Below are 56,355 nucleotides of genomic sequence, written 5' to 3' on the forward strand. Positions count from 1 at the left end.
GTTCGCCACCGGCCCAGGCTGCTCCCGCCAAGGGGAGCGATATGGCGGCCTGCGCCCCGAAACGAGGCTTGCGCCGTGGACAACCGAGCGATTCCGGATGGGCACCGGAGGTAATGTGTGCACAACTAATTAGTATCAAATTCCTACGGCTTTGTCAAGAACAATAAGAGAACATGCAGCTTAATTCACACCTTATAAAGATATAGTCATGAAATTACGCAGATATTCTTGTTGAATTGTCGCGCAAGCGTGACTATTCATTGTGTAGATATCTTCCGGAGTATTTACACTATGACACTGCGCAATCTGGCCCGGCTGGGCCTGGCTCTTCTCTTCCTCACCGGGCTGGTGGCCGGCAGCGTTCATGCCCGGATCGACCCTGGCGGGACTGTCACCTACATCGCGGCCTCCTAAAAGAACAACCTCCTATTGACGCAGGGTTTTCCGACGCGCTGGCGACAAAACGGCGCAGGCAAGCATTGACCCTGCCGCCATCGCCTGTCAGCTTTCCGCCAGCACCGAATGCGAGGGGGATTCGCGTTCGTGCCGTAAAGCTAACGTAAAGGCGGTTGGGGAGAGCCGTTTCCGTCGTCATCTGCAAACGGGAGGAAATCCATGAAAAAGCTTTCGCGCCGCCAGGTTCTGAAGACCGGTGCCGCTCTTGCCGTCATTACCGCCGCTGGCGGCATGCTGCCGCCGCGCGACGCCTTCGCGGCGCTCGAATCGCTTACCGTCGTTGCCCCGGCCAAGCCCGGCGGCGGCTGGGACCAGACCGCGCGCTCCATGCAGGAAGTGCTGCAGGGGGCCGGCATCGTCAGCGCGGTCCAGGTTGAAAACGTCGCCGGCGCCGGCGGCACCGTGGGCCTGGCGCAGTTCGCCAACAGGAAGGGCGATGCCAGCGCCGTGCTGGTGGGCGGCCTCGTCATGCTGGGCGCCATCCTCACCAACAAATCGCCGATCACCCTGAAGGATGTGACCCCGTTGGCGCGCCTTACCGGCGAATATGAAGTCATTGTCGTGCCGGCCGCTTCGGAACTGAAATCGATGGGCGATCTTGCCGCCAAATTGAAGGCCGATGCCGGCTCCGTCTCCTGGGGCGGCGGATCGGCGGGCGGCACCGACCATATCCTGGCCGGCCTCATCGCCACGGCGGCGGGCGCGGATGTCACCAAGCTCAACTATGTGGCCTTCTCCGGCGGCGGTGAAGCGCTGGCGGCGATCGTCGGTGGCCATGTCACTTGCGGCGTCAGCGGCCTCGGTGAATTCGAAGCGCAGATCAAGGCCGGCGAGCTCCGCGCGCTCGCCATCTCGTCGGGCGAGCGCCTGGCCGGCCTAGACGCGCCGACCCTGAAGGAATCCGGCCTCGATGTGGAACTCGCCAACTGGCGCGCGGTCTTCGGTGCCGGCGAATTGGCGGATGCCGACAAGGCGGCCCTGCTCGATGCCGTCGACCAGATGGTGAAGTCGGACGGCTGGAAGAAGACGCTGGAGACCAAGGGCTGGATGGATACGTATCTGGCCGGCGACGCCTTTGCCGCCTATCTCACGGAAGAGGAAGCGCGGGTCACGACCGTGCTGAAGGAAATCGGTCTGGTCTCGTGACCTCGCCGAAATATCAGCCGGGCGGCGTTCAGCACCCGGCTTCCGGGTCGGGCGGTTTCCAACGCTGGCAGGGCATCGTCATCGGCGCTGTCCTGCTGGCGCTGGGCGCCGGCATCTCCATCGTGACCCTGGGTGTCCAGGCCCTGCCCGGCCAGGACAGCCTGGGGCCGCGCCTGTTCCCGGTCCTCATCGGCGGCGGGCTCATCATCCTGGGCCTTGCCAATGCCTGGTCCGGCTGGACGGCCATGCGGCAGGGCGTGCCGCATGAAGGTGCGCTCATTCCAGTCAGCGAGGAAGAGAATGCGGCCGGGCCCGGCGACACGGAACAAGGCGATTGGCCGACCTTGCTGTGGGTCATCGCCGGCCTGTGCCTGGGGGCGCTCGGTTACAAGGCGGTGGGCTTCATTCCGTCGGCCTGGCTGGTGTTCGTGCTGACGGCCAGGGGCTTTGCCGGGCGCTGGAGCATGCGCCACGCGCTGGTCGGCCTTGCCGTGGTGCTGGTCGCCTTCCTCGGTTTCACGAAAGGTCTCGGCTTGCCCTTGCCGGGCGGACTCCTGACAGGCCTTCTGGGGGGACACTGAACACATGGATACCCTTGACGGTCTGCTGCAGGGCTTCGCGGTTGCCTTCACGCCGGTCAATCTCCTTTGGTCGCTGCTGGGCGTGACGCTCGGGACCGCCATCGGCGTCCTGCCCGGAATCGGGCCGGCGCTGACCATCGCGCTGCTGCTGCCGGTCACCTATCACCTCGACCCGACGGCGGCCTTCATCATCTTCGGCGGCATCTATTACGGCGCCATGTACGGCAGCTCGACCACCTCGATCCTGCTCAACGTGCCTGGCGAAACCGGCTCCATCGTTACCGCCATCGACGGGCATATGATGGCCAGGAAGGGCCGCGCGGCGGCGGCGCTCGCCACGGCGGCGATCGGTTCCTTCGTCGCCGGCACCATCGCCACGGTGGGCCTGAGCTTCCTCTCGCCCATCATGGTCAGGATCGCGCTGCTGTTCGGGCCGGCGGAATATTTCAGCCTGATGGTGCTGGCCTTCGTCACGGTCTCGGCACTGCTGGGCAGTTCGATCCTGCGCGGCCTCTCGGCGCTGTTCATCGGTCTTGCCATCGGCCTCATCGGCATCGATACGCAGACGGGCCAGGCGCGCTTCACCTTCGGCCTGCTGCCGCTGCTCGACGGTCTCGACGTCGTGGTGGTGGCGGTGGGCCTGTTCGCGCTGGGCGAAGCGTTTCATGTCGCCTTCCGCGAGGCGCGGCGGCCGGAGGAAATCAGCAGCGTTACCGGCAGCCTGTGGATGTCGCGGCAGGATTGGGCGCGCTCCTGGAAACCCTGGCTGCGCGGCACCGCCCTGGGCTTTCCCTTGGGCTCGCTACCGGCGGGCGGCACCGAGATTCCGACCTTCCTCTCTTATCTCGTCGAGAAGCGGCTATCGAGGAAGCCGCAGGAATTCGGCCAAGGCGCCATCGAAGCGGTGGCCGGGCCGGAAGCGGCCAACAATGCGGCGGTCGCGGGCGTGCTGGTGCCGCTGCTCTCCTTCGGCCTGCCCACTTCGGCCACGGCGGCGATCCTGCTCGCGGCATTCCAGCAATATGGCATCCAGCCGGGGCCGATGCTCTTTTCCAGCAACAGCACTTTGGTCTGGGCGCTGATCGCCAGCCTCTATCTCGGCAATCTGATGCTGCTGGTGCTCAATCTGCCGCTGGTGGGATTGTGGGCGAAGCTCCTGCTCATCCCGCGACCGCTGCTCTATGGCGGCATCCTGGTCCTCTCGATGCTGGGTGTCTATTCGCTCAACAATTCGGTGTTCGACCTGTGGCTGCTGCTCGGCATCGGCCTTCTCGGCTTCGCCATGCGGCAGTTCGAATATCCGGTGGCACCCCTTGTGGTGGGCCTGATCCTGGGGCCGATGGCGGAAGAACAGTTCCGCCGCGCCTATGCCATCGCGCAAGGCGATGTCAGCGTCTTCTTCACCCACCCGATCTCGGCCCTGCTGCTGGCCATCGCGAGCGCCTGCGTCATCGGCCCCTTCCTGCTGCGCCGGCGTCGGTCGAGCCGGGGGTAGCTGTTACCCGGTCCGTTCATTTCATGCAATTATAGAAGACATTCTTGTTGATATACGCGATTTAAGGTTGTGTAATGCAGCCTTTCGAAGCCTTCGGGATGTCTTGTCGTGGATATCAGCCTCGCGTTGCTCGAACTCGCGTTCGTGTTTCTCCCAGGGAATGTCTGGGCAACTATCGACTATCGTTATGGTCCGAGACGAGAGTTCTCAGAGTTTCGTTTTACACTCGGTGCATTTCTCTTTGGACCGCGAGCTATGCCGAACTTGCTGTCGCTTACTGGGCATTTGGCAAAGAACTAACAATCCCGGCGCTTACGCAAAATCTCGATCACGATTTCAAGCCATTGGTTGGGCAAATATTGATTGCCCTGCTATTTGCGTTCGGCTCGGCAATCATCTGGGCAACTTGCTCCAACAAGAAGCTCTTCAGCCGCATGCTTCGCGCCGTTGGTGTGACCAAGCGTTTCGGGGACGAAGACGTGTGGGAGTATGTCTTCAATTCAGGGAGCCCAATGAGTGAATACGTCAATCTGCGCGACTTTGATCGCCAGCTAACCTATGCGGGATATGTGGGGGCATTTTCGGAGACGGGCGATATTCGAGAAATCTTACTGAGAGATGTTGACGTCTACGACTTTACGGGGACTTTGCTCTACAATATGCCACATATCTATCTGGCGCGGGGCAAGGCGGATTTGCATGTGGAACTGCCATACCGGGCCTGACGGTCGAACGTGTCAACTATAGGAGAATCTGATGGACAAGAAGGATGCCGGAGCCGTGGCGCGCCCGAAAGTGCAGGTTCTTCAAGAAGGGCTAATCGTGAAGGGCGGCGTGAACCCAACGACCACTCAAATTCCACAACGGCCTTCGCCGCCACCCGCATTGAAGCCAATTACCACTCAACCCGCGATATCGCCCACGACCCAGAGCAAGCCGAAGTGAGGCGTTCCTCGAACTGATGAACTGACCCAGTTTTCATTCTGGCGCTGGCGGGACCATCTGGAACGAGCGGCGATTGACGCCGTCGTCGAGATCGACGGCGATGGCGTAATGCTGCCAGCCAAGGCGGTAGGCGGCGATGTCGGGAATGCGGAGTTGTACGCGGCTTTGGGTCATGCGCCGCACCGCGCCGCCGCCGTCCGAAGAAAAAAGCGGAAAGCCGATGCCGATACCGGTGGAGACGCCACCGCTCGACCCGCCGACGACACCGACGCCGACATTGGGCCGCACATTGCCGCCGCCGCTATAGCTCTGCCGGTCGCGGTCGATGGCGAAGGCCTCGGTGACGGCGCCGCTGGGGTCGATGAGCCGTGCCGACTTGACCGGCAGCGGATCGTCGACGGTGAGGACGATCACGGTTTCGTCCTCGGCGCTAATGGCGGCGGTGACGGTTTCGTCGATGCCGTGGGGCCGCGCGGAATCATAGCCGCAGGCGGTCAGGGTCAGCAAGGCAAGGGCGAGGATCGGGGGGCGCATGCCCGGAATGTGGCGCAGAAATTGGCTGCGGCCTAGGGCAAACACGGGAATGTGATGAGCAAGCGCCCCTCACCCCAACCCCTCTCCCCAGAGGGGCGAGGGGCTTACTGCCGAGACCCGCTCGGAACTCCCTCGCCCCGCGGAAGCGGGGAGAGGGTCGGGGTGAGGGGTGTCGAAGCTACTCGCTGATCCCTTGCGCGCTTAGCGCGGCGCGGACTTCGTCATGGTAGTATTTGACACCCATTTCGTGGCGCGGGCTCAAGGGGCCGCGGCGGTAGATGCCGGCTTCGAGATTGCCCTGGGACTGCTCGCAGATGCCGAAATCCTCGCGCACGATCTGGCAGTTGGTCTCGATGGTCTTCTGCTGCGCCGCGAGGCGTGCCGGGGCGAGATCCTGGAAATAGAAGCTGTAATGGAGCGTCGTCGAGCGTGGCCCATGCGGCACGATGCGCGAGGCGTTCATGCCGTCGGGATAGACGGAGAGCGTCATGTTGGGCCAGATCCACAGCCACAGGCCGCCATAGATGGAGCCCGATTTCTGCGGCGCCTTCATGATGACGACATGCTTGGCGTAGGTCGTCTCGAACAGGTTGAAGTCGATGGCCTGGATGAGGCCCGGATGAATGCCGGGGATATGGTAGCCTTCGACGAAATTGTCGGTATAGGTCTTCCAGTTGCATTTGATGGCGAAGTCGGCATCGTCGCGCTTCTGGAAGCTTTCGATCGGGAAGGGCTCGACCAGCCGGGCGACATCGCTCAAATAGTCGGCGAGCGGTTCGGCCTTGCCGTCGATATTGACGAAGACGAGGCCGCGCCAGGCATCGAGGCGCACGGGCTTGAGGCCGTGATCCTCCTTCCTGAACCAGTCGCATTCGCCAAAATGCGGCGCCACCTTCAGCTTGCCGTCATGGTCGAACATCCAGCCGTGATAGCGGCAGCGCAGCACGTCGCAATGGCCGGTCCCCTCGGCAAAGAGGGGTGCCGCACGGTGCGGGCAGAGATTGTGGAAAGCCTTCAGCGCCCCGTTGCGGTCGCGGAGGATGAAAATGTTGAAGCCGGCCACCAGGATGGCGGTATAATCGCCGGGTTGCGGCAAGTCGGCCTCGCGGCAGGCGAACTGCCAGGTGGCGGCGAAGACCGACCAGCGCTCCGCTTCATAGATGTCGGCGGCGTGGTACCAGCGGGCGGGCAGGGTGTAGAGCGGCATGGTCTTGCCGTCGATCGTTGCCTGCGTTGAACCGTGGGTGCCAGTATCCGGTGCCATGTCGCGTCCATTCCGCTAAATTTCACCTGTATCATAGCAGCGGTGGCGCCGCTTGCTACAATCTTGAACGGAGAAGGTCAGTCATGAAGCCGGTCAAATGGGGTATCGTCAGCACAGCCGATATCGGCCTCAAGAAGGTCATCCCCGCCATGCTGCGCGCCAGGGGCGTGGAGATCGCGGGGCTGGCATCGCGCGACGGGGCGCGTGCCAAGCAGGCCGCCGACAAGCTCGGCATTCCCAGATCCTTCGGCTCCTACGAGGCGCTGCTCAACGATCCGGAGATCGAGGCGGTCTATAACCCGCTGCCCAATCATCTCCATGTCCCGGTGACCCTGCAGGCGCTGGCCGCGGGCAAGCATGTGCTGTGCGAAAAGCCCATCGCCTTGTCGGCCCAGGAAGCGCGCCAGCTGCTGGACGGTGCCAGGAGGGCGGGCAAGCTGGTCGGCGAGGCCTTCATGGTGCGCCATCATCCGCAATGGCGCCGGGCGCGGGAGCTGGCGCAATCGGGACGGCTGGGCGAGGTGAAACTCGTGAGTTCGGTCTTCAGCTATTTCAACGACGATCCCCTGAATGTGCGCAACCAGGCCGATATCGGCGGCGGCGGACTCTACGATATCGGCTGCTATCCGATCGTCGCCGCGCGCTTCGTCTTCGGAGCCGAGCCGGTCCGCGTCTCGGCGGTGATGGATCTGGACCCCAAATTCAAGACCGACCGCCTGACGTCGGCCTTGGCGGAATTTCCTGGCGGGCGCCATCTGGTCTTTGCCGCCTCGACCCAATTGGTGCCGCGCCAGCATGTCCAGATCCTCGGCACCAAGGCGCGGGCGGAAGTGATGATCCCCTTCAACGCCCCGCCGAACCAGACCACGACCTTACGCATCGACGACGGCTCGGACCTCACCGGCGCCAATATCGCCAGCGAAGTGATGCCGGCCTGCGATCAGTACACGCTGCAGGGTGAAGCCTTCTCGGCGGCGATCCGAGGCACCGCGAAGCTGGAATTCGGCATCGAGGACGCCATCGCCAACATGCGTGTCATCGATGCGATGTTCAAAGCGGCGAAGAGCGGGACGTGGGAGGCTGTTTAGGCGGGCTTCGGTGGCGCGGCCGCGCCGATTCAATCTCCGATATTCGAGAAGAGGGCGGCATAGGCGGCATACCAGAAGACCCGGTTACGCGTATTGCCGGTGATTTCGTGCAGGATGCCGGCATCGACAAGCTTCCGGACGAGGTTGTTGGCGTTAGGATAGCTGATGCCGAGAATGTCTGCGACCCTTTTGACCGATATCGCGGGTCGTTCGTACATGCGCTCAAGAATGCGCAATCCGTTGCCGCTGGCAGGGCCGAACGCGTCGATGATTAGCTGGCGATGCTCTTCCCTGAGTGCAACGATCCGGCGGGCCGTTTCAGTGGCCTGCCGGGCGACCTCGCCGACGCCGGCCAGAAAGAATTTCAGCCAGCCCTCCCAGTCGCCATGATCGCGAATGCGCTGCAGATGCTCGTAGTAGGCACTCTGGTGGCGTTTAAGAAAAAGCGAGAGATAAAGCACCGGCTTCTGGAGAATGCCCTCGCTACACAGAAAAAAGGTGATCAGCAATCGGCCTATCCGGCCATTGCCATCCAGGAACGGATGGATCGTCTCGAACTGCGCGTGGGCGAGGCCGATCTTGATAAGAGAAGGTAAATTATCCTTATTGTGCAGAAAGATTTCGAGGTCACCCAATGCCTTGCCCGCCTCTTCCGGCGGTGGCGGGACGAAGGTCGCTTCGGCAAGCGTGGCACCACCGGGGCCAATCCAGTTCTGGCTCCGCCGCAATTCGCCCGGCTGCATCTTTCCGCCGCGAACATTCTTCAGCAGACGTTGATGAATTTCGCAGATAAGCCGCACCGACAGAGGAAGCGAGCCGAGGCGCTCGAGGCCGTAATTCATGGCATCGGTGTAATTGATGACGTCGCCGACATCGCCGACGGCGGTAAATAGATTCTCCTCGGCCTTGATGACGTCGTTGAGCGAGGCTTGCGTACCTTCGATCTGGCTGGAAAGGACGGCTTCCTTCCGGACATAGAGGAACATGAAGCGGCTGGGCGCCGGGAGTGTTTGAATGGATCCATCCAATCGTCCCAAGGCACCGTCGGCAGCCGAAAGCAGCCGCTGCATTTCTGGGTCGATCCGGATCGGCGGATGGTCGGGCGGCAGCGGCTTCGGGATGAAGGCGCTGTATCCCGCCAGTTGTCGGATATACGTGCCGGCACGACCGGCAATGGATGGCGCATCGGTCATAGATACATTTCCTATAGTATCGCCTTGCGATAATATATCGTATTTATACATGTTTTATGTATGTTCGGCGATAGTTTAAGTGCCTTTTTCAAAGATAATTATGCGGGCGGTTATAACGAACGGAAGGCAAGCCGTAAGTGTGCGCCACGATAATGGGACGCGTCGAACCGGGTAATCCTGGTGGCAGCCAAAGCGCTTGCATCCCGGGTTGAAATCCCTATATTCCGGGCAAATCCCAGGGTCCGATGAGGCCCAATTCAAAAGGGTGGGCCCAGCGGCCCGCCTTTTTTGTTGGGCTGCTTTTGGCGGAGCCGCGGGATTGCAATCTTCTGACCTTATGATGTGCGACAGCCGGACCGCATGAGCCTGACCGATAACATCGCCGATATGATTGGCCCCAGCATCGAAGCCCTTGGCTACGAGGTGGTGCGTGTGACGCTTGCCGGATCGACCCGCAAGGTGCTGCAGATCATGGCCGAGCCCAGGGACGGGCGCGTGATGTCGGTCGAGGATTGCGCGCGCGTTTCCCGCGCCGTTTCGGCCATCCTCGATGTCGAGGACCCGATTTCGGGCGCCTATTCGCTGGAGGTTTCGTCGCCCGGCATCGACCGGCCGCTGACGCGCCCCAAGGATTTCGACCGCTTCAAGGGCCACGAGGCCAAGATCGAGACGCATGAGCCGGTCGAGGGCAGGAAGCGTTTCAAGGGCATCCTCATGGGTGTCGCGGACGAGAGTGTGAAGATCGACAGCGATGGGGCCATCGTCGCCCTGCCGCTCGAGCAGATCGCCAAGGCCAAGCTGGTGCTGACCGATGCGCTGATTGCAGCGCATGAGGCGGCGCTGGACACCGAACCAAACTGATTTACGCCAACCGAGGACAACATGGAAACGATTGCCATTCCCCGTATGGAGCTGTTGCAGGTCGCCGACGCGGTCGCCCGCGAAAAAGGGATCGACCGCGACGACGTGCTGACCGCCATGGAGCAGGCCATTCAGAAGGCCGGCCGCTCGAAATACGGCCATGAGCACGATATCCGCGCCCAGATCGACCGCAAGACCGGCGAGATCAAGCTGATCCGCGTGCAGGAAGTGGTGGATCTGGTCGAGAACGAGGTGACGCAGATCCCGGTCAAGGCGGCATTGCGCCGCAAGCCGGACGCCAAGGTGGGCGACCTCCTCGTGGACGAATTGCCGCCCATTGATTTCGGCCGCATCGCCGCCCAGACCGCCAAGCAGGTCATCGTGCAGAAGGTGCGTGAATCCGAGCGCAAGCGCCAGTTCGACGAGTTCAAGGACAGGAAGGGCGAAGTCATCAACGGCCTGGTGAAGCGCGTCGAATTCGGCAACATCACGGTCGATCTCGGCCGTGGCGAAGCCATGCTGCGCCGCGACGAGCTGCTGCCGCGCGAAACCTTCCGCACCGGCGACCGTGTCCGCGCCATCATCTTCGACGTGCGCGAGGAGCAGCGCGGTCCGCAGATTTTCCTTTCCCGCACGCATCCCGATTTCATGGCCAAGCTGTTCGCGCAGGAAGTGCCGGAAGTCTATGACGGCATCATCGAAATCAAGTCCGTCGCCCGCGACCCCGGCAGCCGCGCCAAGATCGCCGTCATGTCCAATGACAGCGGCATCGATCCGGTAGGCGCCTGCGTCGGCATGCGCGGCAGCCGCGTCCAGGCGGTTGTCCAGGAACTGCAGGGCGAAAAGATCGACATCATTCCCTGGAGCCAGGACCAGGCCACCTTCGTGGTCAACGCCCTGGCCCCGGCCGAGGTTTCCAAGGTCGTCATCGACGAGGATACCGGGCGCATCGAAGTCGTGGTGCCGGATGACCAGCTCAGTCTGGCGATCGGCCGCCGCGGGCAGAATGTGCGTCTGGCCTCGCAGCTCACCGGCTTCGATATCGACATCCTGACCGACGCCCAGGAATCCGAGCGCCGCCAGGAAGAGTTCAAGTCGCGCTCGCAGACCTTCATGGACGCGCTCGACGTCGACGACGTCATCGCCCATCTGCTGGTGACCGAGGGTTTCGCCTCGGTCGAGGAAGTGGCTTTCGTGCCGGTCGAGGATCTGGCCGGGATCGAGGGTTTCGACGCCGACGTGGCGGCGGAACTCAAGGCGCGCGCCGCCGCCTGGATCGAGGCCGAATCCGAACGGTCGACGGAGAAGCGCAAGGAAATGGGCGTCACCGACGAGGTGGCGGCGATCGACAAGCTGACCCCGCCGATGCTGGTGGCGCTGGGCGAAAAAGGGGTGAAGACCCTCGACGACCTCGCCGACCTCGCCGCCGACGAACTGGTCGATGCCAAGGACGGCATCCTGAAGGAATTCGACCTCACGGCCGACGACGCCAACGCCATCATCATGGCGGCGCGCGCGCATTGGTTCGAGGACGAGAAGTAACGAGGCGCCATGGTCTTGCTGGGGCAACAGGAACACGTCATGACGCACGCGGACGATATCGATCCGTCGGGCGTCCTTGACGATTCCCTGGCCGGAACCGCCGGGCCCGAGCGTACCTGCATCGTGACACGGCAGGTCATGGAAAAGGGGCGGATGATCCGCTTCGTCGCTGGCCCCGCCGGTGATATCGTGCCGGACCTCAAGGGCGATCTGCCGGGACGCGGGTTCTGGGTGAGCGCCGACCGCGAGACCTTGACCGAGGCTGTGCGCAGGCACGCTTTTACCAAGGTTACCAAGGGCCAGGCGAAGGCCGACGCCGGGCTTCCCGACCGGGTGGCGCAGCTTCTGGAACGCCAGTTGCTCGACCAGTTGGGCCTGGCCAAGAAATCGGGCCAGCTGGTGGCCGGTTTCGACAAGGTCGAGGCGGCGCTCCGGGCGGGGCAGGTGAAATTCCTGCTCGAAGCCAGCGACGGATCGTCCGACGGGCGGGGCAAGCTGGCGCGGCTGGCCGGTCCTGGGGTAGAGATATGGGCACCTTTGCCATCCGAAGCGCTGGCGCCGGCCCTGGGCCGGCTGCATGCGGTTCATGTGGCGGTGAAACCAGGCGGCATGGCCGAGCGCTTGAGGGTGACCCTGCGCCGGCATGCCGGCTTTGCCCTGCCAGGCAATAAGATATAGACAACGACGTACTTTACGAACGGAAACACGCGCAGCATGTCCAGTGATACCGATACGCCGACCCGCAAACCGCTGAAGCTTTCTTCGCCCGGCAAGCTCGAGCTGAAGAAGACGGTGGATGGCGGCCAGGTGCGCCAGAGCTTCCCGCATGGCCGTTCCAAGACGGTCGCGGTCGAGGTGAAGAAGAAGCGCACCTATACCGCGGGTGCCGGCGGCAAGTTGGCGGAAGTGGCGCCCGAGGTCGAGGTGAAGGCGCATGTCCCGGCGCCCGTGGCACCCGTGCCCGAGGTCGACGAGCGGCACCATACGCTGACGGACCAGGAGCGGCAGAACCGCCTCAAGGTGCTGGAACAGGCCAAGAAGGACGAGGACGTCCGCAAGCTCACGGAAGCCGAGGAAGCCCGCCGCGCCGCCGAACGCCAGGAGCGCGAGCGCGCCGAGCTGGAGCGCCGCCGCCGTGAGGAGGAAGAGCGCAAGGCAGCCGAGGAGGCCGCCCGCAAGGCCCGCGAGGTGCCCGAAGCGCCCAAGACCGCCAAGCCGGCCGCCGCCAGCGAGGCCGAAGCGGAAACGGGAACCGGTGCCGTGCCTCATGTCGGGCGCATGCATCTGGCCAAGACGGTCGCCAAGCAGGCCGAAGAGGAAAACGAGGAAGCGACGCGCCGGCGGACGACCGGCCACCGCGCGCCGGCACCCAAGCCGGCAGCCGGCCGCGGCCGTGGCGACGACCAGCGCCGCCGCAGCGGCAAGCTCTCGGTCACCCAGGCGCTCGATGCCGACGGCGGCGAGCGCCAGCGTTCGCTGGCGGCCTTCCGCCGCCGGACCGAAAAGGAACGACGTGCCATGATGGGCAGCGCGCAGTCGCAGGCGAAGGTCCTGCGCGAGGTCGTGCTGCCCGAAGCAATCACGGTGCAGGAACTGGCGAGCCGCATGGCGGAGCGCGGTGCCGACGTGATCAAGGCTTTAATGAAAATGGGTGTCATGGCCACAATCAACCAGACGATCGACGCCGACACGGCCGAACTCATCATCGGTGAGTTCGGACATACCGTGCGCCGCGTCTCCGCGGCCGATGTCGAAGTCGGCCTCGAGGGCGATACGGATGCGTCGGAAGCCTTGGTGTCGCGGCCGCCGGTCGTCACCATCATGGGCCATGTCGATCACGGCAAGACCTCGCTCCTCGATGCGCTGCGCCAGACCGACGTAGCAGCACACGAAGCGGGCGGCATCACGCAGCATATCGGCGCCTATCAGGTGACCCTGCCCACGGGCAAGAAGATCACCTTCATCGACACGCCGGGCCATGCCGCCTTCACCGAGATGCGCGCGCGCGGCGCCAACGTGACCGATATCGTGGTGCTGGTCGTTGCTGCCGATGACGGCATCATGCCGCAGACGGTCGAGGCCATCCATCACGCCAAGGCCGCGAAGGTGCCGATCATCGTCGCCATCAACAAGATGGACAAGCCCGGCGCGGACGCGACGCGCGTGCGCCGCGAACTCCTCAACCATGAACTCGTGACCGAGGATATGGGCGGCGACGTGCTCTCGGTCGAGGTTTCGGCCAAGGCCAAGACCAACCTCGACAAGCTCGAGGAAACGCTGCTGCTGCAGGCCGAAATCCTCGATTTGAAGGCCAATCCGGAACGTCAGGCCCTGGGTGCGGTGGTCGAAGCCAAGGTCGAGCGCGGCCGTGGCACGGTGGCGACGCTCCTGGTGCAGAAGGGCACGCTGAAAGTAGGCGACATCTTCGTGGCCGGCGCCGAATGGGGCCGCGTCCGCGCGCTCCTCGACGATCGCGGCCGCAACATCGACAGCGCCGGCCCGGCGACGCCGGTCGAGGTGCTAGGTCTGCAGGGCACGCCGCTGGCCGGCGACGTCTTCGTCGTCGTCGATTCCGAGGCCCGCGCCCGCGAGATCACCGAATTCCGCCTCAATCGCCAGCGCGAACAGATCGCACTCAGCGCCGGCCGTTCGACGCTGGAGCAGATGTTCTCGCGCATCCAGGCCGGCGAAGCCAAGGAAGTGCCCGTGGTCATCAAGGCCGACGTGCAGGGCTCGGTCGAAGCGATTTCGGGCAGCCTCAAGCAATTGGGCACCGAAGAGGTCAAGGTGCGCATCCTGCACGCGGCCGTGGGCGGCGTGAACGAAAGCGACGTGACGCTGGCCCGCGCCTCGGGCGGCATGATCATCGGCTTCAACGTCCGCGCCAATCCGCAGGCCCGCGAAATGGCGCGGCGCGACCATGTCGATATCCGCTACTACTCGATCATCTACAATGTCGTTGATGACATCAAAGCGGCCATGTCGGGCATGCTGGCGCCCACCTTGCGCGAAAAGTTCCTTGGCAATGCCGAGATCCGCGAAGTGTTCAGCATCACCAAGACTGGCAAGGTCGCGGGCTGCATGGTCACCGAAGGCCTGGTCAAGCGCGGCGGCAAGGTCCGCCTGCTGCGCGACAACGTCGTCATCCACGAAGGCACGCTCAAGACGCTGCGCCGCTTCAAGGACGAAGTCCGCGAAGTCAAGGAAGGCTTCGAATGCGGCATGGCGTTCGAGAATTACGACAATATCGAAAAGGGCGACATCATCGAATGCTTCGAGATGGAAGAAGTCGCCCGGGAACTGGCGTAAGGACGCATTTATCCAACTGCTTTCCTGGAGGATGGCGGCTCGTGTTGAGTTGTCATCCTCCGCGAAGGCGGAGGATCCACGAGTTTCTTTCTTCGTGTCGTCGAGAAACTCGTGGATGGTCCGCCTGCGCGGGCCGTGACAGTTTTTGTTAGCGAAATACCCAACACATGCCACGCAAGAAAACCATCACACCCAAGGCCGGCCAGCGGCAATTGCGCATCGCCGAGGAAATCAGGCATGCGCTTTCCGGGATCATTGCCGATAACAGCCTTTCGGACCCCGATCTCGCGGGCCGCATGATCACGGTGACGGTGGTGAAGATCAGCCCGGATTTGAGGAACGCCACCATCTTCATCGCCCCCTTCGGCGGCGGCGATGCGGAGGCGATCGTGCGGGCGCTCAACCGCGCCGCCGGCTATTTCCGCGGCGAGGTCGCGCGGGAGGTCGACATGCGCGTCAGCCCGCAGCTCCGCTTCAAGATCGACGACAGTTTCGAGGAAGCGAGCCGCATCGAGGCCCTGCTGCACGACCCCGTGGTGCGGGCGGATCTTGCCAAGAAGCCGGATTCCGATTCCGACAAATGAGCCGCAGGAAGAAAGGCCAGAAGGTCGATGGCTGGCTCATCCTCGACAAGCCGCTGGAGATGACTTCGACGCAGGCGGTCAATGTCGTGCGGCGCCTGTTCGATGCGCAGAAGGCCGGGCATGGCGGGACACTCGATCCGCTGGCGACCGGCATCCTGCCGATTGCGCTGGGCGAGGCCACCAAGACGGTCCCTTACGTCATGGACGGCACCAAGACCTATCGCTTCACCCTGAAATTCGGCGAGGCAAGGACCACCGACGATGCGGAAGGCGAGGTCATCGCCACTTCGGACAAGCGCCCGACCAGGGCCGAGATCGAGGCAGCGCTCCCGGCCTTCATCGGCCTCATCGACCAGGTGCCGCCCCAGTTTTCGGCGATCAAGGTGGCGGGCGAGCGGGCCTATGATCTGGCGCGGGAGGGCGAAACGGTCGAGCTGGCGCCGCGGCAGATCCGCATTTTCGACTTCCGGCTGGTCGCCCAGCCCAGCGCCGATGAGGCCGTTTTCGAGGTCAGATCGGGGAAGGGCGCCTATATGCGGAGCTTGGGACGGGATCTCGCTCAACATCTTGGGTCGGTCGGGCATATTTCCGCCCTGAGGCGACTATCTGTTGGGGGGTTCACGGAGAAACAAGCGATTTCGCTGGACGCTCTTAAGTCCTTGGGGCATATTCCGGCCGCTTTTGAGCATTTGTTGCCGATAGAGACCGCGCTGGACGACATCCCGGCTCTGGCCTTATCGGCCACCGAGGCGATACGCCTTCGGTCCGGGCAACCGGTTGGATTACTCCACCGCCAAGACCGAGATCGATTTCGGGACTTCGTTCCCGGCGGCATGGTTTGCGCCATGTCCGAAGGCAGGCTCGTAGCCCTCACGCGTTATGAGGCAGGCGAGCTCGTCCCGGTGCGCGTCATCAACCATTAGGACCATAAAGGAGAAGGTCGATGTCGATCACTGCCGAACGTAAGCAGGAAGTTCTGAAGGAATTCGCCAAGGCGGCCAACGACACCGGTTCGCCCGAAGTGCAGATCGCGCTCCTCACCGAGCGGATCAAGAATCTGACCGAGCATCTGCAGACCCATGACAAGGATTTCCATTCGCGTCGCGGTCTGCTGGTCATGGTGGGGCAGCGCCGCCGCCTGCTCGATTATTTGAAGAAGACCAGCAACCAGCGCTACCAGGAAATCCTGGGCAAGCTGGGCCTGCGCCGCTAAACCCAACGGGGATCCCGCCCAGGGCAGACGCCATGGGCGGGATTGTCGTATCCGGGGGATTGCGGTTTTCCAACACGATCCCCTTTTCACAACGGCCGGCGCGGTTCATCGACCATCGCGCCTCAAGCCGCAACGCGCCGGGCCGACGCAAGCAACGCCATGATTTCCACGCGTTGCTTTCGCGGGTCCGGCATCCCATCGGTCGTAAGATGAGTGGCCGTCGCGCAAGACGCGCGGGGGCCCTGAAAGGACCATTGATATGTTCAAGATCTATCGCAAGGAACTGATGTGGGGCGGCCGCAAGCTGACCCTCGAGACCGGCCGCATCGCGCGCCAGGCTGACGGCGCCGTGCTCGCGACCTACGGCGAAACCGTCGTGCTCTGCACCGCCGTCGGCGCCAAGGCGCCGAAGCCCGGTGTCGATTTCTTTCCCTTGACCGTCAACTACCAGGAAAAGGCGTTCGCCGCCGGCAAGATCCCGGGCGGCTTCTTCAAGCGCGAAGGCCGGCCGACCGAAAAGGAAGTGCTGACCAGCCGCCTCATTGACCGCCCGATCCGCCCGCTGTTCCACGAGACCTATCGCAACGAGACCCAGGTCGTCTGCACGACCCTCTCCCACGATCTCGAGAACGATCCCGACATCGTCGCCCTCATCGGCGCCTCGGCGGCACTCACCATTTCCGGCATCCCCTTCCTGGGGCCGATCGGCGCGGCGCGCGTCGGCTATATCGATGGCGAATATGTCATCAACCCGAAGCGGTCTGACCTCCATAATTCCAAGCTCGACCTCGTGGTCGCCGGCACCGCCGAAGGCGTGCTGATGGTGGAATCGGAAGCGCAGGAACTCAGCGAAGAGGTGATGCTGGGTGCCGTCAATTTCGGCCATAAGGAATTCCAGCAAGTCATCAACGCGATCATCGAGCTCGCGGAACAGTGCGCCAAGGATCCGCGCGAGCTGACCCCGCCGGATGCGGCCGCCGCCGAGATCTACGATGCCTTGAAGGCCCAGTTCTCGGAGAAGCTGGCGCTGGCCTATCGCGAGACCGCCAAGCAGGCGCGCACCGACAAGGTCGCCGCCGTGAAGGACGAAGCCAAGAAGACCCTGGGCACCGACGACAAGAAGATCGAACTGGTCGGCAAGCAGTTCAAGGAGCTGGAAAAGGACATCGTTCGCGGCAACATCCTGAAGACGGGCCTCAGGATCGACGGCCGCGACACCAAGACGGTCCGTCCGATCACGGCGGAAGTTGGCGTCCTGCCGCGCGCTCATGGTTCGGCGCTGTTCACCCGTGGCGAAACCCAGGCGCTGGTCGTGACCACGCTGGGCACCGGCGATGACGAACAGATCATCGACGCGCTGGAAGGCGAATTCCGCGAAACCTTCATGCTGCATTACAACTTCCCGCCTTATTCGACCGGCGAAGCCGGCCGCATGGGATCGCCGGGCCGCCGCGAAATTGGCCATGGCAAGCTCGCCTGGCGCGCCGTTCACCCGCTGCTGCCGGGCAAGGAAGCCTTCCCCTACACGATCCGCATCGTTTCCGAGATCACGGAATCGAACGGCTCCTCCTCGATGGCGACCGTCTGCGGCTCGTCGCTCGCGATGATGGATGCGGGCGTGCCGCTGGCGCGGCCGATCGCCGGCATCGCCATGGGTCTCATCAAGGAAAAGGACGGCTATGCCGTTCTCTCCGACATCCTGGGCGATGAAGATCATCTGGGCGACATGGACTTCAAGGTGGCCGGTACAGATCAGGGCATCACCGCCCTGCAGATGGACATCAAGATCACGTCCATCACGTCCGAGATCATGAAGATCGCGCTCGGCCAGGCCAAGGACGGGCGTCTCCACATCCTGGGCGAAATGGCCAAGGGCCTGACCGGCGCCCGCGAAGGCGTCAACCAGAACGCCCCGCGCATCACCGTGATCCAGATCCCGAAGGAAAAGATCCGCGAAGTCATCGGCACCGGCGGCAAGGTCATCCGCGAAATCTGCGAAGTGACCGGCGCCAAGGTCGATATCGAGGACGATGGCACCATCAAGGTCGCGGCGGTCGACGCCAAGGCGGGCGAAGCCGCCATCAACTGGATCCGCGGCATCGTCGCCGAGCCCGAAGTCGGCGTCATCTATGACGGCAAGGTCGTCAAGCTGATGGATTTCGGCGCCTTCGTGAACTTCCTCGGCTCCAAGGACGGCCTGGTCCATATCAGCGAACTGGCGCCGCAGCGCGTCAAGCAGACCTCGGACGTGGTCGAAGTCGGCCAGGCCGTGAAGGTCAAGGTGCTGGGCATGGACGATCGCGGCAAGGTGAAGCTCTCGATGCGCGTCGTCGATCAGAAGACCGGCGCCGACATCTCGGAAGAGATCGCCAAGGCCGATGCCGAGCGCCGCGCACAGCGCAACGCCGAGCGCGCCGAATCGTAAGGACGTGGAGATGGCGGCTCCGGCCGCCATCTCCCGCCTTCTTTCCGCGAGGCCCAGCCGATGCCAATCAGACCTCTGTCCCTGCCACGGGTGATCGGCCATCGCGGTGCCGCCGAGGCGGCGCCGGAGAACACGCTGGCAAGCTTCCGCGAAGCCAAGCGCCAGGGTGCCCATTGGGTCGAGTTCGACGCCAAGCTCTCGGCCGACAACCGCGCCTTCCTGCTGCACGACGACAATCTCGACCGCACCAGCAACACGACCGGTCCAGCGCGCGCGCGCCTCTATGACGAGATTCGCGGGCTCGATGCCGGCAGCTGGAAGAACCCGGCTTTCGCCGGCGAAAAGATGCCGCTGCTGGCCGAGGCGCTCTCGCTCTTTGCGCAGGAAGACCTGCGGTTCAACCTGGAACTGAAGCCCTGTCCCGGCCGGGCGCGGGAAACCGCCAAGATCATCCTCGACGAACTCGCGCATCTGTGGCCGGCGGCCAGGCCAAAGCCGCTCGTCTCCAGTTTCGTCCTCGAATGCCTGGAGATCGCGCGCGACCAGGCGCCGGAGCTGCCGCGCGGCCTGCTGCTGGAGGATCATCCGGCAAACTGGCTGGACCTGGCGCAAAACCTCAAGACCGACACGGTCAATATCTGGGACGGCGCCGCGACGCCCGAATGGGTGGCGGAGATCAAGGCGGAAGGTTTCGGACTTCTCGTCTATACTGTTAACGACGCATCGCGCGCCAAGCAGCTGATCGACTGGGGCGTCGACGGGGTTTTCACCGACGCGCCGGCGCGCATCTTGGCGGCCGTCGGTCAATAACTATATAAATCGGCATGTCGCCGCCAATGCAGCGGCGGCTATGGGAGGGTTGGGTGAGGTCACTGAAACCGTTGATCATTTCCGGACGCGAAGTCCTGCCGCTCATCGAAGGCGGCAAGGGCATCTCCGTCTCGAACGGGCAGTCTTCCGGCGCCTGGGCGCTGGCCGGCGGTGTCGGCACCTTTTCCGGCGTCAACGCCGATTCCTATGACGAGAACGGCAAGCCCATCCCGCAGGTCTATCGCGGCAAGACCCGCCGCGAACGGCATGAAGAGCTGCTCGACTATGCGATCAAGGGCGGCATCGCCCAGGCCAGGATCGCGCATGACTGCATGGGCAATAACGGCCGCCTGCACATCAACGTGCTGTGGGAGATGGGCGGCGCCGAGCGCGTGCTGCATGGCGTGCTCGAAGGGGCCAAGGGTCTCATCCACGGCGTCACCTGCGGCGCCGGCATGCCCTACCGCATTGCCGAGATCTGCGCGCAGTACAACATCTATTACTATCCGATCGTCTCCTCGGCCCGCGCCTTCCGCGCTTTGTGGAAGCGCGCCTATCACAAGTTCAGCCATCTCCTGGGCGGCGTCGTCTACGAAGATCCGTGGCTGGCCGGCGGCCACAATGGCCTTTCCAACAGCGAGGATCCGACCAAGCCGCAGGCCCCGTTCGAGCGTGTCCGCGACCTGCGCAACACCCTGCGCGACGAATGCGGCTTGCCCGAGACGCCGCTCATCATGGCCGGCGGCGTGTGGAATTTGCGCGAATGGGAAGACTGGATCGGCAATCCGGAGCTGGGTCCCGTCGCCTTCCAGTTCGGCACGCGCCCGCTCCTTACCCAGGAAAGCCCGATTTCGGACGCCTGGAAGAAGCGCCTGGTGAGCCTGAAGAAGGGCGACGTCTTCTTGAACCGCTTCAGCCCCACCGGCTTCTATTCGTCGGCCGTCAACAACGCCTTCATCCAGGAGCTGCGCGACCGGTCGGACCGGCAGATCGCCTTCTCGCAGCACAAGATCGGCGAGCATGAATGGCCGCTGGCCGTCGGCGCCCGCGGGCGCCAGGTCTTCGTCACCGCGGCCGACAAGCTTCGGGCCGAGGAATGGGTGCGCCAGGGTTTCACCGAATCGCTCCGCACGCCGGAATCGACGCTGATCTTCGTCACGCGCGACAAGGCGAACGAAATCCTCAAGGACCAGATCGATTGCATGGGCTGTCTCTCGGCCTGCAATTTCTCGAACTGGGCGCAGAACGAGGAAGGCACCACCGGCCACAAGGCCGACCCCAGGAGCTTTTGCATCCAGAAGACGCTCCAGGAAATCAGCCATTCCGACAAGATCGAAGACCAGCTGATGTTCGCCGGCCACAATGCCTACCGCTTCCGCGACGATCCCTTCTATGCGAACGGCTTCGTCCCCACCGTGAAGCAGCTGGTCGAACGGCTTGTGACGGGGGATTGAGACAAGAACCCCTCACCCCGACCCTCTCCCCGCTGTCGCGGGGCGAGGGGCTTCTTCCTCCAGCGATGCAATTCGCGCAAGGGCCGCGGCTGAAATCGCGGAGCGCGTCCCGCGGCCGGCAGGCTAGTCTCAGCCCATGACGCGAACTTCTCCTCTCCCCCGCTGGCAGGCACTGGTCCTCATTGCGACCCTCTCCCTCATCTGGGGTTATAACTGGGTGATGATGAAGGTGGCGGTGACCTATGCGCCGCCTTTCGCCTTTGCCGCCATAAGGTTCCTGGGCGGTGCCATTGTGCTGATGGCGACGCTGAAGTTGATGGGCCGTTCCTTGCGCTTTCGCGAAATGAAGAGCCGCTGGCGCATCATCACGCTCATCGGCCTGCTGCAGACGGCGCTCTGTTTCGGCCTGGTGACCTGGGCGCTTTCGACGGGTGCCGCCGGGCGCAGCGCGGTCCTCAATTACACGATGCCGCTCTGGGTTCTTGTCTTCTCGGTCCTGCTGCTGAAGGAGCGCGTGCCCGGTGTGCAATGGGGGGCGGCCGCCCTGGCGCTTTCCGGCATCGTGCTCATCTCCGTCGATGGCGGCCGGTCGGGATCCCTCCTGGCGGTGCTGCTGGCGCTGGGCGCGGGGTTGACCTGGGGTCTCGGCGTCGTCGTGACCAAGCGCGCCACGCGTTCGGCGCCGATGGACCCGCTGGCGCTGCCGGCCTGGCAGATGCTGGCCGGGGCGATCATGCTGTGTGTCGTGGCGCTCATCGTGCCGGAGGCGCCGATCGACTGGTCGCCGGCTTTCGTCACGGCGCTCCTCTACAATATCGGGCCGGCGACACCCTTGGCCTATGTCATCTGGTTCACGCTGCTCAACAGGCTGGATGCAGGCCTTGCCTCGCTCGGCATCCTGCTGACGCCGCTCCTTGGCTTGCTGCTCTCGACCCTACAATTGGGTGAGCGGCCGGGGCTTGCCGAAGGGGTGGGGATGGGGCTTATCCTGGTGGCGATAGCCGGATTGGGGTGGGCGAGCGGCCGGCAGGCAAGAAAGATTCGCTCCGCCTGAAAGAAGGAGCCCCCGCGTGAAAAGAGCGAAACTGGGCGGTGTGCATGCGGGCGCGGCATTTCTGCTAGCCCTCGCTTTCGTGCCGCGCGCGCAGGCCGAGGAGCCCCGGGCGATCGCGGCGCTGGAACGCGACGCCATGGCCAGCTTCGTTGCCGGGCAATATGGTCCGGCCGACGAGAATATCCGGGCGGCCATCGCCCTTGCCGACAATGACAGCTTCAACCGCCTGGCCCTGCTGCAGGGCCTCATCGCCGCGCGCATGGGCAGCGACGGACGCAGCCTGATGGGGGCCGCCATCGCCGCCCATGAAAGCAATGCCTGGCCGCGGCCCGTGATCGCCTATCTGCTGGGCGAGCGGAAACTGCAGCAGGTGGCTGACGAGATCCGCCGCTCCGGCAACCCCTTCGATATCAAGCGCCAGCAGATCTGCGAACTCAGCTTCTATGCCGGCGCTTTCGCGGTGAGCGACGGCGAGGCGCGCTTCGGCAGGCAGCTGCTGGAAAAGGCCGGCGGCGCCTGCGACCGGAACAGCCCGCTCCTGCCCATGGCCGCGGCCGAACTTGCCGCCCTTTCCGCCCAGCCCTAGCACCATCGGTCCCGCGATCCTTTTTCGGGTTTAGTGAAATTCATGCTTTACAACTAATGAGCACGAAGGCAATGTACGGAACATTAAGGCAACATAAGGAGCCGGGCGATGGCGCGGGCGGCGGCAAACAATAATGGGGAAGCGGGGACGAGCTGCGGTTTGAGCAAGGCCAGCCCGGACCAGCGGCGTTTCATTGCCGCCATCATGACGGTGTCGGCGGCGGATGACATGCTGGAGGAGGGGGACAGGGCGGGTGCCATCACCGCCTACCGGAAAGCCATCGACGTGTGCCCGCCATGTGACGAAAGGGGCAGTTTCCAGGTTCTTCTCGGGACCATTCTATTCGAGGAGGGAGATGTCGATGCGGCGGCCGAGGCGTTCCATGCGGCCGCCGAGAATGGCTGCTCCTATCCGGAGGAGGCGCTGCGCCGCCTCAGCTTCGCCCGTGCCGCCAAGGGGGATTATGCGGCGGCCATCGCGGCCATGACGGGCGCCCTTGCCGCCGGCGAGGATGCGGCCTTCGCAGCGCAGGCGCTGATGAGTTTCGACTTGGCGCTGGGCGGCGTGAGTGTCGCCATGCAGCGGGCGGAGCTCGACCTGACCGGAAGCAATGCCGAGTATCATTGCCGCTACGCCCTGCTGCGGGCCGAGCTGCATCGGCTGGATGGCAACCGGGCGGCCGCCCTGGCCAGCCTCGATCTGGCCGCCACTTTGGCGCGGGACGATGGGCTGACCGCGGAGCTGGCCTTGTGGCTGGCCGTGCTCGACCGGTATTTCGGCCGCACGCAGCCGCGCCCCGATATCGGGGCGGCCTTCGCGGCGGAAACGGAATCATGGCCGGCGATCGCCTGGAACATCCTGCAGGGTGCGGGCGGGCGCGCGGACCTTGAGACGGCGCTTGGGAAACTGCCCTGGACGCAGCGCGCGGAAAACCTCGCCATCTTCGATCGCCTGCAAGGCCTGCTGGCGGAAAGGGAAGGGGATTACGACCGGGCCCGCGATGCCTTCCGCCGCGCGCAAGCCGAGCCGCATACGCGCTGGTGCGCGGACTATCACCTGGCGGGCGAGGCACTGCGGAAGCTCAAGATCGAAGAAGCGTGATCTGGTCTCGGAAAGAGGCCCCACCGGAGGTCGAGGCGGCGTTGCGCTACTGCGCGCGCCGCCGCCTTCGCCGCATCCGTGTGGCACTTGCTTGCATCGTGTCCTTGCTGCGTTTCAACGTTACGCAGGATTGCTCGCCTTGCTCCGTCATCCCCGGAGCCGAACTCACTCCCTGACCGCGAACGGGCTGAAATGGGTGTGGGTGTCGTAAACGTCGATCCCCTCGGCACGCTTGAGCGTGTTCACGACGAGATAGGTGAGCGGCGTTGCCAGGGCTTCGTAGCTGACCTTGAACAGCCACTGGCTCAGCATGACCGAGAGCAGCATGTCGCTCGGCCAGATGCCGTAGAAGGCGATGCCGAGGAATATGACGGTGTCGAAGCCCTGGCCCAGCACCGTCGAGCCGATGGTGCGCATCCAGAGATGCCTGCCCGCCATCCAGACCTTCATCTTGGCGAGCACCACCGAGTTCACGAACTCGCCCACCAGATAGGCGCAGAAGGAGGCGGCGAGGATGCGCGGCTGATTGCCGAGGATCGCCTCATAGGCGCCCTGGTCGTGCCAGTCGGGATGTGCCGGCAGATGCAGCCCCAGCTGGATCGCCACCATGGCGAAGAAGTTGCAGCCGAAGCCGATCCAGATCACGCGGCGCGCGCGCTTGAAGCCATAAACCTCGGTCAGCACGTCGCCCAGGATATAGGAGATCGGAAAGATGAGGTCGGCGGCCTGCAGCGGGTAGCCGAACAGCTCGATGGCCTTGTTGGCGATCACGTTGGAAATCAGCAGGTTGGTGACGAACAGCGCCACCACCATCACGAACAGGGTGGAGTGGCGGGCCGTCTCGGTCTGGGGGCCGGTTGGCATGGCGTTATCTCGGGCAAGGGCTGGATTCGGCGGGGTTATAGACCCGGGGGGCGGGGAGTGCAAACGGCGGATTCGCCTGTCATCCCCGCTTTCGCGGGAATGACAATTTTGCAAGAGGCGGCTAAAACCCGCCCATGACCAAGACCTCGCGCCCATTAACCCTCTCGGATTTCGACTTCGATCTTCCCCCTGACCGGATCGCCCTCCATCCCGTGGAGCCGCGCGATGCGGCGCGGTTGCTTCATGTCCGCGCCGAGGGGTTTTCGGACAGGATCGTGCGCGATCTGCCGGAAATCCTGCGCGAAGGGGATGTCCTGGTCTCGAACGACACCAAGGTGATTCCGGCCCAGCTCGAAGGCCGCCGCAGGGATGCCAGGATCGAAATCACCTTGCTGACCCGGGAAGCCGGGACGGACCGGGTCGAATGGTGGGCTTTCGCCCGCCCGGGCAAGAAACTGAAGATCGGCGATCGGATCGATTTCGCGGGCGATTTCGCCGCCACCGTCCTCGCCAAGGCCGAGGATGGGCAGATCCGGCTGGGGTTCGCGGGCGATGAGGCCCGCTTCCGGACGGCACTCGCGGCGCATGGCTGGATGCCGCTGCCGCCCTATATCCGCAAATCCCGCGCCGTCCTGCGGCGCGACGATGCCGACTACCAGACCGTCTTCGCCGCCCGCGAGGGTGCCGTGGCGGCACCCACCGCCGGCCTCCACTTCACGCCCGAACTGCTGGCAGCGCTCAAGGCCAAGGGTATCGAGCAGCGGCGCGTGACGCTCCATGTCGGTGCCGGCACCTTCCTGCCGGTCAAGGTCGACGATATCGCGCGGCACAGGATGCATGCCGAATATGGCGAGATCGATACCGCGACGGCCGAAGCCATCAACCGCGCCCGGCAAGAGGGACGGCGCATCGTCGCGGTGGGAACGACCTCATTGCGCCTTCTTGAGAGTGCAGCAAAGGATGGGCGGGTTTTGCCCTTTGCGGATTCCACCGATATCTTCATCACACCCGGTTTCAGATTCCAGATCGCCGATTTGCTCATGACCAATTTTCATCTGCCGAAATCGACCCTGTTCATGCTCGTTTCGGCCTTCGCCGGCGTGACGCGGATGCGTGCCGCCTATGCGCACGCCATCGCCAAGGGCTATCGCTTCTTCTCCTATGGCGATGCCTCGCTGCTGGAGCGTGCGCCGTGAGCGGCCGGTTCGATCTTCTCGCCACCGACGGCAAGGCGCGGCGCGGGCGCATCCATACGGCCCATGGCGTGGTCAACACCCCGGCCTTCATGCCCGTGGGGACCGCCGGCACGGTGAAGGCCATGCTGCCGGAATCGGTGAAGGCCACGGGTGCCGAGATCGTGCTCGGCAACACCTATCACCTGATGCTGCGGCCTGGCGCCGAGCGGGTAGCCTCGTTCGGCGGCCTCCACAAATTCATGAACTGGCCGGGGCCGATCCTGACCGACAGCGGCGGCTTCCAGGCGATGAGCCTTTCCGAGCTCCGCAAGATCAGCGAGCAGGGCGTCGAGTTCCGCTCGCATATCGACGGGTCGAAGCACATGCTGACTCCCGAGCGTTCGATCGAGATTCAGGACCTGCTCGATTCCAACATCACCATGGTGCTGGATGAATGCACCGCCTTTCCGGCGACGCCCGAGGCGGCCGCCGCCTCCATGCGCCGCTCGATGCGCTGGGCCGAGCGCTGCCGCAAGGCCTTCCGCGACCGCGACGGCTACCTGCTGTTCGGCATCGTGCAGGGCGGCATCTATCCGCACTTGCGCGAGGAATCGGCCAGGGCCTTGACGGCCATCGGTTTCGACGGCTACGCCATCGGGGGGCTTGCCATCGGCGAGGGCCAGCAGCAGATGTTCGGGGTGCTCGACTACACGCCGGACTTCCTGCCCGCCGACAGGCCCCGCTACCTGATGGGTGTCGGGCGCCCCAGCGATCTGGTGGGGGCGGTTGCGCGCGGCATCGACATGTTCGATTGCGTGATGCCGACACGCTCTGGCCGCACGGGACTTGCCCATACGCGCTATGGCGACATCAACATGCGCAATGCGCGCCATGCCACGGACGACCGGCCCATCGATCCCAAATGCAGCTGCCCCGCCTGCGCGTCCTATGTGCGCGGCTATATCCACCATCTGATGAAGACCAAGGAGATTCTGGGCGCCATGCTGCTGACCTGGCACAATCTCCATTATTACCAGGAACTGATGCGGGGCATGCGCCAGGCCATCGAGCAGGGCGGCCTTGCCGATTTCGTCGCCGATTTCCATCGCCAGCAGGAACTGGGCGATCTTCCCGCCTGAAGGAGGCTTTCATGCCGAAGAAACCAGCCTATAGCGGCCTCACGCAGCTCGGCGCCAAGGCCGAGACGGCGGCGACGCCCGAAGCGGCGGTGCTGGAGCGCGTGCCCAATCCGCATCCAGGCACGGCCTATGTGGCGCGCTATACGGCGCCGGAATTCACCTGCCTCTGCCCGGTGACGGGCCAGCCGGATTTCGCGCATCTCGTCATCGATTATGTGCCGGACAAGTGGCTCATCGAATCGAAATCGCTGAAGCTCTATCTTACCTCGTTCCGCAATCATGGCGGCTTCCACGAAGGCACCACGATCGACATCGCCAAGCGCTTCATCGCGGTGGCGAAGCCGAAATGGCTGCGGATCGGCGGCTATTGGTATCCGCGCGGCGGCATCCCGATCGACGTCTTCTTCGAACATGGGCGCCGGCCGAAGGATTTGTTCCTGCCCGATCAGGGCGTGCCTACCTATCGCGGCCGCGGCTGAGTCCGCTTTTCTTCCTTATCATGCCGCGCGGAAGCGGGCCGCCTGATGAATGGTTCCCCGCTTGCGCGGGGATGACACGTTTCTTGCTTCTTGTCATGGCCCGCGAAAGCGGGTCATCCATGGATCGGGAGGGAGGGGGCCAACATGGGTGACAGAATGCAAGCAGGCCTATGACCGTTGTCCACGACTCAGCCGCGATCAAGACCGCCATCCGCGCGAAGGCGCTGGCCGCCGGTTTCGACGCCGTCGGCTTCGCGGCCGCGACACTCGCTGCCGAAACGCGCCGGCATCTCCAGGAATTCCTCGCCGCCGGCCGCCATGGCGACATGGGCTGGATGGTGGAGAAAGCCGATCGCCGGGGCGATCCGCGAACATTATGGCCGGATGCCAGGAGCGTGGTGGTTCTGGGCATGAATTACGCACCCGATGCCGACCCGCTGACCATCCTGGAACAGCGCGACCGCGCCGCCATCTCCGTCTATGCGCGCCACCGCGACTATCATGACCTGGTGAAGAAACGGCTCAAGGAAGTCGGACGCTGGATCGCGGAAACCTGCAAGGTCGATATCAAGGTCTTCGTCGATACGGCACCGGTCATGGAAAAACCCTTGGCGGCGCAGGGCGGCATCGGCTGGCAGGGGAAACATACCAATCTCGTCTCGCGCAGCTTCGGTTCCTGGCTGTTCCTGGGCGAAATCTACCTGGCGCTCGATCTGCCGCCGGATGCGGCGGAGATCGACCGTTGCGGCCAGTGCCGCCGCTGTCTCGACATTTGTCCGACGGCGGCCTTTCCGGCGCCCTATCAGCTCGATGCGCGGCGCTGCATTTCCTATCTCACCATCGAGCACGCAGGTCCCATCCCGCGCGAGCTGCGCGCGCCGATGGGCAATCGCATCTATGGCTGCGACGATTGCCTCAGCGTCTGCCCGTGGAACAAGTTCGCGCGGGCGACGAGCCACGCGCCGCTGATGGCGCGCGCCGACCTCACCGCGCCACGCCTCGCCGATCTCGCGCGCCTCGACGATGCCGCCTTCCGCGCGCTCTTCTCGGGATCGCCGGTCAAGCGGATCGGCCGCAACCGTTTCGTCCGCAACATCCTCATCGCCATCGGCAATAGCGGCCAAAGGGAACTGTTGCCGGCCGTCGAAGTTCTGATGTCCGATCCATCTCCGGTCGTGCGGGGCATGGCGGTCTGGGCCCTCTCGCGGCTGGATCCGGCTGCCTGGCACGCGCTGCGGGCCACGGGCGTTTCGCATGAAGAAGACCCGGATGTGCGGGCCGAGTGGCAGTCACCCGACAGTTTTTAGAGTTTCCATTCTATAGGCCATCTCATTGTTGCAGCGCAGTAATTAGATGGCAGCTTTGTTCCAGCAGCAGGGCTCGCGCCAGTTAGGACGATTGACGCGGGAAAGATTCCTTACCTATCCTTAACCAAGATGACAGTGCCGGTCTCGGGATGGGTGCCGGCATGGAGAAGGGGGTGGGCGATGTTTGCCAGACTCTTGCGTGCCAGTATCCACATCGGACATATCGCGCTCATCGATCATCGCGGTCGTCGCCAGGATTTCGGCGGCGGCGCGCCGTCCGTCACGCTGCGCCTCAACGATCCGGCGCTGAAGTGGAAACTCGGCCTCAACCCCTGGCTCAAGGTGGGCGAGGCCTATATGGACGGGACCCTCACGATCGAGGATGGGTCGCTCTACGATTTCATCGATATCGCGATGAAGAACACGCAAGGGCTGCTGGGCGTGAAGTCGCAACGGATCCTCAGCCTGGTCAACCGCATGCTGCGCTGGTGGCATCAGCACAATCCGGTCGGTGCCGCGCAGCAGCATGTGGCGCATCACTACGATCTCAGCCGCAAGCTGTTCGAACTCTTCCTCGACGACAGCATGCAATATTCCTGCGCCTACTTCACCAGCGCCACGGCGACGCTGGCGGAGGCACAGCAGGCCAAGATGCGCCATATCGCCTCGAAGCTGCTCCTGAAGCCCGGCCAGCGCGTGCTCGATATCGGCTGCGGCTGGGGCGGGCTCGGCATCTATCTCGCCAAGACGGCGGGCGTGAAGGTCACGGGCGTCACTCTTTCCAGGGAACAGCATGAAATCGCCTGCGCGCGGGTGAAGGCCGCCGGGCTCGAGGGCGAGGTCGACTTCAAGCTGCAGGACTATCGCCTGGAGCCGGGCCGCTTCGAGCGCATCGTCTCGGTCGGCATGTTCGAACATGTGGGCCTCAAGCATTTCCCGGAATTCTTTGCGAAGGTCGAAGAACTGCTGGTGCCGGGCGGTGTCGCCCTGCTGCACGCGATCGGCCGGCGCGACGGTCCCGGCCATACAAATCCGTGGTTGAGGAAGTATATCTTCCCAGGCGGCTATTCGCCGGCACTTTCCGAAGTGCTGCCGGTGGTCGAACGGACCGGTCTCTGGGTCACCGACATCGAAATCCTGCGCCTGCATTACGCCGAGACCCTGAAGGGTTGGCGCGAGAATTTCGATCGCAACCGCGCTGCAATCCGCGCCCTCTATGACGAACGCTTCTGCCGCATGTGGGAATTCTACCTGATCGGTTCCGAACTGTCGTTCCGCTACGATTACAACATGGTGTTCCAGATGCAGCTTGGCCGCGGCATCGACGCCGTGCCGATCACGCGCGACTATATGTTCGACTGGGAGCGGGCCGACGCCGCGCGACCCAGGGCGCAGATCGTCTGGGACAACGGCCGGGCGGCAGAGTAGGGCAGCCGGTTCAGCCCGGCCCGTGCTGGCCCGCGCGCAGGACAGCCGCTTCCGGCAGGCCGATGGTGATGCGCGTTCCCCTGCCGACCTCGCTCGCCACTTCAAGCGAGCCGTTATGACCCTGGATGAGCTTGCGGCTGATATAGAGCCCTAGGCCGCTGCCGCCATATTTGCGGCTATAGGCTGCCTCGCCCGAGCGGAAAGGCTGGCCGAGATCGTGCATGATCTCGGGCGGGATTCCGGGGCCGGTATCCGTGACGACGATGCGCAGGCCCGGCGCCGCGCCCTCCACCGCGATCTCGATCCGGCCGGTGGCGGGCGTGAATTTCGCGGCATTGCCGACGATGTTGAGGATCACCTGGCGGAAGCTGCGCGTGTCGACCAGGATATCCGGGCAATCCGGCCCCGTCTCGATGCCGATCGGCGCCGCGTCGGGAAAGGCATGGCGCACCAGGTCGACCTGTTCGGCCAGATTGGTCGGCAGATTGAAGCGCTGCCGGTTGAATTTCGCCGTGCCGGATTCGATGCGCCCGACATCGAGCAGGCCGTTGATGAGATCGAGCAGCTGGCTGCCGCTGCGATGGATGTCGCGCGCATATTCGCGGGTCTTTTCAGGGTCCAGCAGAATCCGGTCGATGGCTTCCGAAAAGCCGAGAATGGCGTTCAGGGGCGTGCGCAGTTCATGGCTCATATTGGCGAGGAACTCGGACTTCGCCCGGCTCGCCGCCTCGGCGCGTTCCTTTTCCTCGATCAGGGCTTCATCGAGCAGTTTGCGCTGGATGGCGATCGCCGTCGAAGCGGCCAGGCGCCAGGCGATGTCGAACTCGCGCTGGCTGGGACGATAGACAAAGCGGTGATAGGTGGCAAAGGTGCCGAGCACCGCGCCGCCTTTCGATTTCAGCGGAATCGACCAGCAGGCGCGCAGATCATGGGTGGCGGCGAGCTGCTTGAAATCGGCCCAGAGCGGATCGTTCGCGATATCCTCGACCACCACCATCTCGCCGCGATAGGCCGCCGTGCCGCAGGAACCGACAGCCGGGCCGATGGCGACACCGTCGATGGCGGATGCATAGGCGCCGGGCAGATGGGGCGCCGCGCCGTGCACGAGGTGCTTACCGTCCGGCGACAGCAGCAGGACCGAACAGAGTGCCTTGTTGAGCACGCTTTCCAATGCGCGGCAGGCAAGATCCAGGATTTCCGGCAGCGGAACGTCCTCGACGATCGCACGCAGAATCTGCTGTTCGGCGTCCTTGAGCGCTTCTTCCTGTTTGCGCTCCGCCATCAGCTCAATCAGCTCGGTACTCGACGCCATTCTTCTGCCGCCCCATTGCGCGTCCGGCTCGGCGATCCCATTGCAAACGGAGTCGTGCCGACCGGTCGATTCTTAATTTTTGACGGTTCTGATCTTGTGACAGCTTCGACGCTGCAACCATGTAATTGGCAAAAAGCCGGCTGCCGTCTCGCTATTCTCTGGTTGCAGAACTCACTAAAGCATGCGGCAGCAATCAACAAGAGCGGTGAATGGTGAAAAAAAAGTAAAATATGCGGCGGCGCTGTTAATGAATCGCGGACTCACACTGGCAGCAACACATGCGCCGTCAGACCCGCAATCGTCCCGTCCGACCCTATACGATTGTGCAACTCAACCTCGCCGCCTTGCGCGCGGATCGCCGAACGCGCGATGGCCAGACCCAGGCCGGTCCCGCCCAGATCGCGGTTGCGCGATGCTTCCAGACGGTAGAAGGGGCGGAAGACGCGCTCCATTTCGTCAGGCGGGATACCGGGACCGCGATCGTCGATGCGAAGCTCGAAACAGGGATGGCCCTCCCGGTCCTTGCCCCGGCTGAGGCTGACAATGGCCTCGCCGCCATATTTGACGGCATTGTCGACGAGATTGGCGATGGCGCGCTTGAGGGCCAGGGCCTGCGCCCTGGTTTCCCAAGGTCCGGTCCCGGCGATGCAGAGACGCATCCGCGGTTGATGCTCGCCGGCCTCCTTGACCAGGGCGCGCAGATCGATCGCCTGCGGGGGTTCGGGATTCCCCTCCTCGCGCGCGAAGGCGAGGGTGGAGCCGATCATCGCCTCCATTTCGTCGAGATCCTTCAGCAGCTTCTGGCGCGTTTCCTCGTCGTCCATCAGTTCGGCGCGCAGGCGCAGCCGCGTGATGGGGGTTTTCAGGTCGTGCGAGATGGCCGCGATCATCAGCAGCCGGTCTTCGATCAGGCGGCCGATCCGCGCCTGCATCTTGTTGAAGGCGCTGGCGGCGCGGCGTACTTCGCCGATTCCCGTTTCCGGCAATTGCTGCGTGGTGCCGGCACGTCCCAGCGCCTCGGCCGCGCGCGTGAGCCGGTCGAGCGGCCGCATCAGCCGCAACAGAGCATAGAGGCAGAGGCCGAGCACGGCGACGACCGAGCCGACCGTAAGCCCCAGCAATTGCGGCGATGCCCAAGGAAGGCTCGCCACCATCGGGAACTGGAAATTGAGCCAGGTTCCGTCGATCAGGCCGATGGCGACACGAATGGGCACGATATCGGCCGCGCGTTCGCTTTCGCTGGGCTGGCCGCTGCCGACCCGGATTTCCTGCCAGCCGACACCTTTGAGGCGATCGGCGATGGCGCCGGCAAGCGGTGCCAGTTCGCGCGGTGCCGCCGAGGTGGCGACGAGCGGCTGGCCGGATACGCGGGCATCGAGCGACGGGCCGCTCATCGCATCGGCCACGCCCCGGCGCAAGGCCGGTGCCGTATGATCGAGGAAGGCGACAAGGGCCGCTATGCGTTCGGCCGCGCGCTGGTCTTCGAGGTGCAGCAGCACCTCGTTGCGGTTGAGATTGTGCAGCAGCATGGTAACGGCCTGGCTTGCCAGCACGCCTGTCACCAGGATCAGCAGCAGCCAGGCCAGAATACTGTCCGGGAAAAAGCGGCGGTTCATGCCAGGCCGGTTTCCCGCGTCACCTTGACCGCGAACATGTAGCCACCGCCGCGCACGGTGGTGACGAAGCGCGGCTGCCCCGGGTCGCTTTCGATCTTGCGCCGCAAGCGGCCGATCTGAACGTCGATGCTGCGGTCGAAGGGCTGGGCCGAGCGGCCCTTGGTGAGGTCCAGCAACTGATCGCGCGAGAGCACGCGCTGCGGCCGTTCGGCCAGCGCCACCAGCAGGTCGAACTCGCCGGTCGACAATTCGACCTCGCCGGCCGGACCGGCGACCCGGCGTGCCGAAAGATCGATGCGCCAATCCTCGAACATCAGCATCTGCACCGGCTCATTGGCGTGGGCTGCCTCATGCCCGCCCCGGCGTAGCACGGCGCGGATGCGCGCCAGCAACTCGCGCGGGCTGAAGGGCTTGGGCAGATAATCGTCGGCTCCCATTTCCAGGCCGACGATGCGGTCCGTTTCTTCGCCGGCGGCGGTCAGCATGATGACGGGTAAGCGCGACAACGCCGTGTTGCGGTCGGCACGGAGCTGCGCGCAAAGCTGCAGCCCGGTTTCGCCGGGCATCATGACGTCGAGTACGATGAGATCGATCCTGGCATCGGCCAGCTGCCGGCGCATGTCGCGGCCGTCCGCGGCCTGGCTGCAGCGGAAACCGTGCTTTTCCAGGAAACGCGAGAGCAGGTCGCGGATTTCGCGGTCGTCGTCGACGATCAGGATATGGGCTGCTTTTTCGCTCATGGCGCCAGTGTTATCCGGCGCTCGGGGCCGGCGCCAGCCAATTTGGTAACGTTTTGTAACAAGGCAAGCCCCGGACGCAATCCGTTGCCAAATAGCATGTCGGCCGACATGGCGCTGTGACAGGGCAGGAACAATATCGCCTTCAACGCGGCCCGAAATGCGCCGCCCGAAATGCGCCCGAGAACGGAGAGAAAAATGACCCGATCGCTGCTTGAACAGGCACCTCATGCTCCTGAAAGAAGCCGCTCCCGGCTGTTCGCGACCGTCGGCCGCGCGGCCCTCTTCATGGGGGCGCTTGCCGTCATTCCGCCCGCCATCGGCCTTGCCCATGTCGCCGAGGCGCAGGCGGACCAGGCGGCCGGCGATGCCCGGCCGGCGAGCTTTGCCGATCTGGCCGCCAAGGTGACGCCGGCCGTGGTGAACATTTCTTCCTCGCGCAAGATCGCCGAGGCGGACCAGCCTGAGATGCCGCAATTCCCCAAGGGGTCGCCCTTCGAGGATTTCTTCCGCCAGTTCGAGGAGCAGCAGGGCGGCCGCCACAAGCAGATGCGCAAGGCGATGTCGCTGGGCTCCGGCTTCGTCATCGATCCCACCGGCTATATCGTCACCAACAACCATGTGATCGAGGAATCGACCGACATCAATGTGACGCTGGCCGACGGCACCGAATATCCGGCCAAGCTCATCGGCACGGATCCGAAGACCGACCTCGCCTTGCTCAAGGTCGAACCGAAGAAGCCCTTGCCCGCCGTTCCCTGGGGCGATTCGGACAAGGCCCGGGTGGGCGATTGGGTGTTGGCCGTCGGCAATCCATTCGGGCTCGGCGGATCGGTCACCACCGGTATCGTCTCGGCCAGGAGCCGCGACATTCATGAAGGGCCGTTCGACGATTTCCTGCAGATCGACGCCGCCATCAACCAGGGCAATTCCGGCGGGCCGACCTTCGACATGAGCGGCCATGTGGTTGGCATCAATACGGCGATCTTCTCGCCTTCCGGCGGGTCGGTCGGCATCGGCTTCGCCATCCCCAGCAACCTTGCCAAGACCGTCGTGGCTGAACTGCGGGAGAAAGGCTCGATCGACCGCGGCTGGCTGGGGGTCGAGATTCAGCAGGTGACACCGGATCTTGCCAAGGGCATCGGCCTCGACGAGCCCAAGGGCGCGCTCATCGCCAATATCGACCCAAGCTCGCCGGCGGCCAAGGCCGATCTCAAGCCCGGCGACGTGGTGCTGGCCTTCAACGGCGCCAAGGTCCTGGAAATGCGCGACCTGCCGCGCCTGGTGGCGGCCGCCGATCCGGGCTCGAAGGCCAGTATCGACATTCTGCGCGACGGGCATGAGAAGGAAGTTTCCGTCGAAATCGGCAAGCTGAAACCCGAACAGGTCGCCGCCAACGATAATGGCGAGGAATCCGGCACCGGTGCCCAAAGCGCCGCGCTGGGCGCGCGCCTGGCGACACTGACGCCGGAAGCACGCCAGGCCTTCGGCATCGGCGACGACACGCAGGGCGTCGTTATCGTCGATCTCGATGACGATTCGCCGCTGATCGATCAGGGACTGAAGCCTGGCGACGTGATCGAGCGTGTCGGCAATCGGGATGTTTCGGACCCAGCCGAGATAGCACGCCTCGCCGAGGCGGCGCAGAAAAGCGACAAGCCGGTCCTGGTCATGCTGGTCAACCGCGACGGGCGCGATCACTTCATCGCCGTCAACTTGAAGCAAGCTTGATGTTCCAAGGATAAAGGCCGGGCGCCGTCACCGCCCCTGCCCGGCAGGAACCACCTTCCTGCAGCGGCGCCCGGTCAGGCCGACGTTGGTATCCCCATCCCCCACCGACGTCGGCCGCCCCACTTCCACCTCAGACTGTCCCCGGGGTGCCGTTCGCGGCACCCCGTTTTTTGTCCGGAAAGAAAAAGCGCGGGAGTTTGGCTCCCGCGCTCATTGTCCGTCCGGTCGGTGTCAAGTTCAGGCGCCGACTTCCTTCAGATAGTCTTCGCGCATCTGCCGGGTGATCGGGCCCGGCGTGAACTTGTAATCGCCGACCTGGCCCACGGGCGTCACCTCGGCTGCCGAGCCCACCAGGAAGACCTCGTCGGTCTTGGCCAGTTCCTCCGGCTGGATGGCGCGCTCGACCACCTTGATCTGGCGGCGCTGGGCGAGCTCGATCACCGTCTGGCGGGTGAGGCCGTTGAGGAAGCAATCGGGCTTGGGCGTGTGCAGTTCGCCATTCTGCACCAGGAACACGTTGGCGCCCGTCGCCTCGGCGAGGAGGCCGCGATAGTCCAGCATCATCGCGTCCTGGAAGCCGTCACGCTCCGCCTCATGCTTGGAGATCGTGCAGATCTGGTAGAGGCCGGATGCCTTGGCGGCGGTCGGCGCCGTGTCCGGGGCCGGACGCTTGTACCTGGCCCATTTCAGCCGGATGCCGTTGGCCAGCAGCTCGGGCGAGAAATAAGAGGGCCATTCCCAGGCGGCGATGGCGAGGTGGATCTTATTATGCTGGGCCGAGACCCCCATCATTTCGCTGCCGCGCCAGGCGATGGCGCGCACATAGCAGTTCTTGAAACCGGTCCGGCGCACCAGCTCGGTCTTGGCCGCCTCGATCGCATCGACCGAGAAGGGGATCGCATAGCCGACGATTTCGGCCGATTTATGCAGGCGCTCGGTATGGGCGCGGGATTTGAATACCTTGCCGTTATAGGAGCGTTCGCCTTCGAACACGGCTGAGGCATAATGGAGCGCATGGGTGAGGACGTGGAGCTTCGCTTCCCGCCAGGGAATGAAATTGCCGTCCATCCAGATTTCGCCGTCACGGTCGTCGAAAGGCACTAAACTCATGAATTCCTCCACGGGGCTTCACATCGGGTTATAAAGGAACCCGGAATGACGCTGTTTTAAAATATTCGATTAGATAAGTCAACATGGCTGACATAAAAAATGCCCGATTTGAAATCAACGCCTAACCCCTTGTTCCTGCGAGACGATGAGCTCCGGCAGGGAATCGAGCTGTTGTTTTTCGGCTATCGCGACTTTACGGCGCGCGCCGACCAGACGTTGGCCGCCTATAATTTCGGCCGGGCACACCACCGTGTCATCTATTTCGTCGGGCGCAATCCGGGGATGACGGTCTCGGACCTTCTCGACATATTGAAGATCACCAAGCAGAGCCTCTCCAGGGTGCTCTCGCAGTTGGTGCGCGAAGGGTTCATCGTCCAGCGCCCCGGCACCACGGACCGCCGCCAACGTCTGCTCAGCCTCACCGACAAGGGCGCCGAGCTGGAACGGCGCCTCACAGAAGACCAGCGCGCACTCGTCGCCCGGGCCTACAAGGCTGCCGGTGCCGAGGCGGTCGAAGGTTTCAAGAAGGTGCTGCTCGGCCTCATCAACGAAGAAGATCGCGGCCGGTTCCGTATGCAGAATCCGGCCGGGCCGGGATCGATTCCGGGCACCGCGCCGACCGGAACAGGCAATACCGGGTCGCGCTAGCCCATGGCCGTACTTGCCCATATCCTGGTCGTCGATGACGATAAGAGGCTGCGCGATCTCATCGCGCGCTACTTAAGCGAACAGGGTTTCCGCGTGACGGTGGCGACCGACGCCGCCGAGGCGCGTGCCAAGCTCAAGAGCATCGCCTTCGATCTCATCGTGCTCGATATCATGATGCCGGGCGAAAGCGGGCTCGATCTCACCAGATCGCTGCGCAGCGACAGTTCGGTGCCGATCCTGCTGCTGACCGCGATGAGCGAAGTGCAGGACCGTATTGCGGGCCTTGAAGTGGGCGCCGACGACTATCTGGCCAAACCCTTCGAGCCCAAGGAGCTGGTGCTGCGCATCAATGCCATCCTGAAGCGTGCCCAGCCGCGCGCGGCCATGCCGGCCGCCACCGCGGGCACCATCAAGTTCGGTGCCTTCGCTTTCGAGCTGGAACGCCGGCGCCTCTATAAGGCTGGCGATATCGTGCACCTCACCGAGGGCGAGAGCGACCTGCTGCTCGTCCTTGCCCGGCGGGCCGGTCAGCCGGTCAGCCGCGACGAACTGGCAACGCGCGCCGGTCCGGCCGAAGGCGAGGATGCGCCGCTGGAGAATGGCGAGGGCAATGTGATCGAGGTCGGCGCCTCGCGCCTCATCGACGTGCAGATGACGCGCCTTCGCCGCAAGATCGAGGACGATCCGCGCTTTCCGCGCTATCTGCAGACGGTGCGCGGCATCGGCTATGTGCTGCGGCCGGATTGAGGCGCCATGACCGCGCCCCTGCAGGGATGGCTGGTCGGGATCGAGCGCATGCTGCCGCGCTCGCTGCTCGGCCGCTCGATCCTCATCATCGTGACGCCCATCGTGCTGCTGCAGGTGATTTCCGCCTGGGTCTTCTACGACAGCCATTGGAACACGGTCACGAAGCGCCTGGCGCAATCGGTCGCCGGCGAGATCGGCGCGGTGACGAGATTGATGCCGCGTGCCGGCAGTGCGCCGTCGGACAATGAAGTCGCCGTCAATACATTGTTCGAAACGGCGCATGACGATATGGGCCTCAGTCTCGAATTCAAGCCGGGCGAGATACTGCCTAACGACCCAACCATCATGCGCCAGAATCTGGTCGACCGGCAGCTGGCCAAGGCGCTCGAGGACCGGGTCGAACGGCCCTTCATCATCGACAGCCGGAGTCTCGAGAAATATATCGAGATCCATGTCCAGCTGGCGGACGGCGTGTTGCATGTCGTCGTCCTGCGCCGGCGCCTGTTCAGTTCGACGACCTATGTCTTCCTGCTGTGGATGGTCGGCACCTCGCTGGCGCTCCTTGCCGTAGCTACCTTGTTCATGCGCAATCAGGTGAAGCCGATCAAGCGCCTGGCGCAGGCGGCCGACGATTTCGGCAAGGGCCGCGAGGTCGCGGATTTTCGCGCCGAGGGCGCTACCGAAGTGGCGCTGGCCGGCCAGGCCTTCAACCAGATGCGCAACCGCATCCGCCGCCAGATCGTGCAGCGCACCGAGATGCTGGCCGGCGTCAGCCATGACCTGAGGACGCCGCTGACACGCATGAAGCTGCAGCTGGCCATGATGGGCAACGATCCGGAGACGGCCGATCTCAAGAAGGATGTGGCCGACATGGAACGCATGATCGGCGCCTATCTGGCATTCGCCCGCGGCGAGGGCATGGAGCAGCCGGCCCCGACGGATCTGGCCGAAGTGGTGGCCGATGTCGCTGCCGACGCGCGGCGCCAGGGTGCGCTGATCGACCTCGACGTGCCGGCGCGGAAAGTCGTGGTGCCGCTGCGCCGCGATGCCTTCCGCCGCGCGCTCGGCAATGTCATCGGCAATGCGCATCGCTATGCCGGCGCCATCGGGGTCACCATGGCGCTCAAGCCCCGCCATGTCGAAGTGATGGTCGACGATGACGGGCCCGGCATCCCGCCGGATTCGCGCGAGGATGTGTTCAAGCCCTTCTTCCGTCTGGAACAGTCGCGCAATCAGGAAACGGGGGGTACGGGCCTCGGCCTCACCATCGCCCGCGACATCGTCCGCAGCCATGGCGGCGACCTCGTTCTTTCCGAAGCGCCCGGCGGGGGCCTCCGCGCCGTCCTGCGCCTGCCGCTCTAGGATCGGCTTAGCGAAAAGTTAGGGTTCCGTGAGCCGGAAATTAGCATGCCTCAAGGGCGGACGGGCGCCATGCTCGGGGCACGTCACGGCCGCGACCGGCCGGATCCCCTGCCAGAGGAAATGCTCCATGAACACCCGCTCAGCCAATGCCCGCCAGCCCGCAAGCGCCACCTGCATGCCCGCCAACGATGCACAGGCGGCGCCGCAGCGGCACGAAATATACCAACTCGTCCATAAGGGATTGCGCGCGGCGATGAGCGACGCGCTCACCCGCCTCGGCCGCGTCGATCTCGCCAGCGCCGAGAATATCGGCGATGTGCTGGCGGCCGTCGACGATCTGCTGCAGCTTTGCGCCGAGCATCTCGACCATGAAAATGCCTTCCTGCACAGCGCGATGGAAAAAGCCGCCCCCGGCTCGTCGAAGCGCTGCGCCGACGATCACGCGCATCATGTGAAGACGATCGGCGACCTGAAAACGCGTCTCGACGAAGCGCGGACGGCCGGTGCGCTGGGCCGCGAACGGGCGCTCAAGGTCCTCTACCGCCTGCTGGCCGTGTTCGTTGCGGAGAATCTGGCGCATATGGAAATCGAAGAGAGTGCCAACACCGACATCCTCCATCGGCATTATAGCGACGCCGATCTGCTGGCGATCGAGCACCGGATCCATGCCCACATCAAGCCGGAGCGCATGATGACCTGGCTGCGCTGGATCCTGCCCAACGTCAATCGCCAGCAGCGCGCGATGATGATGCGCGGCATGCAGGCTGCGATGCCGCCGGAACTCTTCGCCGACGTGCTCGACACGGTGAAACCCCATCTCAATGAAAGCGAGCGCGTGGCGCTGGCCGCGGACCTCGCCTGACCGCGTGCAAGCCGGCTCAGCGTTCCGCCTCGACCAGCTGCACGGGACGGCCGAGGTTGAGGCGGAAGCGGCCGCGTCCCGCCTTGTCGAGCGCCAGATGCTGGTTGCGCTCGGCAAGGCGCCGGCGCAGCAGGATGAGCCGGGCTTCGAGATTTTCCGAGAATTCCGGCAGGCGGATCTGCGGCGCCAGGCGCAATTCCTTGTTGCTGAACTCGACCCGTCCGTTCCTGACATGCTCGCCGAGCAGGAACCACAGGATGGCGCCGGCAACGCCCTTGATCACATATTCGTCGTCGATGAACACGCTATCGTCCGCCGGATAGTGGCGGACCAGAAGCGGCGTTCCCGATTCCCGCGGCGATTCCGTGCTGGCCGGTACGACATTTTCCTCCGCGTCGCTCTGCAGCGCCCGCATGGAAGCGGCGGCGTCGGCGGCGAGAATCATCAGCGCATCTTCCTCGTCATAGCCGAAGCGGCCAGGCTCCGGGCTCTCGGCATAGATGACGCCCAGCAATTCGTCGCCGGCGAGGATCGGCACGGCGATCTGGCTGCCGCTATCGGGCAGGCCCGGCAGCGGAATTTCGGTCTCGAGCCGTGCCGCCATCGGGCTGCTGCGCAGCGCATCGCGGATGGCGCGGCCATAGAGATATTCGCGTGTCGCATGGGCGATGCGGATGGGCGTGCGTTCGCGCGCGGCGACGCCGATGACTCCCTGGCCGGGCAGGATTTCGGCGCCGACGCCGGATTCGGCATAGCCGAGGCTTGCCACGGTATAGAGACGGTCGCAGGCGGCATCGGCCATCAGCAGCATCACATGCGGCAGGCGGAACTCGGTCCGCAAGGACGAAAGCAGGGTCGCGATCAGGCTGTCGAGATCGCGCGCCGCCCGCAAACGCGGCAGGGTCTGGCGCAAGGCGGCCAGCAGCGGTGCATATGGCGGCGGCAATGGCAGCAGGTCGCCGCGCACGATTTCAGCCTCTTCGACGTGATAAATGTCAGCCCCCAGAAGACGGAAAATGCCGGACATGCCTTCATGCGACGCAATCCCGGCGAGCTTCGCGCGCATGGTTTCGAACAATGGACCTTCGAGTTCGGTGCGCAGGTAGCGCAGATGGAGACGATACTGCGCGCAGGTGGTTGGGTGCTTCAGCAGCACGGTGGCGCGCGGATTGGCGAGGATGTTGGCGCGCGTCTTGCTGAAGAACTGATAGGAGATCGCGACATGCGCCGCATCGACGTAATGCACGTCGGAAATGACGCTGACATTGGGCACGCCGGAGGCATCGCAGGTGGCAATCTCCGAGGGAATGGCGCCTTCGAGGCTGGCCCGCAGATTGGCGAGGTCGACGCGGCTCATGACTGGGCCTCGCCCTGGCCAGCCGCGAGCTTTGCACCGGCGCCTGGGCCCGGCGTCTGCTGGAAGATGTCCTGCGGTGTGAAGGTGACGGTCGCAAAGTCGGCATGCCGCGGCACGCTGAAATAGCCATGCGCGAGCGGTGCCGGATAGCCAAGCGCCACAAGTTCCGCGGACGTCAGGCGGTGATGTTCGGCCTGGGCCGCGGCATCGGCGGCATCGAACGCATCGATGATCGCGTCATGGCCCTTGATCTGCAGCGAGCGGAAGCTGCGCACGTCGCTATAGACCGTCGCCACCGCACCGTTGGCGGCGATGTCGGCCAGTACCTGGCGCGCTTCGTCGCGCAGGACGAAGACGCGAATCTTCTCGTCCTCGCCGACGATGCGGCAGCCATAGGCATGCGCCACGCTTGGCCGCAGTTCCGCATCGCGCCCTGAAACGGAGATCGCAATGGGCCTTGCCAGAAGCGCAAGGTGGGATGATCGGGGTTTCATGAATGGTGACCGGTGTTGCCGTCCTTGCCCGAAAAGATAGGCGTGGCCCGAAAAACCGTCCAGTGCGCGCCGTCACGCTCCAACGATTGGGGCGTGAACCTATTCCGGCGAACTGCGACGCGGATCACTCCCGGGCGACAAGATCCAGCATCTGCCGGGCCGTGCGGCGGATATGGCGCTCCTTGAGCGGTGCGTGGAGAAAGCGGTTGACGGCGGCGGCGAGCCGGCCGGCGAGTGCCGGATGGTCGGCCGCCAGGCGTTCGGCGGCGAAGGCCGTCTTTATGAGATGCGCCGAAACGATGAAACGTCCCCGGCCATGATCGAGCAGGTCTTGGCGAGTTCCCGCCCAGAAGTTCGGCAAATCGGCGACCGCGTAGGGCGATGTGTCGATGGCGGCGTCGACGAAACCGCTGTTGCGGCCGATGAAGCAGGCCAGCTGCAGCATCACCGCCGGCCACAAATCGGGCGACATCATCGCCGCCTGCGCCCCTGCATCGGCGAAGGTGAGGGCGTGGGTGAGATCGAGCCAATTGGCATTCTGGGCCAGGGGCAGATCCGTGCCCTGGAAATGGTCTTCGTCTGCCTGCAGCAATTGCCAGCCCGCCGTCTCCAGCAGCACCGGCCAGATTTCCGCCGTGTCGGCCAGCGCCGACCAGTTCCGCACCTGGAGCATCGCCGATCTGGGCGAGGATTGCCGCAAGGCGGCTGGGTCAGGTCGGCCGTGACCGGCATCGCCAGTTCCCCAGCCGGCCAGCTGCTCCGCATAGGAACGGAATTCCGGCAGCAGATCCTCGCGGCTGGCAAAACAGAGGCTGCGCACCAGCATGGCCAGCAGCGGTGCCGCGCTGTCGGAACCCAGCAGGCCGATCAGTTCCACGACCTTGATGCTGTAGATCACGGCATGGCCGAAATCGGCGTAATGCGCGAGCGCCATCCTTGCCAGGACACGCCGCCATTCGTCCGTCGACAGGGCGGCGACAAGGCCGCCGCGCATCAGGCGCATGGCCGAGGCTTCGTCCTGCGCTTCGATGGCGGCGGCGAATGCCTCTTCATTCCAGGCGTCGGTGCCGGCGGCGAGCGGATAGTGCGAGCGGTCGCGCGCATCGTCGGAAAGGTGGCCGAGAATCTCGCCATAGGCGATGAGCCGGTCTTCCGGGCTGGCCGCCGCCGCCAGTTGCAGCCAGTCGGATGCCGCCGCGATCGCATGCGTGGCGCCGAATTCCAGGCGATCCTGCGCCCAGGCCAGAGCGGTACGGACGGCATCGAGCGGGTCGATACCCAACTGCATCAACCGCGCCACCTCGCGAAGCTGGCGGTCGGAATCGTCTTCGTGCAGCGCGCGGGTGAGGCCGGCGAGAACCGCCTGGCGCCGGTCGGCCAAGGATTCCGGCACGACGTCGATTTCGATACGGGCGTCGCGGCTGCGCACGGGAAAACGCCGCAGCTTGTCGCCGCCCACAAGCGTCTCGCCGCTGGCGAGGTCGAATTTCCAATTGTGCCAGTTGCAAGTGAGGACACAGCGATTGCCGTCGCCGCCGAGGCTGCCCTCGCGCAGCGGATAGCCCTCATGCGGGCAGCGGTTGACGCAGGCGAAGAGGCCCGCTTGCGTGTCGAGCAGCAGTATCTGCCGCCCTTCATGGCGTACGATCAGCTTTCCGGCCCTGGCCAGTTCGCCGGCCGCCGCCACGTCGATCCAGGCCATCGCATCCTCCATGTCAGGAGAAGATGCTCGTCTCGCTAATTAGAAAAGTAAATAGTTTCTATATTAGTAGAGCCGGCCGCCATTGGGGATACCCAGGGTGGGGGCGATGAGGACGACTTCTCCGTTTTCGTCAGGGAATCCCAGTACCAGAACCTCGGACATGAATTTGCCGATCTGCTTTTTGGGGAAATTGGCGACGGCGGCCACCTGGCGGCCGACGAGTTCATCCAATGCATAGCGTTTGGTGATCTGCGCCGAAGAGCGTTTGAGGCCGATCGCGGGCCCGAAATCGATGGTGAGCTTGTAGGCCGGGCGGCGCGCTTCCGGATAGGGCTCGGCAGCGACGATGGTGCCGACCCGCACGTCGACCTTGCTGAAATCGTCGTAGGTGATTTCGGCGGCGATGGGTTCGGGCGAAGCTGACATGGCAGCGACTCATTTTGTGACGGGCTGCCGCATGTAAGCGGGCCTGGGAGCGTGAGGCAAGCGACCCCTCGCCCCATTTCGTGGGGCGAGGGGTCGGGGTGAAGGGTTGTTTCGGCTACTCCGCCGCTTTCTTGGCTTCTTCCGGCTTCCAGCGCAGGACCGGCTGGCGGGCGGCTAGCGTTTCATCGAGGCGCCGGCGCGGCGTGTGGTAGGGGGCGCCGTGAAAGTAGGCGGCTTCGCCAGCCTTGGCGCGGCGAGCGAGACCCCGCACGACGTCGATATAGCGGTCGAGCCCGATCTTGCTTTCGGTCTCGGTCGGCTCCATCAGCAGGGCACCATGCACGACCAGCGGGAAATACATGGTCATCGGATGGTAGCCCTCGTCGATCATCGCCTTGGCGAAATCGAGCGTGGTCACACCCGTACCTTCCAGGAAGTCGTCGTTGAACAGCGCCTCATGCATGCAGGTGCCGGGGAAGGCAGCGGAAAGATCGCCCTTGAGGCTGGCCTGCAGGTAATTGGCATTCAAGACCGCATCGCCCGAGACCTGGCGCAACCCATCGGCGCCATGGCTGAGGATGTAGGAGAGGGCGCGGGTGAACATGCCCATCTGGCCATGGAAGCCTTTCAAGCGGCCGAAGGCTGTCCCGTCATCAAGCTCCACCAGGTCGAACCCGTTCGGGCCATGCGTCACGTAAGGGAGCGGCGCATAGGGGGCGAGGGCCTTCGATAGGACCACGGGGCCGGAACCCGGGCCACCGCCGCCATGAGGCGTCGAAAAGGTCTTATGGAGGTTGATGTGCATCGCGTCGACACCGAGATCGCCCGGCCGCACGCGGCCGACGATGGCGTTGAAATTGGCCCCGTCGCAATAGAAATAGCCGCCGACGCCATGGATCGCATCGGCGATGTCGATGATGTCGTTCTCGAACAGGCCGCAGGTATTGGGGTTGGTGATCATCGTGCCGGCGACATCGGGACCGAGCTTGGCCTTGAAGGCCGCAAGGTCGACGCGGCCGCGCTCATCGGCGGGGACAGGATCGACTTCGTAACCGATCGAGGCGGCGGTCGCGGGATTGGTGCCATGGGCCGATTCCGGCACCAGGATGCGCTTCCTGGCGTCGCCCTTGGCCAGATGGGCTGCGCGAATGGTGAGCATGCCGCAAAGCTCGCCATGGGCGCCGGCGGCGGGCGACATGGCCACGGCCGGCATGCCGGTCAGGGTTTTCAGCCAATGCGCCAGCGTGTCGATCACTTCCAAGGCACCCTGCACGGTCGAGACCGGCTGCATGGGATGAAGATCGGCGATGCCGGGGAGGCGCGCGATCTTCTCGTTGATGCGCGGGTTGTGCTTCATCGTGCAGGAGCCCAGCGGATAGACCGACATGTCGATCGCATAGTTCTTCTGGCTGAGCTTGGTATAGTGGCGCACCACCTGGGATTCCGCGAGGCCCGGCAGGCCGACCCGGCCTTTGCGCTTGATTCCGCCGAGGCGTTCCTTGTGCTTGGGCACGTCCGGCAGATCGACGCCGGCACGGCCGGGCACATCCATCTCGAAAATCAACGGTTCTTCGAGCTGCAGGCCGCGATTGCCCGAGATGGTGTTGGTCAGGGGATTGGGCTTGGTCATTTCAGCACCTCTTTGAGGCCGGCCTCGAAGGCATTCATCTCGGCCTCGGTGGTGAGTTCGGTGGCGGCGACGAGCAGCAGATTTTCCGCCGCCTTGTCCTTCACCATGCGCGCGACCGGCACGCCGCCCAGGATGCGCCGCGTGGCCAATGCCTCGACCACGCCGATGGCGGGCTTTGGCAGCTGCAAGGTGAACTCGTTGAAGAAGCTCTCGTTGAGCAGCTTCACGCCCGGAATGGCGCCCAGACGGTCGGCGAGATTGCTGGCATTGGCGTGGTTGAGCACCGCCAGCTTGTTGAGCCCAGCCTCACCCAGCAGCGTCATGTGCATGGTGAAGGCCAGCGCGCAGAGACCGGAATTGGTGCAGATATTGCTGGTGGCCTTTTCGCGGCGGATATGCTGCTCGCGCGTGGAAAGGGTCAGCACCCAGCCGCGCCGTCCGTCGACATCGACCGTCTGGCCGACGACGCGGCCCGGCATCTGGCGCACGAACTTTTCGCGCACGGCGAAGAGCCCGACATAGGGACCGCCGAAACCCAGCGGATTGCCGAGCGACTGGCCTTCCGCGACGACGATATCGGCGCCCATCTCGCCAGGGGGCGAGAGAAGGCCCAGCGAGACGATTTCGGTCACCGCCACGATCAGAAGCGCACCGGCGGCATGAACTGCCTCAGCAAGCTTCGTGAAATCGTGGATATGGCCGAAAAAGCTGGGATTCTGCACGACGACGCAGGAGACATCGGGGCCGAGATGCCTGGCGATATCCTCCTTGCCGGATGCGTCGAGTGGTGCCGAGACCGTATCGAAGCCGGTGTGGCGGCCATGAGTCTCGACCACTTCGCGGTAATGCGGATGTAGCCCGCCGGAGATGACGGCCTTCTTGCGCCGCGTCACGCGGTTGGCCATGGCGACGGCTTCGGTGGTCGCGGTGGCGCCGTCATACATCGAGGCGTTGGCCACTTCCATGCCGGTGAGGAGCGCCACCTGGGTCTGGAACTCGAAGAGGTATTGCAGCGTCCCTTGCGCCACTTCCGGCTGGTAGGGTGTGTAGGAGGTAAGGAATTCGCCGCGCTGAATGAGATGATCGACCGCCGCCGGCACGTGATGGCGGTATGCGCCGGCGCCCAGGAAGCTCGGCGCCTGATCGGTGCCGAGATTCTTCCGCGCCATGGCGCCGATGAAACGTTCGACCTCCATCTCGGACATGTGGTTGGAAAGACCGGCGATGGGCGCCTTCAGCAGCGCGCCGTTCGGCACGTCGGCATAAAGGCTGTCGACCGAGGGCACCCCGACCTTGGCCAGCATCGCCTGGCGGTCGGGCTCGGTCAGCGGCAGGAAGCGCATTTCAGTGCAACCCCTCGCAATAGGTCTTGTAGGCGGCTTCGTCCATGAGGGCGTCGAGCTCGGCCTTGTTGGACATCTTCACCTTGGCGAACCAGCCTTTGCCCAGCGCATCCTCATTGACCGTGCCGGGCGTGTCGCCCAGCGCCTCGTTGACCTCGACCACTTCGCCCGAGACCGGCGCATAGACTTCGCTCGCCGCCTTCACGGATTCGACGACGGCCAGTTCCTTGCCTTTTTCCACCTTCTTGCCGATGGCGGGCAGGTCGACGAACACGACATCGCCCAACTGTTCCTGCGCATAGGGGCTGATGCCGATGGTGGCGACATCGCCTTCGACCTTCACCCATTCATGATCCTTGGCAAAGCGGATACCGCTCATGGAAATGCTCTCCTCAATTTCGTTGTGGCGCTTCGACGGATCGTCGCGCCGTTCCCCGGTGAAACTAACCACGTTTCTCTTCTCTCCTTGTCATGCCCGCGAAAGCGGGCACGACAAGGCAATGGCTGCATGATTTTGCACTGGCCTAGCCTCGATGATACCGATGCGGCACAAAGGGCATGGCGGCGACCTTTGCCGGCAAGACCTTGCCGCGCACCATCAGGTTGACGGATGTGCCGACGGCCGAATGAGCTTTCTCGACATAGCCCATGGCGACGGGGGCCCCGAGACTCGGACCAAAGCCGCCCGACGTGATCTCGCCGATGACGCGGCCGCTCTGGTCGGTGATCTCGGTATGGGCCCGGGCTGGTGCCTTGCCTTCGGGCAGGATGCCGACGCGCCGGCGCGCCGGCCCTTCGCTCAGGAGCCGCTGCACGATGCCGGCGCCGGGAAAGCCGCCTTCCTCACGCCGGCGTTTCTGGATCGCCCAGACGAGGCTGGCCTCGACCGGATTGGTCTTTTCGGTAATGTCGTTGCCATAGAGGCAGAGCCCCGCTTCGAGGCGCAGCGAATCGCGTGCACCGAGGCCGATCGGCTTCACCTCCGGTTCCGCCAGCAGCTTCCGGGTCAAGGCGTGGATATCGGCATTGGCGACCGAAATCTCGAACCCATCCTCGCCGGTATAGCCGGAACGGGTGGCGATGAGGTCGCAGCCGGCGGCTTTCAGCTTCGCTCCGTTCATGAACTTCATCTTGGCGCTGTCGGGTGCGAGGCGGGCAAAGACGGTGGCGGCCTTTGGCCCCTGCAGCGCCACCAGCGAACGGTCGGCCAGGACTTCGATCTCGCAGCGGCCATTGAGATTGGCCCTGAGATGGGCGATGTCGGCATCCTTGCAGCCGGCGTTGACGACCATGAAGAGATGGTCGGCTTCCGTCCCCGGCCCCATGCGCGTCACCATCAGATCGTCGAGGATGCCGGCGGCGTTGTCGGTGAAGAAGCTGTAGCGCTGCTGGCCGGGCTTCAGGCCCATGAAATCGGCCGGGCAGAGGCGCTCGAGCGCCGCGGCGGCGGCAGTGAAACTCTCGCCCCGAATGCGGACCTGGCCCATATGCGAGACATCGAACAAACCCGCCGCTTCGCGGGTATGGAGGTGCTCGGCGAGGATCCCGGCCGGGTATTGCACAGGCATGTCATAGCCGGCGAACGGCACCATCTTGGCGCCCAGTTCGACATGCAGATCATGCAAGGCGGTGGAAAGAAGGGGCGCATCGGCCCCGGTAGCGGCACTCACTGAAAGCCCTCCGACGAATGGCGACCGCGACCGGGAATTCCTTATGGGGATTTCCCGCGCGACCCCCCTCTGTCTTCGGAACCTGAGAGATTGGCCGTCGGCCCTCGCGCGCAAGAAAGCGCGCCGATCAAGGCTGGCGGTTTACTCCTTCGGTGGGATGAAGCCCAGGTGTGGGGCCATCCGCTTTCCAGAGTTTTTCCCCGTGTCGGTCCTTTTGCCTGAGAGTTTCCGGGGGCGGTTGCTCCTTCGGCGCCTGGCCCCAGTCACTCTGGCTGGGGCGAGGTCTCTCCCGACAACGGGTTTTGCCGCGCGCAACATGGGCCGCCGCGCGACTATCCGTCAAGCGGCATTTTTATGTGCGGATGCGGCATGCCCGCCGGTGGCTAATCTTAGAACTGGGGATTGCGCCGGTTATAGGCCAGTTCCTTTTCGTTCACCGCCAGGCCGATATAGATGCGGTAGAAATCGCCATTCTCGCCCTGTTTGAGCGGCGTCAGGATATTGACGGCATCCTGCACGGCGCCTTGCACCTTGGCGGCGGTGAAGGGAATCTCGACATCCAGGGTCTGGCTGGAAAGCTGGCTGCCGCCCGGGCCGGTGACGCGAATCCAATAATTGAACTTGGCCGTGCTGTCCGGGTTCTTCGGCCCGCGCGAAGCGGCGAATTCGACGCTGATCTCGCTGCGAATCGTCGTTTCGCCGCTGTCGGTGTTGATCACATAGGTGCAGAAGGATTTCGAGCGCGCGATGCGTGCTTCGAAGGATGTGTCGGCGAGGTCTTCGCTCTCCCCGGCAAAGCGGGTGAGGTAGGCGGCATCCTGCACCACTTTGACAGGCGGGCAGGGGCGCGATTGCTGCGGGATCGGATCGACGCAGCCGCCGAGCAGCAAAGCGCCGCCCAGCAGGCCAAGAAGATTTTTCCCCAAAGAGGTCGTCGAATTCATCATCGTCCTTTCCGCGCGAGCCGATGCCGCACTCAGAGTTTCGAATGCGTCCCGTCGCAAAGCGGGGCTTTATGGGAATGCTTGCAGCCGCAAAAGAAAACGGCCTTGGCCAGGGTGGCATCGTACTTGATCGGGCTGAATTCCGAACCCTTATGCGAGCCGTCGCAGAAGGGTTGCTTCCGGCTGCGCCCGCAGGCGCACCAGAAATAGGATTTGCCGGCTTCGACATCGACCTTGAACGGCGCTTTCTGCGCGATCTGCGGACCCGTCATCGTTGCCATTTCCTCTCGGACACGGCCCGGACCGTGCACCCCGCCGGCACCGAATCCTGACCGAATTAACCCTAATTGACGGACTTTAGTTGAGCAGCCGGGCTTCGACAAGCCAGGGGGACAAGCCAGGGGGACAGGCGGGGAGATAAACCGGGGGCGGAGATGGGCGGCGACGTGACCGAATTCGATCCCATTATGACCCCTTTGGCATTGCCTCGGGACTTGAAAACCCTATATTCCAGGCAAATTCCACCGGCACCGGGCGAGCCCCATGAATGAGAGCAGGCTGAGCAAGAGCAAGCTGAACGTCTATCTGGCCGCGCCGCGTGGTTTCTGCGCCGGAGTCGACCGCGCCATCCAGATCGTCGAGCGGGCCCTGGAGCGTTATGGTGCCCCGGTCTATGTGCGCCACGAGATCGTCCACAATCGCCATGTGGTCGAGGCGCTGGAGAAAAAGGGCGCCATCTTCGTCGAGGAGCTCGACGAAATCCCCGGCCGGTTCCCGGTGGTCTTCTCGGCCCATGGCGTCCCCAAGGCCATTCCGGCCGAGGCCGAGCGGCGCGAGCTCATGTATCTCGACGCCACCTGCCCGCTGGTCTCCAAGGTGCACCGCGAGGCGGAGGGGCATTTCGCCGCCGGCCAGCACATCATCCTCATCGGCCATGCCGGGCATCCGGAGGTGATCGGCACCATCGGTCAATTGCCGGAAGGCGCCGTCTCGCTGGTCGAAACCGCCGAGGATGCCGAGCGGATCGAGGTCAAGGACCCGCTGGCGCTGGCCTATATCACGCAGACGACGCTCTCCATCGACGACACGATCGGCATCATCTCGGTCTTGAAGCGCCGCTTCCCGGCCATTCACGGACCGCGCAAGGAAGATATCTGCTACGCCACCACGAACCGTCAGCAGGCGGTGAAGGCGATTGCCGAGAAATGCGACCTGATGCTGGTGATCGGCGCACCGAATTCCTCCAACTCGCGCCGCCTGGTCGAAGTGGCGCGCGTTGCCGGCTGCGCGCACGCGCATCTCGTGCAGAAGGCCGCCGAGATCGATTGGGCCTGGTTCGGTGGCGTCAGGACGGTCGGCATCACGGCCGGCGCGTCGGCGCCGGAAATCCTGGTGCAGGAAGTGATCGGCGCCTTGCGCGACCGCTTCGACATCCTCACCGACGAGGTCTCCGTCACCACCGAGACCACGCATTTCAAACTGCCCCGCGCCCTCACGGCATAACCGATCCGGATCTTCCCATGGCTGTCTATACCGAAGTACCGGATGGCGACCTGGCCGCCTTCGTCAGAGCCTATGACATCGGCGAGGTTATTTCCTGCAAAGGTATCGCCGAGGGCGTCGAGAATTCCAACTTCCTCATGCGCACGACCAAGGGCAGCTACATCCTGACCCTCTATGAAAAGCGTGTGAACAGGAGCGACCTGCCGTTCTTCCTGGGATTGATGGAACATCTGGCCGCCAAGGGTCTCAGCTGCCCGACGCCCATCAAGGCGCGGGACGGTGAAGCCCTGCGCGAACTGTGCGGCCGGCCGGCGGCGGTCATCAGCTTCCTCGAAGGCATGTGGCCGCGCCGTCCGACCGAGCGGCACTGCCAGCTGCTGGGTGCCGCGATGGCCGAATTTCATCTGAAAGGCCGCGACTTCGCGCTGAAGCGTCCGAACAACCTGTCGCTTTCCGGCTGGCGCACATTGGTTGCCAATACCAGGGATCGCGCCGATGAGGTGTCGCCGGGCCTGGCGCGGGCGATCGAGGACGAGCTTGCCTATCTCGAAGGTCATTGGCCGCAGGATCTGGAGGTCGGTGTCATCCATGCCGACCTTTTCCCCGACAATGTCTTCTTCCTCGGCGACCGTCTCTCAGGGCTCATCGATTTCTACTTCGCCTGCACCGACTTCCTGGCCTATGACATCGCCATCTGCCTCAATGCCTGGTGCTTCGAGGCGGGGGGCGAGTTCAACGTGACCAAGGCGAAGATGCTGATCGAAAGCTATGCCAGACTGCGACCGCTGCCGGAGAAGGAGCTGGCGGCGATGCCGGTGCTGGCGCGCGGCGGTGCCTTGCGCTTCCTGCTGACGCGCCTTTATGACTGGCTCAACCATCCGCCGGGCGCCTTCGTGCAACCGAAGGATCCGCTGGAATATCTGAAGAAGCTGCGCTTCCATCAGCAAGCCAGCAGCATCGGTGCCTACGGCCTATGACGGCGTCAGCTGAGCTCAAGGTTGTCGACGTCTTCACCGACGGCGCTTGCAGCGGCAATCCGGGGCCGGGCGGTTGGGGCGCCATCCTGCGCTATGGCGCGGTGGAAAAGGAGCTTTCGGGCGGCGAGGCAATCACCACCAATAACCGGATGGAATTGATGGCGGCCATTTCGGCCCTGGAGGCGCTCAAGGGCAATATCCATGTGCGCCTCCACACCGACAGCCAGTATGTGAAGAACGGCATCACCAGCTGGATTCACAATTGGAAGCGCAGCGGCTGGAAAACGGCCGACAAGAAACCCGTCAAGAATGTCGATCTCTGGCAGCGCCTTGACGCGGCCCTCAAAGGACACAAGATCGACTGGATCTGGGTCAAGGGCCATAACGGCCATGACGAAAACGAACGGGCCGACGCCCTGGCGCGGGCGGCTGTTCCCCGGCGATAGAGTGAACGCCGATAGAGCGAAAGGAAATGCCCCGCATGACGACGGCCCTGCTGATCATCGATGTCCAGAAGGCCATCCTTAACGGGGCCGGCACGGCGGCGCGGCAGCCGATCCTCGACCGGGCACTGGACGAAGTGGTTGCGCGCCTGCAGGCTATTCAGCAGCGGGCGCGAAAAGCCGGCGTGCCGGTTGTCGTCGTGCAGCATAACGATGTGGGCGACCACCGCCTGGCCAAGGGCCAGCCGGGCTGGGAACTGCGCCCCGAAATCGCGCCCGCCGCCGGCGAGGCGCTGGTGCACAAGACGGCTTGCGATTCCTTCTTCGATACCGACTTGCAGGATGAACTTGAAAGGCGTGGTGTCACGCATCTCGTCATCGGCGGCTGCATGACGCAATATTGCGTCGATACCACGACCCGGCGCGCCGTCACCATGGGCTATGACGTGACCCTGCTCGGCGACGGCCACATGACCGGCGACCGTGGGGCCCTCACCTACGACCAGATCATCGCGCACCACAATATGCTGCTCGACGGGTTTGACGCGGGGAAGTGCGCGGTGACGGTAAAGAAGACGGCCGAGGTGGTGTTCTGACACCCCCTCTCCCCGACCCTCCCCCACGTTGGGGGGAGGGGGCTCACCGAGCTTGCTGTGGCTTATGCGACAGGCTCACTGGAGTTCCCTCCCCCAACGTGAGGGAGGGTTAGGGAGAGGGGGCCTACCTGAACGCAGCCAGCACCTCGAGGAAATCCGCGCCGTAGCGCTTCATTTTGCGTTCGCCGATGCCGGGGATGGAAAGGAAATCTTCCAGGCGCTCCGGCTTCGCTTGGGCGATGGCGAGCAGCGTTGCATCGTGGAAGATAACATAGGGCGGCAGATTCTGCGCCGTGGCGAGGTCGCGGCGGCGGTTGCGCAGCGCCTCCCACAAATCCGGCGCCACGTCGGCGCGGGTGAGTGCCGCTGCGGTCGTGGCGTCCGCCGTGCCGTTGCGGCGCGGCCTGTTGCCGCGACCCATCTTCACCGTCGGGCGGCGCATCGGCAAAGCCGCTTCGCCTTTCAGCAAGGGCCGTGCGCTCTCGCTCACCGCCAGCGTGTTGAACTGGTCGCTCTGCACGATGAGATAGCCCAGTGAGACGAGCTGGCGGCCGAGTGTCTTCCATACTTGCCCATCGACATCGCGCCCTATGCCGAAGACCGGCAACCGGTCATGGCCGAAACGCATCACCTTCTCGGTTGCCTCGCCGCGCAGCACGTCGATGAGGTGCCCGATGCCGAAACGCTGGCCGGTGCGCCAGCAGGCGGAGAGCAGCTTCTGCGCCGGCACGGTAGCGTCCCAGGTCTCGCCCGGCTCCAGGCAGACATCGCAATTGCCGCAAGGCCGCGACTCTTCCCCAAGATAGGCAAGGAGCGCTACCCGCCGGCAACTGGTCGCCTCGCAGAAAGCGAGCAGGGCGTCGAGCTTGCGCCGGCTCACTACCTTGCGCTGGTCGGAAAGCTCCGATTCCTCGATGCGCCGGCGCAGCAGCACGACATCGGCAAGACCGAAAGCCAGCCACGCCTCGGCCGGCAGTCCGTCGCGCCCGGCCCGGCCGGTTTCCTGATAATAGGCCTCGATGGAACTCGGCAGATCGAGATGGGCCACGAAGCGCACGTCCGGCTTGTCGATGCCCATGCCGAAGGCGATGGTGGCGACCATGACAATACCGTCCTCGCGCAGGAACCGTTCCTGGTTCTTGCGCCGTGCCTCCGCATCCATGCCGGCATGATAAGGCAGCGCCTTTATCTTGTGGCCGGCAAGCCAGGCCGCTGTCTCCTCGACCTTCTTCCTGGACTGGCAATAGACGATGCCGGCCTCGCCCGCATAATCGGCTTCGATGAGGGCCAGCAGCTGGCGTTTTGCATCCGTTCGTTCGGTGACGCGGTAGCGGATGTTCGGCCGGTCGAAGGAGGTGAGATAGACCTCCGCTTCCCGCAGCGCCAGGCGCTGGCGGATTTCCTCGCGCGTCTCGCGGTCGGCGGTGGCGGTCAGCGCAATGCGCGGAACCTCCGGGAACTGCTCGTGCAGCACCGAAAGCTGGATATATTCGGGGCGGAAATCGTGACCCCATTGCGAGACGCAATGCGCCTCGTCGATGGCGAAGAGCGCGATCTTCAGCGCATGCAGCAGCTCGAGGAAGCGCGGCGTCATCAGCCGCTCGGGCGCCACATAGAGAAGCTGCAGTCCGCCCTGGCGCAGCTGTGCCTCGACACCGCGCATCTCATCGAGGCTCTGGCTGGAATTGAGGACGGCGGCGGCGACACCCATCTGCTGCAACGCTGCCACCTGGTCCTGCATCAGGGCGATGAGCGGCGACACGACGATGCCCACCCCCTCGCGCAGCAGGGAGGGGATCTGGTAGCAGACCGATTTGCCGCCACCCGTGGGCATCAGCACCAGCGCGTCGCCACCCTTGGCGACATGGTCGATGATCTCCGCCTGGCGGCCGCGGAAATCCTCATGGCCATAGACCCGCCGAAGGATTTCGAGGGCCGGCGAGAGGTGAATATGCGGCGAATCGGCCGTCATGCGAATCCGGAAAGGTGGACAACGGGAAAGGGCGGCAGCTTGCGCCACCGCCCTTCGTTCGGCAAGAACCCTGAAAGTCTCAGAGCGCTTTCATGATCGCTTCGGCGCTCGACACTTCGAAGGCGCCCGGCGCCTCGACATTGAGCGCCTTCACCACCCCATCGTCGACCACCATGGCATAGCGGCTGGCGCGCAGGCCCATGCCGTAGCCGGTGCCGTCCATGGTGAGGCCCACGGCCTTGGAGAAATCGGCATTGCCGTCGGCCAGCATCAACACCTTGTCGCCGGCATTCTGCACCTTGCCCCAGGCATCCATGACGAAGGCGTCATTGACGGAGAGGCAGGCGATGGTGTCGACGCCCTTGCCCTTGAGCGCCGCGGCATTGTTGACGAAGCCCGGCAAGTGCTTGGCCGAGCAGGTCGGCGTGAAGGCGCCGGGAAGTGCGAACAGGACGACCTTCTTGCCCTTGAAGATATCGTCGGTGGACAGGGTCTGCATGCCGTCCTTGTCCATCGTCTTCAGCGAGACCGATGGAATCTTGTCGCCAACCTTGATCGTCATGAGAGATATCCTTTCTGTGAGTTCCGGCGCCCCGAAGGTTGCCATCGCCTGCTGTGCCCCGGGTTGAACTGGGGCAACGAATGAATAGGGGTCTAGATATAGGCCCGGCCCGGCACCATTGCCAAGCGCGCAAAGCCAGTCGGATTTTTGCGGTTATTTGGCCTGTCGCAGCGCGTTCATCACACCGTCACTGGACAGCAATTCGGGCAGCAGAATGCCATCCGGCGCCGCCGGCCCATAGACCACGTTCATCGGAATCCCGAATCGGCCGAAACTGGCGAGATAGGCGCTGATGGCGGGATCCGGATTGGTCCAATCGGCCCGCATCGCCGCCGTTTCATGGAGGGCGCCCAGCACCGGCTCCCGCATCAGGACGAACTCCTTATTCGCCTTGCAGGTGATGCACCATTCGGCGGTGACGTCGACGAAGACGACCTTGCCCTCTTTCACCAAAGCGGGGATCGCCGCGGCGTCGAACCTCGTCCACGCGATGCCGTCGTCGCGCGCTGTCGGCGCGATGAGGCCGGTCTGCTGGGCCAGGATGAAAGCCAGCCACAATCCGGTCCCCGCCAGCGACA

55 protein-coding genes and 1 riboswitch (1 of these 56 only partly in view) are annotated in these 56,355 nt (G+C 64.1%); of the genes, 34 read left to right on the forward strand and 21 right to left on the reverse strand.

Annotated elements, in window-relative coordinates:
• The first annotated feature begins 291 nt into the window (after positions 1-291).
• The 6 genes from ACE3TY_RS15120 (at position 292) to ACE3TY_RS15145 (ending at position 4,623) form a co-directional block, all read left to right on the forward strand.
• Complete coding sequence (locus ACE3TY_RS15120) at positions 292-414, forward strand: hypothetical protein (protein WP_374654395.1); 123 nt, start codon at positions 292-294, stop codon at positions 412-414.
• 201 nt (positions 415-615) lie between these two features.
• Positions 616-1,602: a Bug family tripartite tricarboxylate transporter substrate binding protein gene (locus ACE3TY_RS15125; RefSeq protein ID WP_374654397.1), complete on the forward strand. Its 987-nt coding sequence runs from the start codon at positions 616-618 to the stop codon at positions 1,600-1,602.
• The gene (locus tag ACE3TY_RS15130; protein WP_374654399.1) at positions 1,599-2,183 is read left to right on the forward strand and encodes a tripartite tricarboxylate transporter TctB family protein; all 585 of its coding nucleotides are present in this window, start codon (positions 1,599-1,601) and stop codon (positions 2,181-2,183) included. The genes ACE3TY_RS15125 and ACE3TY_RS15130 overlap by 4 nt, the downstream gene beginning before the upstream one ends.
• Before the next feature lie 4 nt (positions 2,184-2,187).
• Complete coding sequence (locus tag ACE3TY_RS15135) at positions 2,188-3,678, forward strand: tripartite tricarboxylate transporter permease (protein WP_374654401.1); 1,491 nt, start codon at positions 2,188-2,190, stop codon at positions 3,676-3,678.
• A gap of 74 nt (positions 3,679-3,752) precedes the next feature.
• Complete coding sequence (locus tag ACE3TY_RS15140; RefSeq protein WP_374654403.1) at positions 3,753-4,403, forward strand: hypothetical protein; 651 nt, start codon at positions 3,753-3,755, stop codon at positions 4,401-4,403.
• Positions 4,404-4,434: 31 nt separating this feature from the next.
• Positions 4,435-4,623 (forward strand): hypothetical protein, encoded by a 189-nt coding sequence (locus ACE3TY_RS15145; RefSeq protein WP_374654405.1) that lies wholly within the window; start codon positions 4,435-4,437, stop codon positions 4,621-4,623.
• A gap of 33 nt (positions 4,624-4,656) precedes the next feature.
• Here the strand turns inward: ACE3TY_RS15145 and ACE3TY_RS15150 are convergent, their stop codons facing one another.
• Positions 4,657-5,157 (reverse strand): hypothetical protein, encoded by a 501-nt coding sequence (locus tag ACE3TY_RS15150; protein WP_374654407.1) that lies wholly within the window; start codon positions 5,155-5,157, stop codon positions 4,657-4,659.
• 178 nt (positions 5,158-5,335) lie between these two features.
• Positions 5,336-6,421, reverse strand: coding sequence for an aromatic ring-hydroxylating dioxygenase subunit alpha (locus ACE3TY_RS15155; protein WP_374654409.1), 1,086 nt, complete (start codon positions 6,419-6,421; stop codon positions 5,336-5,338).
• Between the two features lie 83 nt (positions 6,422-6,504).
• On the opposite strand from ACE3TY_RS15155, the gene ACE3TY_RS15160 reads away from it, so the two are divergent.
• Entirely contained in the window at positions 6,505-7,509 is a 1,005-nt protein-coding gene (locus ACE3TY_RS15160; RefSeq protein WP_374654411.1) for a Gfo/Idh/MocA family protein, read from the forward strand.
• 29 nt (positions 7,510-7,538) lie between these two features.
• Here ACE3TY_RS15160 and ACE3TY_RS15165 read toward each other — a convergent pair whose 3' ends face one another.
• Positions 7,539-8,753, reverse strand: a complete 1,215-nt coding sequence (locus ACE3TY_RS15165; RefSeq protein ID WP_374654413.1) for a Fic family protein — start codon at positions 8,751-8,753, stop codon at positions 7,539-7,541.
• A 309-nt stretch (positions 8,754-9,062) separates the two neighbouring features.
• On the opposite strand from ACE3TY_RS15165, the gene rimP reads away from it, so the two are divergent.
• The 13 genes from rimP to ACE3TY_RS15230 all read left to right on the forward strand — a co-directional run bounded on the left by rimP (position 9,063) and on the right by ACE3TY_RS15230 (position 23,641).
• Positions 9,063-9,563 carry a ribosome maturation factor RimP gene (gene rimP, locus ACE3TY_RS15170; protein WP_374654415.1) on the forward strand — a complete coding sequence of 167 codons (501 nt, stop codon included), beginning with the start codon at positions 9,063-9,065 and terminating at the stop codon, positions 9,561-9,563.
• A gap of 21 nt (positions 9,564-9,584) precedes the next feature.
• Positions 9,585-11,105, forward strand: coding sequence for a transcription termination factor NusA (gene nusA / locus ACE3TY_RS15175; protein WP_374654417.1), 1,521 nt, complete (start codon positions 9,585-9,587; stop codon positions 11,103-11,105).
• A 39-nt stretch (positions 11,106-11,144) separates the two neighbouring features.
• Complete coding sequence (locus tag ACE3TY_RS15180) at positions 11,145-11,783, forward strand: RNA-binding protein (RefSeq protein ID WP_374654419.1); 639 nt, start codon at positions 11,145-11,147, stop codon at positions 11,781-11,783.
• 36 nt (positions 11,784-11,819) lie between these two features.
• Positions 11,820-14,414, forward strand: coding sequence for a translation initiation factor IF-2 (gene infB, locus ACE3TY_RS15185; protein ID WP_374654421.1), 2,595 nt, complete (start codon positions 11,820-11,822; stop codon positions 14,412-14,414).
• A gap of 167 nt (positions 14,415-14,581) precedes the next feature.
• Positions 14,582-14,998 (forward strand): 30S ribosome-binding factor RbfA, encoded by a 417-nt coding sequence (rbfA, locus tag ACE3TY_RS15190; RefSeq protein WP_374654423.1) that lies wholly within the window; start codon positions 14,582-14,584, stop codon positions 14,996-14,998.
• Positions 14,995-15,921 carry a tRNA pseudouridine(55) synthase TruB gene (truB, locus tag ACE3TY_RS15195; protein WP_374654425.1) on the forward strand — a complete coding sequence of 309 codons (927 nt, stop codon included), beginning with the start codon at positions 14,995-14,997 and terminating at the stop codon, positions 15,919-15,921. Before rbfA ends, truB begins: the two co-directional genes overlap by 4 nt.
• 20 nt (positions 15,922-15,941) lie before the next feature.
• Positions 15,942-16,211 (forward strand): 30S ribosomal protein S15, encoded by a 270-nt coding sequence (rpsO, locus tag ACE3TY_RS15200; RefSeq protein ID WP_374654427.1) that lies wholly within the window; start codon positions 15,942-15,944, stop codon positions 16,209-16,211.
• 253 nt (positions 16,212-16,464) lie between these two features.
• Positions 16,465-18,636, forward strand: a complete 2,172-nt coding sequence (gene pnp, locus ACE3TY_RS15205; protein WP_374654660.1) for a polyribonucleotide nucleotidyltransferase — start codon at positions 16,465-16,467, stop codon at positions 18,634-18,636.
• Positions 18,637-18,696: 60 nt separating this feature from the next.
• Complete coding sequence (gene ugpQ / locus ACE3TY_RS15210; RefSeq protein WP_374654429.1) at positions 18,697-19,446, forward strand: glycerophosphodiester phosphodiesterase; 750 nt, start codon at positions 18,697-18,699, stop codon at positions 19,444-19,446.
• Between the two features lie 26 nt (positions 19,447-19,472).
• Positions 19,473-20,900: an NAD(P)H-dependent flavin oxidoreductase gene (locus ACE3TY_RS15215; RefSeq protein WP_374654662.1), complete on the forward strand. Its 1,428-nt coding sequence runs from the start codon at positions 19,473-19,475 to the stop codon at positions 20,898-20,900.
• A 136-nt stretch (positions 20,901-21,036) separates the two neighbouring features.
• Entirely contained in the window at positions 21,037-21,954 is a 918-nt protein-coding gene (locus tag ACE3TY_RS15220; protein WP_374654431.1) for a DMT family transporter, read from the forward strand.
• 16 nt (positions 21,955-21,970) lie between these two features.
• Entirely contained in the window at positions 21,971-22,540 is a 570-nt protein-coding gene (locus ACE3TY_RS15225) for a hypothetical protein (RefSeq protein ID WP_374654433.1), read from the forward strand.
• Between the two features lie 159 nt (positions 22,541-22,699).
• A complete protein-coding gene (locus ACE3TY_RS15230) occupies positions 22,700-23,641 on the forward strand; it encodes a tetratricopeptide repeat protein (RefSeq protein ID WP_374654435.1) in 942 nt (313 codons plus the stop codon).
• 165 nt (positions 23,642-23,806) lie between these two features.
• Here ACE3TY_RS15230 and ACE3TY_RS15235 read toward each other — a convergent pair whose 3' ends face one another.
• Complete coding sequence (locus tag ACE3TY_RS15235) at positions 23,807-24,505, reverse strand: queuosine precursor transporter (RefSeq protein WP_374654437.1); 699 nt, start codon at positions 24,503-24,505, stop codon at positions 23,807-23,809.
• 134 nt (positions 24,506-24,639) lie between these two features.
• Here ACE3TY_RS15235 and queA point away from each other — a divergent pair, with 134 nt between their 5' ends.
• The 5 genes from queA to ACE3TY_RS15260 all read left to right on the forward strand — a co-directional run bounded on the left by queA (position 24,640) and on the right by ACE3TY_RS15260 (position 30,033).
• Positions 24,640-25,701, forward strand: coding sequence for a tRNA preQ1(34) S-adenosylmethionine ribosyltransferase-isomerase QueA (gene queA / locus ACE3TY_RS15240; RefSeq protein WP_374654439.1), 1,062 nt, complete (start codon positions 24,640-24,642; stop codon positions 25,699-25,701).
• On the forward strand, positions 25,698-26,819 hold the full coding sequence (tgt, locus tag ACE3TY_RS15245) for a tRNA guanosine(34) transglycosylase Tgt (protein WP_374654441.1): 1,122 nt from the start codon (positions 25,698-25,700) through the stop codon (positions 26,817-26,819). Before queA ends, tgt begins: the two co-directional genes overlap by 4 nt.
• Positions 26,820-26,830: 11 nt before the next feature.
• Positions 26,831-27,298, forward strand: coding sequence for a preQ(1) synthase (queF, locus tag ACE3TY_RS15250; protein ID WP_374654443.1), 468 nt, complete (start codon positions 26,831-26,833; stop codon positions 27,296-27,298).
• Positions 27,299-27,468: 170 nt separating this feature from the next.
• Positions 27,469-28,605, forward strand: coding sequence for a tRNA epoxyqueuosine(34) reductase QueG (gene queG / locus ACE3TY_RS15255; protein ID WP_374654445.1), 1,137 nt, complete (start codon positions 27,469-27,471; stop codon positions 28,603-28,605).
• 180 nt (positions 28,606-28,785) lie between these two features.
• A complete protein-coding gene (locus ACE3TY_RS15260; RefSeq protein WP_374654447.1) occupies positions 28,786-30,033 on the forward strand; it encodes a class I SAM-dependent methyltransferase in 1,248 nt (415 codons plus the stop codon).
• A gap of 10 nt (positions 30,034-30,043) precedes the next feature.
• Here the strand turns inward: ACE3TY_RS15260 and ACE3TY_RS15265 are convergent, their stop codons facing one another.
• From ACE3TY_RS15265 to ACE3TY_RS15275, 3 genes are all read right to left on the reverse strand, one after another.
• Positions 30,044-31,345 carry an ATP-binding protein gene (locus tag ACE3TY_RS15265; RefSeq protein WP_374654449.1) on the reverse strand — a complete coding sequence of 434 codons (1,302 nt, stop codon included), beginning with the start codon at positions 31,343-31,345 and terminating at the stop codon, positions 30,044-30,046.
• Positions 31,346-31,605: 260 nt separating this feature from the next.
• The gene (locus tag ACE3TY_RS15270) at positions 31,606-32,961 is read right to left on the reverse strand and encodes an ATP-binding protein (RefSeq protein ID WP_374654451.1); all 1,356 of its coding nucleotides are present in this window, start codon (positions 32,959-32,961) and stop codon (positions 31,606-31,608) included.
• A complete protein-coding gene (locus tag ACE3TY_RS15275) occupies positions 32,958-33,701 on the reverse strand; it encodes a response regulator (protein WP_374654453.1) in 744 nt (247 codons plus the stop codon). The genes ACE3TY_RS15270 and ACE3TY_RS15275 overlap by 4 nt, the downstream gene beginning before the upstream one ends.
• Before the next feature lie 195 nt (positions 33,702-33,896).
• Between ACE3TY_RS15275 and ACE3TY_RS15280 the strand changes: the two genes are divergently transcribed.
• On the forward strand, positions 33,897-35,429 hold the full coding sequence (locus ACE3TY_RS15280) for a DegQ family serine endoprotease (protein WP_374654455.1): 1,533 nt from the start codon (positions 33,897-33,899) through the stop codon (positions 35,427-35,429).
• Between the two features lie 237 nt (positions 35,430-35,666).
• Here ACE3TY_RS15280 and ACE3TY_RS15285 read toward each other — a convergent pair whose 3' ends face one another.
• Positions 35,667-36,539, reverse strand: a complete 873-nt coding sequence (locus ACE3TY_RS15285; protein WP_374654457.1) for a branched-chain amino acid aminotransferase — start codon at positions 36,537-36,539, stop codon at positions 35,667-35,669.
• A gap of 99 nt (positions 36,540-36,638) precedes the next feature.
• On the opposite strand from ACE3TY_RS15285, the gene ACE3TY_RS15290 reads away from it, so the two are divergent.
• From ACE3TY_RS15290 to ACE3TY_RS15305, 4 genes are all read left to right on the forward strand, one after another.
• On the forward strand, positions 36,639-37,187 hold the full coding sequence (locus tag ACE3TY_RS15290) for a MarR family winged helix-turn-helix transcriptional regulator (protein WP_374654459.1): 549 nt from the start codon (positions 36,639-36,641) through the stop codon (positions 37,185-37,187).
• Between the two features lie 3 nt (positions 37,188-37,190).
• Positions 37,191-37,934: a response regulator gene (locus tag ACE3TY_RS15295; protein ID WP_374654461.1), complete on the forward strand. Its 744-nt coding sequence runs from the start codon at positions 37,191-37,193 to the stop codon at positions 37,932-37,934.
• 6 nt (positions 37,935-37,940) lie between these two features.
• The gene (locus ACE3TY_RS15300) at positions 37,941-39,296 is read left to right on the forward strand and encodes an ATP-binding protein (RefSeq protein ID WP_374654463.1); all 1,356 of its coding nucleotides are present in this window, start codon (positions 37,941-37,943) and stop codon (positions 39,294-39,296) included.
• 127 nt (positions 39,297-39,423) lie between these two features.
• Positions 39,424-40,158, forward strand: a complete 735-nt coding sequence (locus ACE3TY_RS15305; RefSeq protein ID WP_374654465.1) for a hypothetical protein — start codon at positions 39,424-39,426, stop codon at positions 40,156-40,158.
• A 16-nt stretch (positions 40,159-40,174) separates the two neighbouring features.
• Here the strand turns inward: ACE3TY_RS15305 and ACE3TY_RS15310 are convergent, their stop codons facing one another.
• From ACE3TY_RS15310 to ACE3TY_RS15355, 10 genes are all read right to left on the reverse strand, one after another.
• Positions 40,175-41,515, reverse strand: a complete 1,341-nt coding sequence (locus tag ACE3TY_RS15310; protein ID WP_374654467.1) for a GAF domain-containing protein — start codon at positions 41,513-41,515, stop codon at positions 40,175-40,177.
• Entirely contained in the window at positions 41,512-42,009 is a 498-nt protein-coding gene (locus ACE3TY_RS15315) for a hypothetical protein (protein WP_374654469.1), read from the reverse strand. The genes ACE3TY_RS15310 and ACE3TY_RS15315 overlap by 4 nt, the downstream gene beginning before the upstream one ends.
• A gap of 124 nt (positions 42,010-42,133) precedes the next feature.
• Positions 42,134-43,711 (reverse strand): Rieske (2Fe-2S) protein, encoded by a 1,578-nt coding sequence (locus ACE3TY_RS15320; RefSeq protein WP_374654471.1) that lies wholly within the window; start codon positions 43,709-43,711, stop codon positions 42,134-42,136.
• Between the two features lie 63 nt (positions 43,712-43,774).
• Positions 43,775-44,137, reverse strand: coding sequence for a tRNA-binding protein (locus tag ACE3TY_RS15325; RefSeq protein ID WP_374654473.1), 363 nt, complete (start codon positions 44,135-44,137; stop codon positions 43,775-43,777).
• Between the two features lie 115 nt (positions 44,138-44,252).
• Positions 44,253-45,767: an aminomethyl-transferring glycine dehydrogenase subunit GcvPB gene (gene gcvPB, locus ACE3TY_RS15330; protein ID WP_374654475.1), complete on the reverse strand. Its 1,515-nt coding sequence runs from the start codon at positions 45,765-45,767 to the stop codon at positions 44,253-44,255.
• Positions 45,764-47,110, reverse strand: coding sequence for an aminomethyl-transferring glycine dehydrogenase subunit GcvPA (gene gcvPA, locus ACE3TY_RS15335; protein ID WP_374654477.1), 1,347 nt, complete (start codon positions 47,108-47,110; stop codon positions 45,764-45,766). The genes gcvPB and gcvPA overlap by 4 nt, the downstream gene beginning before the upstream one ends.
• A 1-nt stretch (position 47,111) precedes the next feature.
• Positions 47,112-47,489 (reverse strand): glycine cleavage system protein GcvH, encoded by a 378-nt coding sequence (gene gcvH / locus ACE3TY_RS15340; RefSeq protein WP_374654664.1) that lies wholly within the window; start codon positions 47,487-47,489, stop codon positions 47,112-47,114.
• Between the two features lie 145 nt (positions 47,490-47,634).
• A complete protein-coding gene (gene gcvT, locus ACE3TY_RS15345; RefSeq protein ID WP_374654479.1) occupies positions 47,635-48,780 on the reverse strand; it encodes a glycine cleavage system aminomethyltransferase GcvT in 1,146 nt (381 codons plus the stop codon).
• Between the two features lie 196 nt (positions 48,781-48,976).
• Positions 48,977-49,082: riboswitch (glycine riboswitch) on the reverse strand.
• An 87-nt stretch (positions 49,083-49,169) separates the two neighbouring features.
• Entirely contained in the window at positions 49,170-49,727 is a 558-nt protein-coding gene (locus tag ACE3TY_RS15350) for a hypothetical protein (protein WP_374654481.1), read from the reverse strand.
• 29 nt (positions 49,728-49,756) lie between these two features.
• Positions 49,757-49,996: a CDGSH iron-sulfur domain-containing protein gene (locus ACE3TY_RS15355; RefSeq protein ID WP_374654483.1), complete on the reverse strand. Its 240-nt coding sequence runs from the start codon at positions 49,994-49,996 to the stop codon at positions 49,757-49,759.
• Positions 49,997-50,267: 271 nt separating this feature from the next.
• On the opposite strand from ACE3TY_RS15355, the gene ispH reads away from it, so the two are divergent.
• Genes ispH through ACE3TY_RS15375 form a run of 4 tightly spaced genes read left to right on the forward strand, consistent with a single transcriptional unit; the run spans position 50,268 to position 53,243 of the window.
• The gene (gene ispH, locus ACE3TY_RS15360) at positions 50,268-51,227 is read left to right on the forward strand and encodes a 4-hydroxy-3-methylbut-2-enyl diphosphate reductase (RefSeq protein ID WP_374654485.1); all 960 of its coding nucleotides are present in this window, start codon (positions 50,268-50,270) and stop codon (positions 51,225-51,227) included.
• A 17-nt stretch (positions 51,228-51,244) separates the two neighbouring features.
• Positions 51,245-52,204 (forward strand): homoserine kinase, encoded by a 960-nt coding sequence (locus ACE3TY_RS15365; RefSeq protein WP_374654487.1) that lies wholly within the window; start codon positions 51,245-51,247, stop codon positions 52,202-52,204.
• The gene (gene rnhA / locus ACE3TY_RS15370; protein ID WP_374654489.1) at positions 52,201-52,650 is read left to right on the forward strand and encodes a ribonuclease HI; all 450 of its coding nucleotides are present in this window, start codon (positions 52,201-52,203) and stop codon (positions 52,648-52,650) included. The genes ACE3TY_RS15365 and rnhA overlap by 4 nt, the downstream gene beginning before the upstream one ends.
• Before the next feature lie 35 nt (positions 52,651-52,685).
• A complete protein-coding gene (locus ACE3TY_RS15375; protein WP_374654491.1) occupies positions 52,686-53,243 on the forward strand; it encodes a cysteine hydrolase family protein in 558 nt (185 codons plus the stop codon).
• Positions 53,244-53,367: 124 nt separating this feature from the next.
• Here ACE3TY_RS15375 and recQ read toward each other — a convergent pair whose 3' ends face one another.
• The 3 genes from recQ to ACE3TY_RS15390 all read right to left on the reverse strand — a co-directional run.
• A complete protein-coding gene (gene recQ, locus ACE3TY_RS15380) occupies positions 53,368-55,215 on the reverse strand; it encodes a DNA helicase RecQ (protein WP_374654493.1) in 1,848 nt (615 codons plus the stop codon).
• A gap of 79 nt (positions 55,216-55,294) precedes the next feature.
• The gene (locus tag ACE3TY_RS15385; protein ID WP_374654495.1) at positions 55,295-55,777 is read right to left on the reverse strand and encodes a peroxiredoxin; all 483 of its coding nucleotides are present in this window, start codon (positions 55,775-55,777) and stop codon (positions 55,295-55,297) included.
• A 153-nt stretch (positions 55,778-55,930) separates the two neighbouring features.
• On the reverse strand, positions 55,931-56,355 hold the end of the coding sequence (locus ACE3TY_RS15390; protein ID WP_374654497.1) for a protein-disulfide reductase DsbD family protein. The gene runs 1,489 nt beyond the window's last position; the window shows 425 of its 1,914 coding nt (coding positions 1,490-1,914); its start codon lies beyond the right edge, outside the window; its stop codon occupies positions 55,931-55,933.

Source organism: Dongia sp. (assembly GCF_041918875.1).
Lineage (GTDB): Bacteria > Pseudomonadota > Alphaproteobacteria > Dongiales > Dongiaceae > Dongia.

Bases quoted from the DNA above. Each gene is read 5' to 3' on its own strand.
- ACE3TY_RS15120 (WP_374654395.1), top strand. From the start codon at position 292: ATGACACTGCGCAATCTGGCCCGGCTGGGCCTGGCTCTTCTCTTCCTC.
- ACE3TY_RS15125 (WP_374654397.1), top strand. From the start codon at position 616: ATGAAAAAGCTTTCGCGCCGCCAGGTTCTGAAGACCGGTGCCGCTCTT.
- ACE3TY_RS15135 (WP_374654401.1), top strand. From the start codon at position 2,188: ATGGATACCCTTGACGGTCTGCTGCAGGGCTTCGCGGTTGCCTTCACG.
- ACE3TY_RS15140 (WP_374654403.1), top strand. From the start codon at position 3,753: ATGCAGCCTTTCGAAGCCTTCGGGATGTCTTGTCGTGGATATCAGCCT.
- ACE3TY_RS15145 (WP_374654405.1), top strand. From the start codon at position 4,435: ATGGACAAGAAGGATGCCGGAGCCGTGGCGCGCCCGAAAGTGCAGGTT.
- ACE3TY_RS15150 (WP_374654407.1), bottom strand. From the start codon at position 5,157: ATGCGCCCCCCGATCCTCGCCCTTGCCTTGCTGACCCTGACCGCCTGC.
- ACE3TY_RS15155 (WP_374654409.1), bottom strand. From the start codon at position 6,421: ATGGCACCGGATACTGGCACCCACGGTTCAACGCAGGCAACGATCGAC.
- ACE3TY_RS15160 (WP_374654411.1), top strand. From the start codon at position 6,505: ATGAAGCCGGTCAAATGGGGTATCGTCAGCACAGCCGATATCGGCCTC.
- ACE3TY_RS15165 (WP_374654413.1), bottom strand. From the start codon at position 8,753: ATGTATAAATACGATATATTATCGCAAGGCGATACTATAGGAAATGTA.
- rimP (WP_374654415.1), top strand. From the start codon at position 9,063: ATGAGCCTGACCGATAACATCGCCGATATGATTGGCCCCAGCATCGAA.
- nusA (WP_374654417.1), top strand. From the start codon at position 9,585: ATGGAAACGATTGCCATTCCCCGTATGGAGCTGTTGCAGGTCGCCGAC.
- ACE3TY_RS15180 (WP_374654419.1), top strand. From the start codon at position 11,145: ATGACGCACGCGGACGATATCGATCCGTCGGGCGTCCTTGACGATTCC.
- infB (WP_374654421.1), top strand. From the start codon at position 11,820: ATGTCCAGTGATACCGATACGCCGACCCGCAAACCGCTGAAGCTTTCT.
- rbfA (WP_374654423.1), top strand. From the start codon at position 14,582: ATGCCACGCAAGAAAACCATCACACCCAAGGCCGGCCAGCGGCAATTG.
- truB (WP_374654425.1), top strand. From the start codon at position 14,995: ATGAGCCGCAGGAAGAAAGGCCAGAAGGTCGATGGCTGGCTCATCCTC.
- rpsO (WP_374654427.1), top strand. From the start codon at position 15,942: ATGTCGATCACTGCCGAACGTAAGCAGGAAGTTCTGAAGGAATTCGCC.
- ugpQ (WP_374654429.1), top strand. From the start codon at position 18,697: ATGCCAATCAGACCTCTGTCCCTGCCACGGGTGATCGGCCATCGCGGT.
- ACE3TY_RS15215 (WP_374654662.1), top strand. From the start codon at position 19,473: ATGCAGCGGCGGCTATGGGAGGGTTGGGTGAGGTCACTGAAACCGTTG.
- ACE3TY_RS15220 (WP_374654431.1), top strand. From the start codon at position 21,037: ATGACGCGAACTTCTCCTCTCCCCCGCTGGCAGGCACTGGTCCTCATT.
- ACE3TY_RS15235 (WP_374654437.1), bottom strand. From the start codon at position 24,505: ATGCCAACCGGCCCCCAGACCGAGACGGCCCGCCACTCCACCCTGTTC.
- queA (WP_374654439.1), top strand. From the start codon at position 24,640: ATGACCAAGACCTCGCGCCCATTAACCCTCTCGGATTTCGACTTCGAT.
- queF (WP_374654443.1), top strand. From the start codon at position 26,831: ATGCCGAAGAAACCAGCCTATAGCGGCCTCACGCAGCTCGGCGCCAAG.
- queG (WP_374654445.1), top strand. From the start codon at position 27,469: ATGACCGTTGTCCACGACTCAGCCGCGATCAAGACCGCCATCCGCGCG.
- ACE3TY_RS15260 (WP_374654447.1), top strand. From the start codon at position 28,786: ATGTTTGCCAGACTCTTGCGTGCCAGTATCCACATCGGACATATCGCG.
- ACE3TY_RS15265 (WP_374654449.1), bottom strand. From the start codon at position 31,345: ATGGCGTCGAGTACCGAGCTGATTGAGCTGATGGCGGAGCGCAAACAG.
- ACE3TY_RS15270 (WP_374654451.1), bottom strand. From the start codon at position 32,961: ATGAACCGCCGCTTTTTCCCGGACAGTATTCTGGCCTGGCTGCTGCTG.
- ACE3TY_RS15275 (WP_374654453.1), bottom strand. From the start codon at position 33,701: ATGAGCGAAAAAGCAGCCCATATCCTGATCGTCGACGACGACCGCGAA.
- ACE3TY_RS15280 (WP_374654455.1), top strand. From the start codon at position 33,897: ATGACCCGATCGCTGCTTGAACAGGCACCTCATGCTCCTGAAAGAAGC.
- ACE3TY_RS15285 (WP_374654457.1), bottom strand. From the start codon at position 36,539: ATGAGTTTAGTGCCTTTCGACGACCGTGACGGCGAAATCTGGATGGAC.
- ACE3TY_RS15290 (WP_374654459.1), top strand. From the start codon at position 36,639: ATGCCCGATTTGAAATCAACGCCTAACCCCTTGTTCCTGCGAGACGAT.
- ACE3TY_RS15295 (WP_374654461.1), top strand. From the start codon at position 37,191: ATGGCCGTACTTGCCCATATCCTGGTCGTCGATGACGATAAGAGGCTG.
- ACE3TY_RS15300 (WP_374654463.1), top strand. From the start codon at position 37,941: ATGACCGCGCCCCTGCAGGGATGGCTGGTCGGGATCGAGCGCATGCTG.
- ACE3TY_RS15305 (WP_374654465.1), top strand. From the start codon at position 39,424: ATGAACACCCGCTCAGCCAATGCCCGCCAGCCCGCAAGCGCCACCTGC.
- ACE3TY_RS15310 (WP_374654467.1), bottom strand. From the start codon at position 41,515: ATGAGCCGCGTCGACCTCGCCAATCTGCGGGCCAGCCTCGAAGGCGCC.
- ACE3TY_RS15315 (WP_374654469.1), bottom strand. From the start codon at position 42,009: ATGAAACCCCGATCATCCCACCTTGCGCTTCTGGCAAGGCCCATTGCG.
- ACE3TY_RS15320 (WP_374654471.1), bottom strand. From the start codon at position 43,711: ATGGCCTGGATCGACGTGGCGGCGGCCGGCGAACTGGCCAGGGCCGGA.
- ACE3TY_RS15325 (WP_374654473.1), bottom strand. From the start codon at position 44,137: ATGTCAGCTTCGCCCGAACCCATCGCCGCCGAAATCACCTACGACGAT.
- gcvPB (WP_374654475.1), bottom strand. From the start codon at position 45,767: ATGACCAAGCCCAATCCCCTGACCAACACCATCTCGGGCAATCGCGGC.
- gcvPA (WP_374654477.1), bottom strand. From the start codon at position 47,110: ATGCGCTTCCTGCCGCTGACCGAGCCCGACCGCCAGGCGATGCTGGCC.
- gcvH (WP_374654664.1), bottom strand. From the start codon at position 47,489: ATGAGCGGTATCCGCTTTGCCAAGGATCATGAATGGGTGAAGGTCGAA.
- ACE3TY_RS15350 (WP_374654481.1), bottom strand. From the start codon at position 49,727: ATGATGAATTCGACGACCTCTTTGGGGAAAAATCTTCTTGGCCTGCTG.
- ACE3TY_RS15355 (WP_374654483.1), bottom strand. From the start codon at position 49,996: ATGACGGGTCCGCAGATCGCGCAGAAAGCGCCGTTCAAGGTCGATGTC.
- ispH (WP_374654485.1), top strand. From the start codon at position 50,268: ATGAATGAGAGCAGGCTGAGCAAGAGCAAGCTGAACGTCTATCTGGCC.
- ACE3TY_RS15365 (WP_374654487.1), top strand. From the start codon at position 51,245: ATGGCTGTCTATACCGAAGTACCGGATGGCGACCTGGCCGCCTTCGTC.
- rnhA (WP_374654489.1), top strand. From the start codon at position 52,201: ATGACGGCGTCAGCTGAGCTCAAGGTTGTCGACGTCTTCACCGACGGC.
- ACE3TY_RS15375 (WP_374654491.1), top strand. From the start codon at position 52,686: ATGACGACGGCCCTGCTGATCATCGATGTCCAGAAGGCCATCCTTAAC.
- recQ (WP_374654493.1), bottom strand. From the start codon at position 55,215: ATGACGGCCGATTCGCCGCATATTCACCTCTCGCCGGCCCTCGAAATC.
- ACE3TY_RS15385 (WP_374654495.1), bottom strand. From the start codon at position 55,777: ATGACGATCAAGGTTGGCGACAAGATTCCATCGGTCTCGCTGAAGACG.